51 protein-coding genes and 1 riboswitch (2 of these 52 only partly in view) are annotated in these 56,580 nt (G+C 69.8%); of the genes, 24 read left to right on the top strand and 27 right to left on the bottom strand.

The genetic code is table 11. The features are described 5' to 3' along the window. The 3 genes from ACIRPP_RS18085 to ACIRPP_RS18095 all read left to right on the top strand — a co-directional run. A protein-coding gene (locus tag ACIRPP_RS18085) for a ParA family protein (protein WP_164335651.1) crosses the window boundary here: on the top strand, positions 1–456 show its 3' portion. Its footprint begins 621 nt before the window's first position; 456 of the gene's 1,077 nt are visible here — the last part of the coding sequence; its start codon lies beyond the left edge, outside the window; it ends in the stop codon at positions 454–456. Continuing rightward, positions 453–1,547: a ParB/RepB/Spo0J family partition protein gene (locus ACIRPP_RS18090; RefSeq protein WP_403643498.1), complete on the top strand. Its 1,095-nt coding sequence runs from the start codon at positions 453–455 to the stop codon at positions 1,545–1,547. The genes ACIRPP_RS18085 and ACIRPP_RS18090 overlap by 4 nt, the downstream gene beginning before the upstream one ends. A 312-nt stretch (positions 1,548–1,859) precedes the next feature. Then, positions 1,860–2,477: a GNAT family N-acetyltransferase gene (locus tag ACIRPP_RS18095; RefSeq protein WP_403643501.1), complete on the top strand. Its 618-nt coding sequence runs from the start codon at positions 1,860–1,862 to the stop codon at positions 2,475–2,477. 104 nt (positions 2,478–2,581) lie between these two features. Here the strand turns inward: ACIRPP_RS18095 and trxA are convergent, their stop codons facing one another. The 7 genes from trxA to ACIRPP_RS18130 all read right to left on the bottom strand — a co-directional run bounded on the left by trxA (position 2,582) and on the right by ACIRPP_RS18130 (position 12,416). Then, the gene (gene trxA / locus ACIRPP_RS18100; RefSeq protein ID WP_403643504.1) at positions 2,582–2,914 is read right to left on the bottom strand and encodes a thioredoxin; all 333 of its coding nucleotides are present in this window, start codon (positions 2,912–2,914) and stop codon (positions 2,582–2,584) included. Between the two features lie 42 nt (positions 2,915–2,956). After that, positions 2,957–3,928, bottom strand: a complete 972-nt coding sequence (gene trxB / locus ACIRPP_RS18105) for a thioredoxin-disulfide reductase (RefSeq protein ID WP_403643506.1) — start codon at positions 3,926–3,928, stop codon at positions 2,957–2,959. A gap of 198 nt (positions 3,929–4,126) precedes the next feature. Then, the gene (locus tag ACIRPP_RS18110) at positions 4,127–5,047 is read right to left on the bottom strand and encodes a hypothetical protein (RefSeq protein ID WP_403643509.1); all 921 of its coding nucleotides are present in this window, start codon (positions 5,045–5,047) and stop codon (positions 4,127–4,129) included. After that, positions 5,044–5,769, bottom strand: coding sequence for an RNA polymerase sigma factor SigM (gene sigM / locus ACIRPP_RS18115; protein WP_403643512.1), 726 nt, complete (start codon positions 5,767–5,769; stop codon positions 5,044–5,046). The genes ACIRPP_RS18110 and sigM overlap by 4 nt, the downstream gene beginning before the upstream one ends. A gap of 25 nt (positions 5,770–5,794) precedes the next feature. Then, the gene (locus ACIRPP_RS18120; protein ID WP_403643515.1) at positions 5,795–7,516 is read right to left on the bottom strand and encodes a protein kinase family protein; all 1,722 of its coding nucleotides are present in this window, start codon (positions 7,514–7,516) and stop codon (positions 5,795–5,797) included. Between the two features lie 140 nt (positions 7,517–7,656). Then, positions 7,657–9,972: a murein biosynthesis integral membrane protein MurJ gene (murJ, locus tag ACIRPP_RS18125; protein ID WP_403643518.1), complete on the bottom strand. Its 2,316-nt coding sequence runs from the start codon at positions 9,970–9,972 to the stop codon at positions 7,657–7,659. Between the two features lie 44 nt (positions 9,973–10,016). Continuing rightward, positions 10,017–12,416 (bottom strand): DUF6049 family protein, encoded by a 2,400-nt coding sequence (locus tag ACIRPP_RS18130; RefSeq protein ID WP_403643521.1) that lies wholly within the window; start codon positions 12,414–12,416, stop codon positions 10,017–10,019. Positions 12,417–12,671: 255 nt separating this feature from the next. Between ACIRPP_RS18130 and ACIRPP_RS18135 the strand changes: the two genes are divergently transcribed. After that, a complete protein-coding gene (locus tag ACIRPP_RS18135; protein WP_403643524.1) occupies positions 12,672–14,114 on the top strand; it encodes a CCA tRNA nucleotidyltransferase in 1,443 nt (480 codons plus the stop codon). A 109-nt stretch (positions 14,115–14,223) separates the two neighbouring features. Here ACIRPP_RS18135 and ACIRPP_RS18140 read toward each other — a convergent pair whose 3' ends face one another. The 4 genes from ACIRPP_RS18140 to ACIRPP_RS18155 all read right to left on the bottom strand — a co-directional run bounded on the left by ACIRPP_RS18140 (position 14,224) and on the right by ACIRPP_RS18155 (position 17,980). Further along, positions 14,224–14,700, bottom strand: a complete 477-nt coding sequence (locus tag ACIRPP_RS18140; RefSeq protein ID WP_403643527.1) for a hypothetical protein — start codon at positions 14,698–14,700, stop codon at positions 14,224–14,226. Between the two features lie 129 nt (positions 14,701–14,829). Next, the gene (locus ACIRPP_RS18145; protein ID WP_403643529.1) at positions 14,830–16,092 is read right to left on the bottom strand and encodes an MFS transporter; all 1,263 of its coding nucleotides are present in this window, start codon (positions 16,090–16,092) and stop codon (positions 14,830–14,832) included. Between the two features lie 77 nt (positions 16,093–16,169). Then, entirely contained in the window at positions 16,170–17,252 is a 1,083-nt protein-coding gene (locus tag ACIRPP_RS18150) for an inositol-3-phosphate synthase (RefSeq protein WP_164335610.1), read from the bottom strand. A gap of 44 nt (positions 17,253–17,296) precedes the next feature. After that, complete coding sequence (locus tag ACIRPP_RS18155) at positions 17,297–17,980, bottom strand: PadR family transcriptional regulator (protein ID WP_164335608.1); 684 nt, start codon at positions 17,978–17,980, stop codon at positions 17,297–17,299. Between the two features lie 396 nt (positions 17,981–18,376). Here ACIRPP_RS18155 and ACIRPP_RS18160 point away from each other — a divergent pair, with 396 nt between their 5' ends. Both ACIRPP_RS18160 and ACIRPP_RS18165 read left to right on the top strand, forming a co-directional pair. Next, complete coding sequence (locus ACIRPP_RS18160) at positions 18,377–21,058, top strand: transglycosylase domain-containing protein (protein ID WP_403643533.1); 2,682 nt, start codon at positions 18,377–18,379, stop codon at positions 21,056–21,058. A gap of 98 nt (positions 21,059–21,156) precedes the next feature. Next, entirely contained in the window at positions 21,157–22,668 is a 1,512-nt protein-coding gene (locus tag ACIRPP_RS18165; protein ID WP_403643535.1) for a glycosyltransferase family 87 protein, read from the top strand. Positions 22,669–22,848: 180 nt separating this feature from the next. On the opposite strand, the gene ACIRPP_RS18170 is transcribed toward ACIRPP_RS18165, so the two are convergent. The 3 genes from ACIRPP_RS18170 to ACIRPP_RS18180 form a co-directional block, all read right to left on the bottom strand. Then, complete coding sequence (locus ACIRPP_RS18170) at positions 22,849–23,880, bottom strand: alanine racemase (protein ID WP_164333655.1); 1,032 nt, start codon at positions 23,878–23,880, stop codon at positions 22,849–22,851. Between the two features lie 82 nt (positions 23,881–23,962). Next, positions 23,963–25,084, bottom strand: a complete 1,122-nt coding sequence (gene femX, locus ACIRPP_RS18175) for a peptidoglycan bridge formation glycyltransferase FemX (RefSeq protein WP_403643539.1) — start codon at positions 25,082–25,084, stop codon at positions 23,963–23,965. Between the two features lie 164 nt (positions 25,085–25,248). Continuing rightward, complete coding sequence (locus tag ACIRPP_RS18180; RefSeq protein ID WP_164333653.1) at positions 25,249–25,563, bottom strand: hypothetical protein; 315 nt, start codon at positions 25,561–25,563, stop codon at positions 25,249–25,251. Positions 25,564–25,879: 316 nt separating this feature from the next. On the opposite strand from ACIRPP_RS18180, the gene rpsF reads away from it, so the two are divergent. The 4 genes from rpsF to rplI all read left to right on the top strand — a co-directional run bounded on the left by rpsF (position 25,880) and on the right by rplI (position 27,577). After that, the gene (rpsF, locus tag ACIRPP_RS18185; RefSeq protein WP_030420069.1) at positions 25,880–26,170 is read left to right on the top strand and encodes a 30S ribosomal protein S6; all 291 of its coding nucleotides are present in this window, start codon (positions 25,880–25,882) and stop codon (positions 26,168–26,170) included. Positions 26,171–26,244: 74 nt separating this feature from the next. After that, positions 26,245–26,832: a single-stranded DNA-binding protein gene (locus ACIRPP_RS18190; RefSeq protein ID WP_164438354.1), complete on the top strand. Its 588-nt coding sequence runs from the start codon at positions 26,245–26,247 to the stop codon at positions 26,830–26,832. A 43-nt stretch (positions 26,833–26,875) separates the two neighbouring features. Further along, the gene (gene rpsR / locus ACIRPP_RS18195; RefSeq protein WP_003949403.1) at positions 26,876–27,112 is read left to right on the top strand and encodes a 30S ribosomal protein S18; all 237 of its coding nucleotides are present in this window, start codon (positions 26,876–26,878) and stop codon (positions 27,110–27,112) included. A gap of 18 nt (positions 27,113–27,130) precedes the next feature. Further along, positions 27,131–27,577, top strand: a complete 447-nt coding sequence (rplI, locus tag ACIRPP_RS18200; protein WP_164334484.1) for a 50S ribosomal protein L9 — start codon at positions 27,131–27,133, stop codon at positions 27,575–27,577. Positions 27,578–27,707: 130 nt separating this feature from the next. On the opposite strand, the gene ACIRPP_RS18205 is transcribed toward rplI, so the two are convergent. Then, entirely contained in the window at positions 27,708–29,045 is a 1,338-nt protein-coding gene (locus ACIRPP_RS18205; RefSeq protein ID WP_403643546.1) for an MATE family efflux transporter, read from the bottom strand. Between the two features lie 458 nt (positions 29,046–29,503). Between ACIRPP_RS18205 and dnaB the strand changes: the two genes are divergently transcribed. Together dnaB and ACIRPP_RS18215 are read left to right on the top strand one after the other, a co-directional pair. After that, a complete protein-coding gene (gene dnaB, locus ACIRPP_RS18210; RefSeq protein WP_403643548.1) occupies positions 29,504–30,982 on the top strand; it encodes a replicative DNA helicase in 1,479 nt (492 codons plus the stop codon). A gap of 64 nt (positions 30,983–31,046) precedes the next feature. Continuing rightward, complete coding sequence (locus tag ACIRPP_RS18215; protein WP_403643551.1) at positions 31,047–32,432, top strand: serine hydrolase domain-containing protein; 1,386 nt, start codon at positions 31,047–31,049, stop codon at positions 32,430–32,432. A gap of 78 nt (positions 32,433–32,510) precedes the next feature. Here ACIRPP_RS18215 and ACIRPP_RS18220 read toward each other — a convergent pair whose 3' ends face one another. Both ACIRPP_RS18220 and ACIRPP_RS18225 read right to left on the bottom strand, forming a co-directional pair. Next, entirely contained in the window at positions 32,511–32,963 is a 453-nt protein-coding gene (locus ACIRPP_RS18220; protein ID WP_403643554.1) for a GNAT family N-acetyltransferase, read from the bottom strand. A 49-nt stretch (positions 32,964–33,012) separates the two neighbouring features. Further along, complete coding sequence (locus tag ACIRPP_RS18225) at positions 33,013–33,477, bottom strand: MarR family winged helix-turn-helix transcriptional regulator (RefSeq protein WP_403643557.1); 465 nt, start codon at positions 33,475–33,477, stop codon at positions 33,013–33,015. Positions 33,478–33,618: 141 nt separating this feature from the next. Here ACIRPP_RS18225 and ACIRPP_RS18230 point away from each other — a divergent pair, with 141 nt between their 5' ends. Then, a complete protein-coding gene (locus ACIRPP_RS18230; protein WP_403643559.1) occupies positions 33,619–34,827 on the top strand; it encodes an MFS transporter in 1,209 nt (402 codons plus the stop codon). 110 nt (positions 34,828–34,937) lie between these two features. After that, positions 34,938–35,360, top strand: a complete 423-nt coding sequence (locus ACIRPP_RS18235; protein WP_403643561.1) for a heme-binding protein — start codon at positions 34,938–34,940, stop codon at positions 35,358–35,360. 73 nt (positions 35,361–35,433) lie between these two features. Here the strand turns inward: ACIRPP_RS18235 and ACIRPP_RS18240 are convergent, their stop codons facing one another. Continuing rightward, positions 35,434–36,300: a GNAT family N-acetyltransferase gene (locus ACIRPP_RS18240; protein ID WP_403643563.1), complete on the bottom strand. Its 867-nt coding sequence runs from the start codon at positions 36,298–36,300 to the stop codon at positions 35,434–35,436. Between the two features lie 149 nt (positions 36,301–36,449). On the opposite strand from ACIRPP_RS18240, the gene ACIRPP_RS18245 reads away from it, so the two are divergent. Continuing rightward, positions 36,450–37,079, top strand: coding sequence for an HAD family hydrolase (locus ACIRPP_RS18245; protein WP_403643565.1), 630 nt, complete (start codon positions 36,450–36,452; stop codon positions 37,077–37,079). A 10-nt stretch (positions 37,080–37,089) separates the two neighbouring features. Here ACIRPP_RS18245 and ACIRPP_RS18250 read toward each other — a convergent pair whose 3' ends face one another. From ACIRPP_RS18250 to ACIRPP_RS18270, 5 genes are all read right to left on the bottom strand, one after another. After that, entirely contained in the window at positions 37,090–37,572 is a 483-nt protein-coding gene (locus tag ACIRPP_RS18250; RefSeq protein ID WP_403643567.1) for an NUDIX domain-containing protein, read from the bottom strand. Between the two features lie 80 nt (positions 37,573–37,652). Further along, entirely contained in the window at positions 37,653–38,558 is a 906-nt protein-coding gene (locus tag ACIRPP_RS18255; protein ID WP_403643570.1) for a LysR family transcriptional regulator, read from the bottom strand. A gap of 225 nt (positions 38,559–38,783) precedes the next feature. Next, on the bottom strand, positions 38,784–39,944 hold the full coding sequence (locus tag ACIRPP_RS18260; protein WP_403643572.1) for a cystathionine gamma-lyase: 1,161 nt from the start codon (positions 39,942–39,944) through the stop codon (positions 38,784–38,786). Further along, on the bottom strand, positions 39,941–40,432 hold the full coding sequence (locus tag ACIRPP_RS18265) for a low molecular weight protein-tyrosine-phosphatase (protein ID WP_403643574.1): 492 nt from the start codon (positions 40,430–40,432) through the stop codon (positions 39,941–39,943). Before ACIRPP_RS18265 ends, ACIRPP_RS18260 begins: the two co-directional genes overlap by 4 nt. A gap of 4 nt (positions 40,433–40,436) precedes the next feature. Next, positions 40,437–40,814, bottom strand: a complete 378-nt coding sequence (locus ACIRPP_RS18270; protein WP_164349349.1) for a phage holin family protein — start codon at positions 40,812–40,814, stop codon at positions 40,437–40,439. Between the two features lie 59 nt (positions 40,815–40,873). On the opposite strand from ACIRPP_RS18270, the gene ACIRPP_RS18275 reads away from it, so the two are divergent. The 4 genes from ACIRPP_RS18275 to ACIRPP_RS18290 all read left to right on the top strand — a co-directional run bounded on the left by ACIRPP_RS18275 (position 40,874) and on the right by ACIRPP_RS18290 (position 43,117). Further along, positions 40,874–41,191, top strand: a complete 318-nt coding sequence (locus ACIRPP_RS18275; RefSeq protein ID WP_164334499.1) for a cupin domain-containing protein — start codon at positions 40,874–40,876, stop codon at positions 41,189–41,191. Positions 41,192–41,339: 148 nt separating this feature from the next. Next, a complete protein-coding gene (locus tag ACIRPP_RS18280) occupies positions 41,340–41,552 on the top strand; it encodes a DUF5326 family protein (protein ID WP_164334500.1) in 213 nt (70 codons plus the stop codon). A 304-nt stretch (positions 41,553–41,856) separates the two neighbouring features. Further along, positions 41,857–42,582: an IclR family transcriptional regulator gene (locus ACIRPP_RS18285; protein ID WP_403643962.1), complete on the top strand. Its 726-nt coding sequence runs from the start codon at positions 41,857–41,859 to the stop codon at positions 42,580–42,582. A gap of 100 nt (positions 42,583–42,682) precedes the next feature. Continuing rightward, positions 42,683–43,117: an SsgA family sporulation/cell division regulator gene (locus ACIRPP_RS18290; protein ID WP_403643577.1), complete on the top strand. Its 435-nt coding sequence runs from the start codon at positions 42,683–42,685 to the stop codon at positions 43,115–43,117. Positions 43,118–43,272: 155 nt separating this feature from the next. Here ACIRPP_RS18290 and ACIRPP_RS18295 read toward each other — a convergent pair whose 3' ends face one another. Next, positions 43,273–44,748, bottom strand: coding sequence for a YibE/F family protein (locus ACIRPP_RS18295; RefSeq protein ID WP_403643579.1), 1,476 nt, complete (start codon positions 44,746–44,748; stop codon positions 43,273–43,275). Between the two features lie 72 nt (positions 44,749–44,820). Continuing rightward, positions 44,821–45,010, top strand: a riboswitch (TPP riboswitch). On the opposite strand from ACIRPP_RS18295, the gene thiC reads away from it, so the two are divergent. Together thiC and ACIRPP_RS18305 are read left to right on the top strand one after the other, a co-directional pair. After that, entirely contained in the window at positions 45,003–46,817 is a 1,815-nt protein-coding gene (gene thiC, locus ACIRPP_RS18300; protein WP_403643582.1) for a phosphomethylpyrimidine synthase ThiC, read from the top strand. It overlaps the preceding riboswitch by 8 nt. Before the next feature lie 217 nt (positions 46,818–47,034). Further along, entirely contained in the window at positions 47,035–48,501 is a 1,467-nt protein-coding gene (locus tag ACIRPP_RS18305; RefSeq protein WP_403643584.1) for a VWA domain-containing protein, read from the top strand. A 376-nt stretch (positions 48,502–48,877) separates the two neighbouring features. Here ACIRPP_RS18305 and ACIRPP_RS18310 read toward each other — a convergent pair whose 3' ends face one another. The 3 genes from ACIRPP_RS18310 to ACIRPP_RS18320 form a co-directional block, all read right to left on the bottom strand. Further along, positions 48,878–49,744, bottom strand: coding sequence for a hypothetical protein (locus tag ACIRPP_RS18310; protein WP_403643587.1), 867 nt, complete (start codon positions 49,742–49,744; stop codon positions 48,878–48,880). A 194-nt stretch (positions 49,745–49,938) separates the two neighbouring features. Beyond that, positions 49,939–51,030 carry a metallophosphoesterase gene (locus ACIRPP_RS18315; RefSeq protein WP_403643965.1) on the bottom strand — a complete coding sequence of 364 codons (1,092 nt, stop codon included), beginning with the start codon at positions 51,028–51,030 and terminating at the stop codon, positions 49,939–49,941. A gap of 349 nt (positions 51,031–51,379) precedes the next feature. Then, positions 51,380–52,492 carry a LacI family DNA-binding transcriptional regulator gene (locus ACIRPP_RS18320; protein ID WP_403643590.1) on the bottom strand — a complete coding sequence of 371 codons (1,113 nt, stop codon included), beginning with the start codon at positions 52,490–52,492 and terminating at the stop codon, positions 51,380–51,382. A gap of 458 nt (positions 52,493–52,950) precedes the next feature. Here ACIRPP_RS18320 and hisC point away from each other — a divergent pair, with 458 nt between their 5' ends. From hisC to cydB, 3 genes are all read left to right on the top strand, one after another. Further along, the gene (gene hisC, locus ACIRPP_RS18325; RefSeq protein WP_403643592.1) at positions 52,951–54,030 is read left to right on the top strand and encodes a histidinol-phosphate transaminase; all 1,080 of its coding nucleotides are present in this window, start codon (positions 52,951–52,953) and stop codon (positions 54,028–54,030) included. A gap of 295 nt (positions 54,031–54,325) precedes the next feature. Further along, positions 54,326–55,831, top strand: a complete 1,506-nt coding sequence (locus ACIRPP_RS18330; RefSeq protein ID WP_403643595.1) for a cytochrome ubiquinol oxidase subunit I — start codon at positions 54,326–54,328, stop codon at positions 55,829–55,831. 20 nt (positions 55,832–55,851) lie between these two features. Beyond that, on the top strand, positions 55,852–56,580 hold the 5' portion of the coding sequence (cydB, locus tag ACIRPP_RS18335) for a cytochrome d ubiquinol oxidase subunit II (RefSeq protein ID WP_403643598.1). Its footprint extends 276 nt past the window's final position; 729 of the gene's 1,005 nt are visible here — the first part of the coding sequence; its start codon is at positions 55,852–55,854; its stop codon lies off the right edge, out of view.

Genomic DNA, 56,580 nt, shown 5'->3' on the forward strand with positions numbered 1-56,580 from the left:
TCCCTCGGGTTGCTGACGGTCAATGCTCTGGTGGCCGGCCAGGAGGTTCTGATCCCCATCCAGTGCGAGTACTACGCGCTGGAAGGGCTGGGCCAGTTGCTGCGCAACGTCGATCTGGTACGGGGCCACCTCAACCCCGCCCTGCACGTGTCGACGATCCTGCTCACCATGTACGACGGCCGGACCCGCCTCGCCTCCCAGGTCGCGGACGAGGTGCGCAGTCACTTCGGTGAAGAGGTCCTCCGGACGAGCATTCCGCGTTCGGTCCGCATCTCGGAGGCACCGAGTTACGGGCAGACGGTGCTGACCTACGATCCTGGATCGAGCGGTGCCCTCTCGTATCTCGAGGCGGCCCGTGAGATCGCGCTGAGGGGCGTCGGCATCAGCTATGACGCGTCGCACGCCCACATCGGCGCACAGCAGAACGATCCGAGCATGGTGGAGGGCGTCCAGTGAGCGAGCGACGGAGGGGGTTGGGCCGCGGTCTCGGCGCACTGATTCCCGCAGCCCCTACAGAGCGGACCGTGCCTCCGCCCGCAGTCGGAGGTGGTGCATCGTCCCCGTCAACCGGTGCGGCGCCGGTGCTTCCTCACGAGCGCGGTGTGGCAGCGGCGAAGGTGGCCACGCTGCCCCGTGTTTCACGTGAAACAGAGGACCTGGCGGCTGCGGACGGAGTCACGCCGCCCGTCGGTGCGCACTTCGCGGAGATTCCGCTGGACTCGATCACTCCGAACCCGCGTCAGCCGCGCACGGTCTTCGACGACGACGCCCTCGCGGAGCTCGTCACCTCCATCAAGGAGGTCGGCCTCCTCCAGCCGGTCGTCGTCCGGCAGACCGGTGGGGGCCAGTTCGAGCTCATCATGGGTGAGCGCCGCTGGCGGGCCTGCCGTGAGGCGGGTCTGGAGAAGGTCCCGGCGATCGTCAGGGCCACCGAGGACGAAAAGCTCCTGCTGGACGCCCTGCTGGAGAACCTGCACCGCGCCCAGCTCAACCCGCTGGAAGAGGCCGCGGCCTACGACCAGCTGCTGAGGGATTTCAACTGCACCCACGACCAGCTGGCCGACCGCATCGGACGGTCCCGGCCGCAGGTCTCCAACACCCTGCGCCTGCTGAAGCTGTCTCCCAGGGTGCAGAACCGCGTCGCCGCCGGGGTGCTCTCCGCGGGCCACGCCCGAGCCCTCCTGTCCGTCGACGACTCCGAGGAGCAGGACCGTCTGGCTCACCGGATCGTCGCCGAGGGCCTCTCGGTCCGGGCCGTCGAGGAGATCGTGAACCTGATGGGTTCGCGGCCGCAGAAGACCCCGAAGGCCAAGGGCCCGCGTGCAGGGGCTCGGGTATCGCCGGCACTGACCGACCTGGCGACCCGTCTCTCGGACCGGTTCGAGACGCGCGTGAAGGTCGACCTGGGCCAGAAGAAGGGCAAGATCACCGTCGAGTTCGCCTCCATGGAGGACCTCGAACGCATCCTCGGCACGCTCGCGCCCGGCGAGGGGCCGGTACTGCAGAGGAGCCTCGTGGACGACGACTCCGTGGAGCCTGAAGCCTGAGGCGCGGCTGCCCGCAGAAGCAGCTTGGGGCGGACCTGTCCGGTGTGTACCGGAACACGGTCCGCCCTTTGCTTTTCGCCGGTATCGAGGCAAACGCATCATGGATACGATGCGTTCGTATATGGCGCATCCACCCGGCAGGACGTCCGAGACCAAGGCAGGGGCCATGCAGATGACGAGCCGCACCCGGATGGTGAGTGCCTGGCTCGGGGTGGGCGCCGTCGGCGGCTTCGTCGGCAGCCTGCTCAGGGAACGGAGTGCTCTGGCCGCCGCGTGTGAGGCAGCGGGCGAAGAAAGCGAGGATCACCCTTCATGGGGCGTCGGGTCGTACCGCTCACGCTGGACAACCTTCAGGACCTCCCCCAGCGCTGTCGCTCGTGTGTCTTCTGGGAGCTCGACCCCGTCAGCGGTGAGACAGCGGTAAAGGCGGGCACATCCGCGCTCGAGAAGGAGTCGTGGATTTCGGCCGTCCTCCTGGACTGGGGTTCCTGCGGAAGAGTCGTCTACGTCGACGACGTCCCTGTCGGGTTCGTGCTCTACGCCCCGCCCGCCTACGTGCCTCGCTCCTCCGCGTTTCCCACGAGTCCCGTGTCACCGGACGCGGTCCAGCTGATCACCGCGATCATCGTGCCGGGTTACCAGGGTCAGGGACTGGGGCGGGTGATGGTGCAGACGGTGGCGAAGGATCTGATGCGCCGGGGCTTCAAGGCGATTGAGGCGTTCGGCGACGCCCGGTGGAAGGAGCCCGCGTGTGTTCTGCCCGCGGACCATCTGCTGGCCGTGGGCTTCAAGACCGTGCGGCAGCACCCCCGTTATCCCCGCTTGAGACTGGAGCTCAGGACGGCCCTCTCCTGGAAGGAAGACGTGGAGATGGCGCTGGACCGCTTGCTGGGAGCGGTGCAGAAGGAACCCGCCCTCCGGCCCCTCTGAGGCCGGAGGGCGGCCTCGACGGACCTCATACGAAAGGGCCGACCTTCACCGGGTCGGCCCTTTCGTGTTTCACGTGAAACATGCCGCCGCACGACGGCTCGCCGTCACTCGGCGATGAACTCCTCGAGGTCGCGGACGATCGCGGCCTTCGGCTTGGCACCGACGATGGTCTTGGCGACCTCGCCCCGCCGGTAGACGTTCAGGGTAGGGATGGACATGACGCCGTACTTGGCGGCCGTTCCCGGGTTCTCGTCGATGTTCAGCTTGACGACCTCGATCTTGTCTCCGTACTCGGAGGCGATGGCCTCGAGGGACGGAGCGATCTGGCGGCACGGGCCGCACCAGGCCGCCCAGAAGTCCACCAGGACGGGCTTGTCGCTCTTGAGGACGTCCTGCTCGAAGGAGTCGTCGGTCACGTTCTTCAGGGTGCCTGCCACGGCGGGCTCCTTAACTGGTCGATGCGTGGGGCGGGTGGGTGATCAGACGGCGGCGGTCTTCTCGGGTTCGGCCTTCTCACCGTCCGCGAGAGCGGCGAGGTAACGCTCGGCGTCCAGAGCGGCGGCACAGCCCGTGCCGGCCGCCGTGATCGCCTGGCGGTAGGTGTGGTCGACCACGTCACCGGCACCGAAGACGCCGGGAAGGCTCGTGCGGGTCGACGGCGCGTCGACCTTCAGGTAGCCCTCCTCGTCGAGCTCCAGCTGGCCCTTGACCAGCTCGGTGCGCGGGTCGTGCCCGATGGCGATGAACAGGCCGGTCACCGCCAGGTCCGACAGCTCGCCCGTCTTGACGTTGCGCAGCTTCAGACCGGAGAGCTTCTGGTCGCCCTGGACCTCGGCGACCTCGCTGTTCCAGACGAACGAGATCTTCGGGTCGGCGAAGGCACGCTCCTGCATCGCCTTGGAGGCGCGCAGGGTGTCCCTGCGGTGGACGACCGTCACGGACTTGGCGAAGCGTGAGAGGAAGGTGGCCTCCTCCATCGCGGTGTCGCCGCCACCGATCACGGCGATGTCCTGGTCCTTGAAGAAGAACCCGTCACAGGTCGCGCACCAGGAGACACCTCGGCCGGAGAGGGCGTCCTCGTTGGGCAGCCCCAGCTTGCGGTGCTGCGAGCCGGTGGTGACGATGACCGTCTTCGCCCGGTGGACCGTCCCCGCGGTGTCGGTGACGGTCTTGATGTCGCCGCTGAGGTCGACGGCCACCACGTCGTCCGGGACGAGCTCGGCGCCGAAGCGCTCGGCCTGGGCGCGCATGTTGTCCATGAGCTCGGGGCCCAGGACGCCGTCCTGGAAGCCGGGGAAGTTTTCGACATCGGTGGTGTTCATCAGGGCACCGCCGGCGGTGACGGCCCCTTCGAACACCAGGGGCTTCAGCGACGCACGGGCGGTGTAGAGCGCCGCCGTGTAGCCGGCGGGCCCCGAGCCGATGATGATCACGTTACGGACGTCGCTCACAGCGTGTTTCCTCGTCTCTGGTCTGCTTCGGTCGACCGGTGGTGGGAGCTTCTCGCGGACCTCTCACCCCATCCAACGGATCCTACGGGGCGCGCATTCCCGCCGTGCCGGGGCACACGGTAGCGCTATCGGAGGGTGTGCCGGCAGCGCGGCGGCCGACGGGAGCTTCCCCGGCGTTCAGTGAGGGACGGACGGTCGTCAGGGCCGGCTGTAGGTCTGCTTCAACAGGACCTCGGCCGTGCCTGCCGACGGGTTGTCCACGCAGGTGGCTTCGACGATGTAGGCCGTGACCCGGCGGTCGTCGGAGGCGTCGGGAAGCACCACGAGCAGAGCCTTCCTGCCCTGGAAGACACCGGTCTCGGCGGCGAGGGCGGTGTCGTCGCTGCCGATTCCCTCCTGGACGCATCCCGGGACGGCCGGCTGCTTGAGGACCCGGGGACTCGCACCGGCCGCCTCCGACTCGAGCCCGAAGGTGTTCGGAGTGCGGCCGTCACCGCGTGCCGGTGCGTCCTGTCCCAGGAGATCCGTCACCTGCCGCTCCAGCGTGCCCTCGGCGAACGTGTCGGCCGCGGTGACCTGACGCTCGTCCTCGGGACTGCCGGTGTCGTCGAAGGACGACAGGAGGGCCGAGCCGAGGCCCAGTGCGGCGACCGTGAACACAGTGCCCAGGACGGCGACCCGGCGCCGGCCTCGTCGCGTTCGGCCTTTCCGGCCCGGGCCGGTCGTGGACGCACGAGCACTTCCGCCAGGGCGATCCGGCGGTGGGGGTGCCGATGTTTCACGTGAAACACGGTGGCGGTCGTCTTCGGACGGCGAAGCCGAAGCGTCGACGGCCTCCTCGGACTCCTGGGTGTCGGGCACCGTGGCATCCAGCAGTGCTTCGGCGGCGAGCGCCGCGTCGATGCGGCGCGCGACGTCGTCGGGCATGCGGGGCGGCCCCGGCAAGGCGCCGAGCAGACCCCGGATCTCCTCCAGCGAGGCCTGGACATCGGCGCACAGGTCACATCCGTCGAGATGCCGTCGTACGGCGTCGGTGCGATCCGGTGCGAGCAGCCCCTCGGTGAGGTCGGAGATCTCCGCGACTTCGGGATGTTCCGCCCTGTCTGTCGTCGACGTCACGCTCGCCCACCTCCGCCCTTCACTGCAGCCGGGTCATTCGGTCCGGTCTCCGGAGGAACCGCCTGCCGCGGTTCCGCTGAGGATGGGACGGACGGACCACGTGTCCGGTTCCGTGCCCCTCCCTGTCTTCTGCCGTCCTCTGTGGCGTCGGACCGTAGATGGGTGAGCAGCGGCTGCAGTCTGGCCCTGCCCCGTGCACACCGGCTCTTCACGGTGCCGACGGGTACGTCGAGGATGCGGGCCGCCTCGGCGACCGGATACCCCTGCATGTCCACGAGCACCAGGGCCGCCCGCTGATCGGGCGGGAGCGTGGCCATCGCCTGGATCAGCTGACGGTGGAGGTCATTGCGCTCCGCGGGAGCGGAGGCGGACTCGTGCGGCTCCAGCAGTTGCTCCAGCCGCTCCGTGTCGTCGACCGGTGAGGTCCTGCGGGAGGCTGCCTTGCGGGCGCGGTCGAGGCAGGCGTTCACCGTGATCCGGTGCAGCCACGTGGTGACGGCCGACTGTCCGCGGAAGGTGTGGGCGGCCCGGTAGGCGGAGACGAGGGCGTCCTGGACGGCGTCGGCGGCTTCCTCGCGGTCCCCCAAGGTCCGCAGTGCCACCGCCCACAACCGGTCGCGGTGCCGGCGCACGAGCTCGCCGAACGCGTCGGGGTCGCCCTGCACGTGGCGGGAGAGCAGGTCCTGATCGCTCGCTTCGCGGTACGCGGTGCCGTCCGCCATCGGACCCCTCCCCCTCGGTGAGACGTCAGCCGGTGAACTTCAGGTCGGTGATGGCCTGCTTGTAACCGGGCTCACTGTAGGCGTCGCCGGGCGCCGACGGCAGGGCTGTCAGCCAGACCAGCACGTAGCGGGTCTTGACCGGCTTGTCGACCTTCACTGTGGCCTGGCCGCCGGTCGTCATCTCCGTCCCCAGCTTCCGCATGGAACTGATCGGGGTCGACGAGCCCGGGGAGTCCGTGGCGTAAAGGGTGATCGTGGTGTGGGCGCCCTGGTGCAGCAGCTCGATCGACGACGACGTCACCGACTGCTCGGACCCGAGGTCGTAGACGATGCCGACACCGGGCTTGTAGGCCGGGTTCATGTCCGGCCCTTCCCGGTAGGTCTTGGTGCGCCAGTACGTCGACCTGTCACCGTCGAAGGTGTTGCCGACGTCCCCGGGGGCCTGGGCCGCGCCCTTCGCGACGTACTCCTGGGCTCCCTGGATGGCCAGCGGCTTGGCGGGTGCGCGCCGGTCGCCGCCCTTCTCGTTCCCGTCCGTCGTCTGGGTCTTGTTGGTGTCGTCGGACTTGCTGCCCTGATCCATGAGGGCGTCAGCGAGTTGCCAGCTGCCCAGACCGAGCGCGGCGATGAGCAGGGCGGAGACGGCCCACTTCAGCGCCTTGCCGGTGCGGCTCTGCAGCGGGGGCGGAGGGGTCGGCACCGGTGGCGTGGCACGCGGGTGGGGGGCGGGTCGGCCGTAGGTGCCCTGCTGGTAGGTCGTGCGCTGGTAGTCCGGCGGTGTGGTGAACGCGGGCTCCGGCGGACGGATGCGCGGCATCTCACCGATCGCCTTGACCAGCTCCTCGGGCGTGGTGCAGGCGGATTCGTGGCGGGAGGCGGTGGCTCCGTCGTTGGCGAGCGCGCGCATGGCCAGCTCGGACAGCCCGCGGTGCACTCCGGCCCGTACCTGGTCGGGCGGGAGCAGCCCGACGTCCTTGGGCAGGCCGGTGAGGCCGTAGGCGTCGCTCTCGTACGGCCAGCGCTGGGTGAGCGAGGCGTAGAGCAGGGCTCCGATGGACTCCGTGTCGGTGCGCTGCGGGGTGTCGGACGAGACGCCCCGCAGGGCCGCGTTCACGGCCAGGCCGCGGATGCGCCACTGGCCGGTCGAGGTGCGCAGCACGGAGTTGGGGTTCAGGCGGAGGTGGGACAGGCCCTCGCGGTGTGCGGCGGCCATGGCCGCCGCGATCTGACTGACCATCTGGTAGGCGTCGTACACCTCCAGGGGGCCGGCCGCCAGCAGGGTGGTCAGCTCGGTGGCGTCGGGGAGCCATTCGTGGACGACGTAGACGACGTCGTTCTCCTCGACGGCGTCCAGGACCTGGACGAAGCGGGGGTCGCCCAGCAGGGCGGAGGAGCGTGCCGCGGCCAGGACGGAGCGGGCCCGTGCATGGTCCGCGGGCAGGATGTGCACCCCGACGGCGCGGCGGAGCTTCTCGTCCACGGCACGCCAACTGCTGAATCCGTCCAGACGGGTGACGCACTCCTCGAGGCGGTAGCGTCTGGCCAGCTTGTGACCGCTGTGCAGTTCGGGCGGCGAGGTCTTCCCGGAACCGTCGGTCCCGGTGTTCTCCTGTGCCTCGTCGCTGTCCGTGTCCTGCTCCCGGTTCTTGGCCACCCCGTCGGCCGTGGACTGGTCCGCCTGTGCGGTCAGCGACTCCTCGCCGCTGTTGTCTGCCACGTCGACGGCAGCTGTGCTCCGATCCGCCACCGTCGTTCCCTGCCTCCCCATTCCTTGCGCGTCGGCCGGCGTCCGTCGCGCGCGTCCGACGCCGAAACCAATTGTGCCCACAGTCCGCCGCTATGCACGACACACGGCGGTGGACGATGGTTGTGCGCCTACCCCCCGCATCAGCGTCCCAGGCGTCCGCGGACCATACCGACCAACGAGTTGAGCTCTTCGATGCGCATCCGGCGGGCCGCGACGAAGAAGACCCCCAGCAGAACCGCCCCGCCGACCAGGATGGCGACGAACGATCCCGCGACGCCCTGGCCGATCGTCTGGCTGATGCCGTAACAGGCGGCGCCGCTGAGCAGGGCGGCCGGGACGGACGCGATGCACAGCCGCGCATAGGTCCGCAGCACCCGGGCTCCGTCCAGGTCGCCGCCCAGCCGCTTGCGCAGCCGCCGCCAGGCGACTCCGACACCCACCGCGTAGGCAGCGCCGTACGAGGCGGCCATGCCGACCACGGCCCAGCGGGCGGGGAGCACCAGGAAGCAGACCACCGCGGCGGCCGCGTTCACGGCGGCCACGATGACGGTGTTGTAGAAGGGGGTGCGGGTGTCCTCGTAGGCGTAGAAGGCGCGCAGGACGACGTACTGCACGGAGTAGGGGATCAGGCCGAGACCGAAGGCCATCAGCATGTACCCCATGTTGGTGGCCTCGCTGGTGCCCGAGGACCCGAACATCAGGGTGCACATCGGGATGCCGAGTGCGATGAAGCCGAAGGCGATCGGCACGATGGCGACCGCGGTGGTGCGCAGGCCCTGGGAGATGTCGTCGCGGACGGCGCCGCCGTCCTCCTCCGCCGCCGAGCGGGAGATCCGGGGCAGCAGGGCGGCCATCAGGGAGACGGTGATGATGGCCTGCGGCAGACCCCAGATCAGCTGGGCGTTGGCGTACGCGGCGAAGCCCGTTCCCTCGACGTCGGAGGCGAGCCCGGACGCGGTGGAAAGCTGCGTCACGACCAGGGCGCCGGCCTGGTTGGCCAGCACGAACAGGATGGTCCACTTGGCGAGCATCGCGGCCTTGCCGAGGCCGTGGCCCTTCCAGTCGAAGCGCGGGCGGATGCGGAAACCGGTCTCCCGCAGGTACGGGATCATGGCCAGGGCCTGGACGACGAGGCCGAGCAGGACACCGATCCCGAGGAGCCGCTGGCCCTCCGGGGGGATGTTGGTGACGTTCATCCGGGAGTCGGCGGCCGTGCCGTAGACGTAGATGAAGACGCCGAGGGTCGTGATGATGACGACGTTGTTGAGGACCGGGGTCCACATCATCGCGCCGAACTGACCGCGCGCGTTGAGGATCTGACCCATCACCACGTGGACGCCCATGAAGAAGATCGAGGGCAGGAAGTAGCGGGTGAAGGTGACGGCGACCTCGTTGGCGGCGGGGTCGGAGGCGACGGGGTTGGACAGTGCGCGCACCAGCAGCGGCGCGGCGAGCCACGCGAGTGCGGTGAGGGCGGCCAGGGCCACCATCACCAGGGTCAGCAGACGGTTGGCGTAGGCCTCGCCACCGTCGTCGTCGTCCTTCATGGCACGCACGAGCTGCGGCACGAACACTGAGTTCAGGCCGCCGCCGACCGTGAGGATGTAGATCATCGTCGGCAGCTGGTAGGCGACCTGGAAGGAGTCGCCGAGGAGGCCGAGTCCGAGCGCGGAGACGATCAGTGCCGAGCGGACGAAGCCGGTCAGCCGGGACACCATGGTGCCCGCCGCCATCACGGCACTCGACTTCAGCAGACCTCCGGCCCTGCCGCCCTTCTTCGGGGCGGGCGCGGGGGTCTCCGACTCCTGGGGGGCCTCGGCGGCCGGAGGGGGGGTCGCCCCGGCGTAGTGGCCCGGTGTCGAGACCGGTGCGGGCACTGCGGCGGGTTCGCCGACCCGGGCGTCCTGCGGGAGGTGCGTGGCGTGAGCGCTCCGGTGCCCCTCCGGGTACCCGCCGCCCTGCTGTCCGGGAACCGCGCCGCTGTGCTGCTGGTCGCGGAAAAGATGCGCGAAGGCGTCGGGTTCCTGCTGCCGGCCACCGCTCCGGCCGACCAGGTCGTCCACGCCCACGTATTGCGTGGTGCGCGGGTCGTCGCCGTGCGGCAGCAGGTGGGTCGGGCCGTCCGGCTCGGGCGCCGGGGTCTGGGCCCACACCCGGGGGTCGGGCGCGTACGGCGACTGCGGCGGCTGCCCGTACAGCGGGTGGGCGGGCGGCTGACTGCCGGGCGGGGGCGGCGGATGCGCGGCGCGGTCGTAGAGGGCCTCGGCGACGGGATCCTGGGCCGCGATGTCCCGCGCCTGGTAGGGGTCCTGGTCGTAGGCGTCCTGGAGGTACGTGTCCGCGGGTGGCTGCGGCTCCTGGGCGTGCCCGGGCGGCGGACCCTCGGAGCGGTCCGGCTCGGGATGACCCGAGCTGCCCGCGGCACTGCCGCGGTCACCGTCGTACGGCGCGTTCATGGTTACCCCACCTCATCGTCCCGGGCCCACCGGCCACGACATCCTCAACGGTCCACTCTCTCACCCGTGCCGGACGGGTCCGGGCTTTCCGATGCGGTGTCCGGGGCGGGGTCACTCGGCTGCTGCGGGGCGTCTGCCCGCGAGCCGGTCTCCGACTCCTCGGTGAGACGCACTTCGGGAGCCGTCGGTTTCCGCGGGCCCTCCCCGTTCCCGTCCCCGTCGTCGTCCGTCCCGTCGGGTCCGTCCTCGGCACGACGTGCGGCGGCCCGTTTGCGCTGCGTGTACATCCGGAATCCGGCGAGCACGAGGAGCAGGACACCGCCGCCGATGACGAGCATCACCGTGGCGGTGATCTCGGTGACCTTCACGTCGAAGACGACGGGCTCACCGTACGGTCGGCCGTCCTCGGTGAACAGCTGCGCGACGACCGTCGCCCGGCCGTTGGCGTTGGCGGAGGTGGTGAACTTCACCGACTGGCTGTGGCCGCCGGAGACCGTGACGGGCTGCTCCTCGTAGGCGGCCCCGCCGATCTCCAGACGGGTCGGATTGGTGGAGCTGAGGCGCAGCACCAGGTGCTCGACGCCCTGCACCAGGTTGTTCTGCACCGTCACGGGAATGGTCGCGCTGCGGCCGGAGAGCTTCGTCTCTGACTTGTCGATCAGCTTGACCTGGTCGATCAGGACGTCCAGGTACGCCTCGACGCCGCTCCGGTAGGTCGCTGCCTCCGCGACCCGGCCGCGCCACGACGCGGACATGGCCCGGTTCAGGGCGCGCCCGAAGGGGGTCACCACCCTGGAGCGGTCGGAGAGGATCACGTTGAACTTGTCCAGCTTCCCCTGCGTCCGCGCGATCTGCTCGTACGCGGCGCGCGGCAGCTCCTGCTTGCGCAGTGCGGAGGGGTACGCGCCGGCCGAGGGAACCCGGGTGGCGGCCGCCGGGTCCGGCTTGGCCTTGGCGGCGTCGGTGAGGTCCTGGGACTCCGACCAGGTCCCCTTGCGCAGGGCCGCCAGGGCCTCGGCCATCGTCTGCGCCTGGCTCGCCGAGGGCATGCGCTGCGGTGCGACGACGATGCTGCGCTCCTTGCCCGTCTGCAGGCCGAGCGTGAGGCTCTGAGCCAGGAACCGCTGCGTGGCGAGTGTGGACGTGGACGCCTTCGTCAGATCGCCCCGGAAGGCCGTGGACAGGGTGGCGTCCGCGACGACCGCGGTGGTGCCGCCGCCGATGGGGCGGGCCGCGGACGGCGTGTACGACAGGCCGTCGGTCTCCTTGAGGCTGTCGCTGCGGGCGATGACCTTGTCGGCTCCGGCGGAGGTGGCGACCTTGATGATGGAGGGGTCGACCGCACCGTCGACGGGCCAGGCGAAGTCCGTGGTCGGCGTCACGTGGAGGATCGGCTCGACCGTGTTCACGACGACGTCGGTGGCTTCCTTGAGGTGCTTCAGCGAGCCGCCGACCGAGGTGCCGTTGTGGGCGAGGGAGGCCAGGTCCGGGTCACCGAAGGGCAGCGCGACCACTTCGTTGTCCGCCACGGCCTTCTGCACCTCGGCCAGCCACCGCTTGGCGACGTCCTGGTTGCGGCCCGGCACGGTGGTGTCGCCCTCGCCCCTGACCTCGTACCGGTCGGTCATGGCGTCGACCGAGGCCAGCAGGTCGGGATCGACGACCCAGGTGACGTCCAGGTCCTTGCCCAGAGACACCATGCGGTCGAGCCGTCCGCCGGGGGAGATCTCCTTGGCCAGATCGTTGTCGCGGAAGACGGGCGTCTGCTGCTCGTCCGACCCCGTCTCCGCCGTCACGTGGGATGAGGAGATGAGCGGCCACAGGACGGTCGTCTTCGTCCGCTTGCGGGCCTCCTCCGGCTGCCACGGCAGGAACGTCCGCTGTATGCCGAGGATCCGCTCCCAGGGCTGTGCGGCGGTCTCGCCCGAGAGCGACACCGCCAGCTGGTACACGCCGTCCTGCCCGAGGTCCAGCTCGTCGACCGGGACCGAGATGCTGAAGCGCTGGGAGACACCGGGCGTGAGCTCGGAGAACTCCTCGGTGTACTTGCCGCCGAGTTCCCGGCCGGCGGGGCTCAGGATGTCCCGGCTGTTCCGGGCGACCGTGTCGATTCCGGAGCGGGTGTTCATCAGGGGGCCCACCCGCAGGCCGACGTGGGCGTCGGTGACGGCCTGGCGGCCCTTGTTGGTCACCGTGCCCGAGACCGTGACGGTGTCGCCCTCCGAGGGAACGCTGGGGGTGAGCGAGTCCACGGACACCGTGACCGAGCCCGTGTCGCTGGCGGCCCGGAGCGTGTCCTGAGCCGCCGCGTCCGCGGAAGGCGCCGAGGACCACTGCAGCAGCCCGGTCAGCAGGAGCGCCGCGGCGAGTAGGGCCCCGGAGCGCCGCGCCCAGCGGCGGGCAGGTGAGGGACTCGTCCCCTGGAAGTCTGCCGCCTCGGCCACGCGCTCGCCCGTCCCTCGTCGTCAGTGGTCGTCGGAATGTGCGTCCCCGCATGGTAACGATGCGGGCTGAGGGGAGGTGCCGCGGACCGGGCTCCAAGATCGCGCGCGGCACCCAGGCGTCCGCTATGCCGTCGAAGGGCGGGAGTGTGTCTCCGCGTCGCCGGAGCGGTGCTTGTGCGGGTTCGGTGCGAGGTGTCCCGGGGCGGATGTAATGGGGGCGCTTCCGGCTCCCCCGGCCACGTACTCTTTTCTGTTGTGCCGAACGCCAATGAAGAAACCAGTGTCCTGAGCCAGGTGCAGCGCTCCGCGGGGAACGAGCCGCTGCAGGTCGCCCCTGTCGCCGACGACCTCGCCCGCCGCTTCCAGGAGGCCGGATTCTCCCTCGCCCTGGTCGGCGGTTCGGTCCGGGACGCGTTGCTGGGGCGGATCGGCAACGACCTCGACTTCACGACCGACGCCCGCCCAGAGGACGTGCTGAAGATCGTCCGGCCTTGGGCGGACGCGGTCTGGGAGGTCGGGATCGCCTTCGGCACGGTCGGTGCGCAGAAGGACGGCTACCAGATCGAGGTCACCACGTACCGGTCCGAGGCGTACGACCGCACCTCGCGCAAGCCGGAGGTGTCCTACGGGAACTCCATCGAGGAGGATCTCGTCCGCCGCGACTTCACCGTGAACGCGATGGCCGTCGCCCTTCCGGAGAAGACCTTCATCGATCCGCACGACGGCCGCGGCAGCCTCGCCCAGCGCCTGCTGCGGACGCCGGGGACCCCGCAGGAGAGCTTCTCGGACGACCCGCTGCGGATGATGCGCGCCGCGCGGTTCGCCGCTCAGCTCGACTTCGACGTGGCCCCGGAGGTCGTCGAGGCGATGACGGAGATGGCCGGCCGGATCGAGATCGTCTCCGCCGAGCGGGTGCGGGACGAGCTGAACAAGCTGATCCTTTCCCCCCACCCCCGGAAAGGTCTGACGCTGCTCGTCGACACCGGCCTGGCCGAGCACGTCCTCCCGGAGCTTCCCGCACTGCGCCTGGAGAGCGACGAGCATCACCGGCACAAGGACGTCTACGAGCACACGCTGATCGTTCTGGAGCAGGCGATCGCCCTGGAGGACGACGGTCCCGACCTGACGCTCCGCCTGGCGGCTCTCCTGCACGACATCGGCAAGCCCCGAACCCGCCGCTTCGAGAAGGACGGCCGGGTCTCGTTCCACCACCATGAGGTGGTCGGAGCGAAGATGACCAAGAAGCGCATGACGGCGCTCAAGTACTCCAACGAGCTGGTGAAGGACGTCTCGCGGCTGGTCGAGCTCCACCTGCGGTTCCACGGCTACGGCACGGGAGAGTGGACCGACTCCGCCGTCCGCCGCTACGTCCGGGACGCCGGTCCGCTGCTGAACCGGCTCCACAAGCTGACGCGCTCCGACTGCACCACGCGCAACCGGCGGAAGGCCGCAGCGCTGTCGCGGGCCTACGACGGTCTGGAGGAGCGGATCGCCCAGCTCCAGGAGCAGGAGGAGCTGGACGCCATCCGTCCCGACCTCGACGGCAACCAGATCATGCAGATCCTCGACCTGAAGCCGGGACCGGAGGTCGGTCAGGCGTACAAGCACATGCTGGAGCTGCGCCTGGAACACGGCCCCATGGAGCATGAAGCTGCCGTCGCGGCCCTCAAGGAGTGGTGGGCCGCGCGCCAGGACTGAACGCGAACGGTGCCGTGTTTCACGTGAAACACGGCACCGTCGATGCGTCTCGCACACACCGAGGGCGAAGTTTCACGTGAAACATCGCCCTCGGCGTGAAGCGGGCGCGCTACTTCACTTCCTTCAGACAGAGGACGACCTCGTGGCCGCCGCCCGTCTGGTAGTAGGCGATGGGCGCGTCCGGGACCGTCTTGCACTTGTTGCTGTCGCTGGTGTCGTCGAACTTCTCGACGACCTTGTACTCGGCGTCACTGGAGGAGCAGTCGACGGACTTGAGGTCCGGCTTGAACTGCGTGCCCTCGTTGTGCATGCAGCTGCCGACCGACGTGGTCTCGGCGTCGGACTTGTTCCACTGCCACTTGACCACACCGATGACGACCGCGATCGCGATGACGGCGACGACGCGCAGCAGCTTCTTGTTGAAGCGGCCACCCGCGGGAGGCGGCGGCGGAACGGGCGCACCCGGCGGCGGGAACCCCGGCTGACCGGCCTGCTGGGGGAACCCGCCCTGCTGCGGCTGAGGGGCCTGGCCCTGCGGCGGCTGGCCCTGCGCGAACGGATTGCCCTGGGGCGGTGGAGTGGTCACTTAGGGGTCCCCCTAGAACTCGGAAAGGCGGCGCGGCGAGAAATCCGCGCGAGGTAAGACGCACGTAAGCTACCTGGCCCGACTGACAACTCAGGAGCCCTGTGAGGCTCTGTGGCACTGATGTGACACTTACTGGCGCTCAAACCGGGCGATAGCCACTGCTACTGCCCCGTAGATAACGGCGATCGTTACCACCAGCGGAACCGATCGGCCGTCCGGCGGCAGCATCAGGGCGGCCACCCCGGCGGCGCTGACGAAGGCGACGTTGAACAGCACGTCGTAGACCGAGAAGATCCGGCCGCGATAGGCGTCTTCCACGGTCGACTGGACGATCGTGTCCGTGGCGATCTTCGCTCCCTGGGTGGCCAGTCCCAGGACGAACGCCCCGGCCAGCAGGGGGCCGGTGGCGAAGGGAAGACCGAGGGCCGGCACGAGGACGGCCGCGGCGGCCGAGCACACCCGGATCCACCGGCCGGCTCCGAGGCGTCCCGCGGCCCAGGGGGTCAGGACGGCCGCCGCGAAGAAGCCGGCGCCGGAGACGGCCAGCGCGGTCCCCAGCAGGGCGAGTCCGTCGTCGGTGGTCGAGGTCAGCGCGTACCGGCACAGCATCAGCACCATGACGAGCATGGCGCCGTAGCAGAACCGCATGAGCGACATCGCCGTCAACGCCCAGGCCGCCTCCCGGCGCTCGGGGGCGGCGAGGTGGCGGACGCCCGCCACCAGGTCGCGGGCGCAGCCCCTGATGGCGGTGGACAGGCGGGTCGGTGTCATCGCACGGTCCGGGCCCAGCAGGTCCTTCGCGATCCGCAGCGACGCGAGTGCGGCGCACAGATAGAGCGCGGCGCCCACCAGGACCACGGCGGCGTCCGAGTCGGCGACGAGCAGGCGGACGAGGAAGGCGAGACCCCCGCCCGCGGTCGCGGCCAGCGTTCCGGCGGTCGGGGACAGGGAGTTGGCGACGACCAGCCGCTCGGGGTCGACCACGCGTGGAAGGGAGGCGGACAGGCCGGCCAGGACGAACCGGTTCACGGCGGTGACGCAGAGTGCGGCGGCGAAGAGGAGTCCGTCCGGCACCCGGCCCAGGATCAGCAATGCGGTCACGCAGGCCATCAGGGCGCGCAGGAGATTGCCGTGGAGAAAGACCTGGCGTCGGCGCCAGCGGTCCAGCAGAGCTCCGGCGAACGGACCCACCAGGGAGTACGGCAGCAGCAACACCGCCATGGCCGAGGCGATCGCCGCGGCCGACGTCTGCCGCTCCGGCGAGAACACGACGTAGGCAGCGAGCGCGACCTGGAAGACACCGTCGGCACCCTGGGAGAGCAGCCGGACGGTCAGCAGCCGTCTGAAACCCTGGAAACGCAGGAGTACGCACAGGTCACGGACGACGGCCATGGGGGACAGCCTCACACAGAACGAGGGTCTCCGGGTCGTGCGACCCGGAGACCCTCAACTGCCCTGGACGAGCGGGATCAGCGCTCGACCTCACCCCGGATGAACTTCTCGACGTTGGCGTGGGCCTCGTCGTCGAAGTACTGCACCGGCGGGGACTTCATGAAGTACGAGGACGCCGAGAGGATCGGGCCGCCGATGCCCCGGTCCTTGGCGATCTTCGCGGCACGCAGGGCGTCGATGATGACACCGGCGGAGTTCGGGGAGTCCCAGACCTCCAGCTTGTACTCGAGGTTCAGCGGGACGTCACCGAAGGCACGGCCCTCGAGGCGGACATAGGCCCACTTGCGGTCGTCGAGCCAGGCGACGTAGTCGGACGGGCCGATGTGGACGTTGCCCTCGCCGAGCTCCCGGTCGCGGATCTGCGAGGTGACGGCCTGCGTCTTGGAGATCTTCTTGGACTCGAGGCGGTCCCGCTCGAGCATGTTCTTGAAGTCCATGTTGCCGCCGACGTTCAGCTGCATCGTGCGGTCCAGGATCACGCCACGGTCCTCGAACAGCTTCGCCATGACGCGGTGCGTGATGGTCGCGCCGACCTGGGACTTGATGTCGTCACCGACGATCGGGACGCCGGCCTCGGTGAACTTGTCGGCCCATTCCTTGGTGCCGGCGATGAAGACCGGGAGGGCGTTGACGAAGGCCACCTTGGCGTCGATGGCGCACTGCGCGTAGAACTTCGCAGCGTCCTCGGAACCGACGGGCAGGTAGCAGACGAGGACGTCGACCTGCTTGTCCTTGAGGACCTGCACGACGTCGACGGGCTCCTCGGCGGACTCCTCGATGGTCTCGCGGTAGTACTTGCCGAGACCGTCGTGGGTGTGGCCGCGCTGGACCGTCACACCGGTGCTGGGGACGTCGCAGATCTTGATGGTGTTGTTCTCGGATGCGCCGATGGCGTCCGCGAGGTCGAGACCGACCTTCTTGGCGTCCACGTCGAAGGCGGCGACGAACTCGACGTCGCGGACGTGGTAGTCGCCGAACTGGACGTGCATCAGGCCCGGCACCTTGGACGCCGGGTCGGCGTCCTTGTAGTACTCGACTCCCTGCACCAGCGATGCGGCGCAGTTGCCCACGCCAACGATGGCTACGCGAACCGAACCCATTCCGGTTGCTCCCTGTGTAGTACGAGTGAGGCCCTGACTGGGACTCACGTGGCGGTGTCGTCGGGCGTATCCGGCCGGAGGTCGTCCTCCGGCCGGGGCAGGCCGCCCGTCGCTCCAGATGTGGTGTCGTGCTGAGCGGTCCCCCCGGAGACGGAACCCTTGAGGTCCCGCCCGGCACGCTCGCTCTCGATGAGCTCGTTCAGCCAGCGCACTTCGCGCTCCACGGACTCCATCCCGTGGCGCTGGAGCTCGAGTGTGTAGTCGTCGAGGCGCTCTCTGGTCCGCGCCAGGGAGGCGCGCATCTTCTCCAGGCGCTCCTCCAGCCGACTGCGGCGGCCCTCGAGTACGCGCATGCGTACGTCGCGGGACGTCTGGCCGAAGAAGGCGAAGCGCGCGGCGAAGGTCTCGTCCTCGTACGCGTCGGGCCCCGTCTGGGAGAGGAGCTGTTCGAAGTGCTCCTTCCCCTCCGCCGTCAACCGATAGACGATCTTGGCGCGACGGCCCGTGAGCGGAGCGGCGAGGGCGTCCTCGGTGGTGTGCCCCGGTTCCTCGATCAACCAGCCGTTCGCGACCAGCGTCTTGAGGCACGGGTAGAGGGTTCCGTAACTGAACGCACGGAACACACCCAGTGACGTATTGAGTCGTTTGCGCAGCTCATAGCCGTGCATCGGAGATTCGCGGAGCAGACCGAGGACAGCGAACTCGAGGATCCCGGAACGCCGGCTCATCGTCGCCTCCTCCCTCTCCACGGTCGTGCCGTGCCGGACTGGGTGCGGCTCGTCGCCGCCCTTATGCCGAGCTGATGTATCGACTCGATACATCACGACGATAGAACGGGCTCCCGGTCACGACAAGAGGGGCTGGGGTGAACGGGATCACATCAACGCTTCCGGGCGAGCAAGTTGCCTGGTTTGAGGTGAACTTCTGTCCTCGGGCGGGTTTGGCGATGCGTAGTCTGTGCGCCATGCATACCGCCGGGAACCGAGTGACGTCTGTGAGCGTCGTCGTCCCCGGTGCAGTACGGGTGAATGCGGAACGCGTCACATCCGTACTTCGGGGGGACCGGAAACCAGCTGCCGTTTCCAGGCGCGCTCAGGTGCGCCTGCCCGAGGAGTAGTCGTTCGATGAGCGAGCACCGTCGCAAACCGCCGCAGCCGCAGGGAGGCGGACGTGCCGCGGCCCGACGCGGCCAGTCCGGCTCGTCCTCCGGCCGCCGCGCGGCTCCGCGAGGCGCCACCGGGTCTCCGTCCGATGCCCATGGGTCGGGCGCGCGGGGTGAGGAGCGTACGTACGGCAGTCGCGCCGAGGCGCGGCGCGCGGCACAACGAGGCGGAGGCAGCCGGCGCCGGGTCGGCGCCGCCGGGCCCGGCCGGGGCAGAGGGCGCGCGGCGCCGCCCGCCAGGAAGGGGATCATCGACTATCCGCGCCACGACAAGTACGGCTGGCGCCGTTGGATGCCGTCCTGGAGGCTGGTGTCCGGTCTGTGCATCGCCTTCTTCGGTGGTCTGGTGGCAGTCGCCGGTATTGGGTACGCCATGGTGAGCGTCCCGGTGGTGGCCGAGACGGCGACGGCCCAGAACAACGTCTACTACTGGGCCGACGGTTCGCAGATGGTCGCCACGGGTGGTGAACGGAACCGCCAGATCGTCAATCTCTCGCAGATCCCCAAGGCGATGCAGAACGCGGTCATCGCCCAGGAGAACAAGACGTTCCGCGACGACAGCGGCATCGACCCGAAGGGCATCGCCCGCGCCGTGTTCAACATGGCGCGCGGTGGCGAGACGCAGGGTGGTTCCACCATCACCCAGCAGTACGTCAAGAACGCGATGCTGGACGACCAGTCGCAGACGATCTCCCGCAAGTTCAAGGAGATCTTCGTTTCGATCAAGGTGGGCGCCACCGAGGACAAGGACACGATCCTCGAGGGTTACCTGAACTCCGCCTACTACGGCCGGGGCGCGTACGGCATCCAGGCAGCCGCCCGGGCCTACTTCAACAAGGACGCCATCGAGATGAACGAGGGCGAGTGCGCCCTCCTCGCGGCGGTGCTCAAGGGAGCCACCTACTACGACCCGAACGGTACGCCGTCCATCGACCCGGTCGGTGCCAGTCCCGCGGCGAACAAGAAGCGTGCCCTGGCCCAGATGCAGGACACGCTGGACAAGATGGTCGAGTACGACCTGCTGGACGCGGAGACCAGGGCCAAGTACCCCAAGCTGCCCAAGGTGCAGAACCCCCGGTCGAACACCGCGCTCAGCGGTCAGATCGGTTACCTGGTGGACCTCGCCAAGGCGTACATCGTCAACAACAGCGAGGAAACCGGGATCACCTCCAGCAAGCTGGAACAGGGTGGTTACTCGATCTACACGACCTTCGACAAGAAGAAGGTGCAGGAGCTCGAGAAGTCGGTCCAGCGGGTCTACAAGGCGAAGATCAAGCCCGAGGAGCGCCCGGACACCGACACCCACGTCCAGTTCGGCGGTGCGTCGGTGGATCCCGCCACCGGTGCGATCAAGGCCATCTACGGCGGCGTGGACGCGACCAAGCACTTCACGAACAACGCCGACGCGACCGGCGCCCAGGTCGGTTCGACCTTCAAGCCCTACGTGCTCGCGGCGGCCATGAAGTGGGGCGTGCGCGACCCGGATCAGGACGAGATCCAGGCCCAGGACGAGCGCACCATCGTCTCCCCGAAGAGCCTGTACAACGGCAAGAACAAGCTCAAGATCAAGAACTACGACGGGTCGATCTGGCGGAACGAGAAGGGCGAGGAGTGGCTGCAGGTCAATGACGGCGACGAGTCGTACGGCTCTCCGCCCGACTACAAGATCGACCTCCGGGAGGCCATGCGTGAGTCCGTGAACTCCTCCTTCGTCCAGCTCGGCATGGATGTCGGCCTGGACAAGGTCAAGGAGGCCGCCATCGATTCCGGCATCCTGGAGTCGAGCCTCGCGGGCACGAACTACCCGTCGTTCTCGATCGGTACCTCCAACCCCAGTGCGATCCGCATGGCGGGCTCGTACGCCACCTTCGCGGCCAGCGGCAAGCAGCGCGACCCGTTCTCCGTCAAGAAGGTGACGAGCAAGGAAGGCACCGTCTTCACCCACAAGACCGAGACCGAGCAGGCCTTCACGGCTCAGGTCGCCGACAACGTCACGGACATCCTGAAGACCGTGGTGGAAGAGGGGACCGGTACCAACGCGCAGCTCCCGGGCCGCCAGGTCGCCGGAAAGACGGGTACCACGGACGGCAACAAGTCGGCCTGGTTCGTCGGATACACCCCGCAGCTGTCGACCGCGATCAGCATGTTCCGGTACCCCGACGATGAGTCGATCAAGAACCGCCAGTTCCTGGAGATGTTCGGGACGGGCGGGGAGAAGAAGATCCACGGTGCCTCGTTCCCGTCCCAGATCTGGGCGGACTACATGCAGGACGCGCTCAAGGGCCAGGCTCCGAAGTCGTTCCCGACCCCCGAGCCGATCGGCGAGGTCGTGAACGACGACCCGACGCCGACTCCGACTCCCACGCCCACCGAGACCGAGTCGGAGACGCCGTCCGCGCCTCCCAGCTCGACACCGCCCCCCACCATTCCCACGCCCACGCAGCCGACCAACACCTGCCGGCCGTTCGACTTCAACTGCGACGACGATGACGACTCGGGCGGCAACGGCCCGGGCGGCGGGGACGACGGCGGCCAGGACGGCGGAGTGCCCACCTCACCGACACCGACACAAACCGATGGCGGTGGAAACAACAGAGGCCAAGGAAACAACAACGGCGGTCTCTTCGGAGGACCTGGCGGTTAGTCCGACTGCGGACCTTTCTGGGTGTTTCACGTGAAACATGGGCCGTCGTACCCCTCGGGTGCGGCGGCCCTCCGCCATTCACGGCCGGGTACGGCAGGATGTGCGCCATGCCCAGTGGAGAATCGACGCGCGCGAGCGTTCACGAGCCGGACGCGGTGGGGCCGACCAGGGAGGACGAGGTGGCTGCCGCCGGCAGCGAGCTGATCGGCGGTCCGATGGGACGTCGTGTCCTGCGCGGCACGTCCTGGTGGACTCCGGTCAGGGTGATCGCGCTGGTGGCGATCGGCATGTTCGCCCTCGGCCTGGTCCAGAAGGCGCCGTGCTACAACGGCGCCTGGTTCTTCGGCGCCAGCGCCCAGTACACGCACGCGTGCTACTCCGACATCCCGCACCTCTTCCAGGGGCGGGGCTTCGCCGACGGGCTCCTGCCGTACTTCGACCAGCTGCCCGGTGACATGCAGTACCTCGAGTACCCGGTGCTCACCGGTGTGTTCATGCAGGTCGCCGCCTGGCTGACGACCGGAGACGGCAGCATCCAGCACCAGGAACAGTGGTACTGGATGGTCAACGCCGGGATGCTCATGGTCTGCGCCGCGGTCATCGCCGTCTGTGTGACGCGGACCCATGCCCGTCGGCCCTGGGACGGCCTGCTGGTCGCGCTGGCGCCCGCCTTCGCCCTCACCGCGACCATCAACTGGGATCTCCTGGCCGTCGCCCTGACCGCCGCCGCGATGCTCATGTGGTCGCGGGGCCGTGCCCTCGCCTTCGGAGTCCTGCTGGGCCTCGCCACGGCCGCCAAGCTGTATCCCTTCCTGGTCCTCGGGCCCTTGCTGGTGCTGTGCTGGCGCGCGGGCCGGTGGCGGGAGTTCGGAACCGCCCTGGGCGGTGCCGTCGTGGCCTGGGTGGTCGTGAACGGGCCCGTGATGCTGTTCGCCTTCGACGGCTGGTCGAAGTTCTACACGTTCAGCCAGGAGCGCGGGGTCGACTTCGGCTCCTTCTGGCTGATCATGGCGCAGAACTCGTCCGACCCGCTGAGCACGGAGACCGTCAACACGCTCGCCACCCTGCTGATGCTGCTGTGCTGCGCGGGAGTGGCCGCGCTCGGGCTCATGGCGCCCCGGCGACCGCGTTTCGCCCAGCTCGCCTTCTTGATCGTCGCGGCGTTCATCCTCACCAACAAGGTCTACTCGCCCCAGTACGTGCTGTGGCTGGTCCCGCTGGCCGCACTGGCCAGGCCGAAGTGGCGGGACTTCCTCATCTGGCAGGCGTGCGAGGTGGCGTACTTCCTGGGCATCTGGATGTACCTCGCGTACACGACCAGCGGCGACGCGCACAAGGGCCTGCCCGCCGACGGCTACCACTGGGCCATCGGCCTCCACCTGCTGGGGACCTTCTACCTGTGCGTCATGGTGGTGCGGGACATCCTCCTGCCGGAACGCGACCCGGTCCGCCGGTCCGGGGACGACGACCCCTCCGGAGGGGTGTTCGACGGGGCCGAGGACGCGGTGGTGTTCGGGCCCGCCGCACGTCCTGCGCAGCCCGTCGCGCACGCCGGAAGAACGACGGTGGAGTGGGGCAGGACGGCGGGCACCGTGGGGCGTTCTCTCTGAGCGAACACCCCTCCGGGGCCGCCGGGATCCCCGTCCGACGGACAAGGTGAAGGGCCGTACACGGTGAACTCCGTGTACGGCCCTTCGTGTCCTGTGCGGCGCCGGCAGCTTCCTCGGCCGCTGTGCCGGTCAGCGGCCCTGTGGGGCCCCTCAGAGGCTCTCTGCGGGTCTCCGCGGCCCTCAGCGGTCGAGGAGACGGTCGAACTGTGTGGTGGTGTGCCGCAGATGGGCCACCAGCTCCTCGCCGACCTTCGGCTCCGGCGCGTCGGAGGGCACGAACAGGATCGACACCTGCATGTGCGGCGGCTCCGCGAACCAGCGCTGCTTGCCGCCCCAGACGAACGGGGAGAGGTTCCGGTTGACCGTGGCGAGACCCGCGCGCGCGACGCCCTTGGCCCGCGGCATGACGCCGTGCAGCGCCTTGGGAGCCTCCAGGCCCACCCCGTGCGACGTGCCGCCCGCCACGACCACCAGAAAGCCGTCGGATGCGGCCTTCTGCTGCCGGTAGCCGAACCGCTCCCCCTTGGCCACGCGCGTGACGTCCAGGACCGCTCCGCGGTACTCGGTGGCCTCGTGGTCCCCGAGCCACAGCCGCGTGCCGATCCGGGCGCGGAACCGGGTCTGCGGGAACTGCTGCTGCAGCCGCACCAGTTCGTCGGCCTTGAGGTGGCTGACGAACATCGTGTGCAGCGGCAGGCGCGCCGCCCGCAGCCGGTCCATCCAGCCGATGACCTCCTCGACGGCGTCCGAGCCGTCGGTACGGTCCAGCGGCAGGTGGATGGCGAAACCCTCCAGGCGGACGTTCTCTATGGCGGAGTGCAACTGGGGCAGGTCCTGCTCGCTGACGCCGTGGCGCTTCATCGACGACATCACCTCGATGACCACGCGGGCACCGACCAGGCCGTAGACGCCGTCCACCGACGACACCGAGCGGATGACCCGGTCGGGCAGCGGAACCGGTTCCTCCCCTCGCCGGTACGGAGTGAGCACCAGCAGGTCGCCGCCGAACCAGTCCTTGATCCGGGCGGCCTCGTACGTGGTGCCGACGGCGAGGATGTCGGAGCCCAGCCGTGTGGCCTCCTCGGCCAGCCGCTCGTGGCCGAAGCCGTAGCCGTTGCCCTTGCAGACCGGGACGAGCCCGGGGAACTGCTCCTGCACGTGCTTGTGATGCGCCCGCCAGCGCGCGGTGTCGACGTAGAGCGTGAGCGCCATGGCCGGACCGGAACCTTTCTCGTGGCTGCGGTGTATCAGAGGTGTGGAAGGTGTCGATGCCGTCGGAGCGACGGCCACGGAGTCAGCGGCGCGACATGTAGATGTCGAGCGCCTTGTGGAGCAGCTTGTTCAGGGGGAAGTCCCATTCGCCGAGGTACTCGGCGGCCTGACCGCCGGTGCCCACCTTGAACTGGATCAGCCCGAAGAGGTGGTCCGTCTCGTCCAGGGAGTCGGAGATCCCGCGCAGGTCGTAGACGGTCGCCCCGAGCGCGTAGGCGTCGCGCAGCATCCGCCACTGCATGGCGTTCGAGGGCCGGACCTCGCGCCCGATGTTGTCGGAGGCGCCGTAGGAGTACCAGACGTGCCCGCCGACGATGAGCATCGTCGCCGCGGCCAGGTTCACGCCGTTGTGGCGGGCGAAGTACAGCCGCATGCGGTTGGGGTCCTCGGAGTTGAGGGCCGTCCACATGCGCTGGAAGTACGACAGCGGGCGGGGCCGGAAGTGGTCGCGCACGGCCGTGATCTCGTACAGCCGCTGCCACTCCGCGAGGTCCTCGTAACCTCCCTGGACGACCTCGACGCCCGCCTTCTCCGCCTTCTTGATGTTGCGGCGCCACAGCTGGTTGAAGTTCTTGTGGACCTCTTCCAGGGACCGGTTCGCCAGGGGCACCTGGTAGACGTAGCGCGGCTGGACGTCACCGAATCCGGCACCGCCGTCCTCGCCCTGCTGCCAGCCCATGCGGCGCAGCTTGTCGGCGACCTCGAAGGCGCGCGGTTCGATGAAGTCGGCCTCCAGGTCGCGCAGACGCTTCACGTCCGGGTCCTGGATGCCCTTCTTGATCGTCGCCGCTTCCCAGCGCCGGATGACCACCGGCGGACCCATCTTCACCGAGAAGGCGCCCTGCTGCTTCAGGTGAGCCAGCATTGGCTCGATCCATTCCTGCAGATTCGGCGAGAACCAGTTGATGACCGGGCCCTCGGGCAGGTAGGCGAGGTAGCGCTTGATCTTGGGGAGCTGCCGGTAGAGGACGAGGCCGGCCCCGACCATCTCGCCGGTCCGCTCGTCGAACCAGCCGAGGTTCTCCGAGCGCCATTCCGCCTTGACGTCCGCCCAGGCCGGGACCTGCATGTGACTCGCCGACGGCAGGCTCTGGATGTATGCCAGATGCTGCTCTCGACTGATGGTCCTCAGGGTCAGGCTCATTCGGGGCGCTCCTCGGGCTGGTGTGTCCCCATGGGTTCAGGGGCTCCGGCTCTCGCGCGAAGCCTACTGCGCCCGGGGAGCGGCCCGGTTGGGCGCACGCAACCTCCGCCCCGGCCTGTCAGCGGCCGGGGCGGGACCCGGTGCGGGGGAAGGGGTGCCCGGCGTCAGTCGAAGACGCCGCCGAACAGGCCGCCGTGCGCCATGCCGAGGAAGAAACCGACAGCCGAGGCGCCGAGCCCGAGGATGAGGCCGAAACGCTGCCGCGTCGTCTCGGAGATCCACTGGCCGTACGCGCCGGTGAGGATGCCCACCAGGCCGGTCCAGGACGTGAGCAGATGCAGATGGTGGAACATCGCCGTGATGAAGGACGTGATTCCCAGCACCAGGGTCACCACGAGCAGCGTGTCCTGGACTGGGTGGGGCTTTCCGTCCGTGGCGAACAGCCCTCCGACGGTGTTGGGTCGCATTGCCTGTGCCATGGGGCACCTCCTGCGAAAGGCGGCGCATCGTAGCGCCATACACACCCGATGTGTACAGACTGACCGGCTTCCCGGCCTGATTTCAACCGGAAGCCGCTGTCCGGGTACCCTGTAGCGTCTGCACCGGTGTCTGTCCGGACAGAAACGGGAAGGCGCGGGGCTCGGACCAGGGTCCGCCGCCGCCGGCCCGGGGCCGCCGCCCGACCTCCAATGTCAGTGGCGGCTGTTTTACTGACAGGCATCGTTGCGCAACGCATCACGACCCTCCTGCCACGGAACGACCGTGGCCGCTGAGTCCAAAGGAGGTGGGTTCCACATGCGTCACTACGAGGTGATGGTCATCCTCGACCCCGATCTCGAGGAGCGCTCTGTCTCCCCGCTGATCGAGAACTTCCTTTCTGTCGTCCGTGACGGCGGCGGAAAGGTCGAGAAGGTCGACACCTGGGGCCGTCGTCGTCTCTCGTACGAGATCAAGAAGAAGCCCGAGGGCATCTACTCGGTCATCGACCTGCAGGCCGAGCCTGCGGTCGTCAAGGAGCTCGACCGCCAGATGAACCTGAACGAGTCGGTCCTCCGGACCAAGGTCCTCCGTCCCGAGAACCACTGAGCTCCCGCTCAGCCGTTCCGGGATTCGAGTAGCAGCACCAGCAGCCAGCAGCAAACCCGCCGAGAGGTTCCCCCATGGCAGGCGAGACCGTCATCACGGTCGTCGGCAACCTTGTCGATGACCCCGAGCTGCGCTTCACCCCGTCCGGTGCGGCCGTCGCGAAGTTCCGTGTCGCGTCGACCCCCCGCACCTTCGACCGTCAGACCAATGAGTGGAAGGACGGCGAAAGCCTGTTCCTGACCTGCTCCGTCTGGCGTCAGGCGGCGGAGAACGTCGCCGAGTCGCTTCAGCGAGGCATGCGCGTGATCGTGCAGGGCCGGCTGAAGCAGCGGTCCTACGAAGACCGTGAGGGCATCAAGCGCACGGTCTACGAGCTGGACGTCGACGAGGTCGGCGCCAGCCTGCGCAACGCCACGGCCAAGGTCACCAAGACCACCGGCCGAGGTGGCCAGGGCGGCTACGGCGGCGGTGGCGGCGGCGGCCAGGGTGGCGGCGGCTGGGGCGGTGGCCCCGGTGGCGGCCAGCAGGGCGGCGGCGCTCCCGCCGACGACCCGTGGGCGACCGGTGCTCCCGCCGGCGGCCAGCAGGGCGGCGGCGGTGGCGGCGGCTGGGGCGGTGGCTCCGGCGGCGGTGGCGGCTACTCGGACGAGCCCCCCTTCTAGGCGGGGCCGCATCCACACTTCTTGATCACACAGGAGAAACACCATGGCGAAGCCGCCTGTGCGCAAGCCTAAGAAGAAGGTCTGCGCGTTCTGCAAGGACAAGGTCACGTACGTGGACTACAAGGACACGAACATGCTGCGGAAGTTCATTTCCGACCGCGGCAAGATCCGTGCCCGCCGCGTGACCGGCAACTGCACGCAGCACCAGCGTGACGTCGCCACGGCCGTCAAGAACAGCCGTGAGATGGCGCTGCTGCCCTACACCTCCACCGCGCGATAAGGGAAGGGTGACCGACACATGAAGATCATCCTCACCCACGAGGTCTCCGGCCTCGGTGCCGCGGGCGACGTCGTCGACGTCAAGGACGGTTACGCTCGCAACTACCTGGTGCCGCGGAAGCTCGCTATCCGCTGGACCAAGGGTGGCGAGAAGGACGTCGAGCAGATCCGTCGTGCTCGCAAGATCCACGAGATCCAGACCATCGAGCAGGCCAACCAGGTGAAGGCGCAGCTCGAGGGCGTCAAGGTCCGTCTGGCCGTCCGCTCCGGCGACGCCGGCCGTCTCTTCGGTTCCGTCACCCCGGCCGACATCGCTTCCGCGATCAAGGCCGCCGGTGGTCCCGAGGTGGACAAGCGCCGCATCGAGCTGGGCGCGCCGATCAAGACGCTGGGCGCCCACGAGACGTCCGTGCGTCTGCACCCCGAGGTTGACGCCAAGGTCAACATCGAGGTCGTCGCGGCCTGAGTGCCGCGCTCGCTGAATGCAGTGAGCAGGGGCCGCACCCTTCGGGGTGCGGCCCCTCGCGCTCTCCGGAGTGATGGGCCGCCCCGCGCTCTTGCCCAGGAACGGCCTGTTTCACGTGAAACCGACGAGGTCAGCGGGTGGCCCCTGTCACGATCCAGCGACCGGACCGGGTGCGGAGCCACAGGGTGACCAGACGCACGCTCATCATGAGCGTCATCGACGCCCACAGGGCGGTCAGTCCACCGCCGAACACGGGGACCAGGAGGGCCACGGGAGTGAAGACGACCAGGGTCGCCAGCATCGCCCAGGCCAGATAGGGGCCGTCGCCGGCGCCCATCAGGACGCCGTCCAGGACGAAGACGATGCCGGAGATGGGCTGGGACAGGGCCACGATCACAAGCGCGGGCAGGGCCACATCCGTCACCGTCGAGTCGCTGGTGAACAGCGGCAGGAAGAGCGGGCGGAAGATCACGACCAGGGCGCCCAGGACCACGCCCACCGCGATGCCCCACTCCACCATGCGACGGCAGGCCTCCCGCGCTCCGCCGGCGTCACCGGCTCCGAGGTAGCGTCCGATGATGGCCTGACCGGCGATGGCGATGGCGTCGAGGGCGAAAGCGAGCAGGCTCCACAGGGAGAGGATGATCTGGTGGGCCGCCATGTCGGCATCCCCGAGGCGGGCGGCGACCGCCGTGGTGATCATGAGGATGGCCCGGAGGGAGAGTGTGCGCACCAGCAGGGGCGCGCCTGCCTGGGCCGAGGCCCTGATGCCGGCCAGGTCCGGGCGCAGGGAGGCTCCGTGCTTGCGGGCACCCCGCACCACGACGACGAGATAGACGGCAGCCATGCCGAACTGAGCGATGACCGTGCCCCAGGCGGAGCCCGCGATGCCGAGGCCGACGCCGTAGACGAGCACCACGTTGAGGATGCCGTTGGCGAGGAAGCCGCCCGTGGCGACGTACAGAGGGGTTCTGGTGTCCTGGAGGCCCCGCAGGACACCGGTCGCGGCGAGAACGGCCAGCATGGCCGGAATGCCGAGCGCGGAGATCCGCAGATAGGTGACGGCGTAGGGCGCGGCTGTGCTGGAGGCACCGAAGAGATCGATGAGGGCGGGAGCGGTGGGCAGGACGACGGCGATGACGCCCGCACCCAGCAACAGGGCGAGCCAGATGCCGTCCATTCCCTGGCGGATCGCCGAGGGAAGGTCACCCGCGCCGACCCGCCGGGCGACTGCTGCCGTGGTGGCGTAGGCCAGAAAGACGAAGACGCTGACGGCCGTCATCAGCAGCGCCGAGGCGACGCCCAGACCGGCGAGCTGCGCCGTGCCCAGATGGCCGACGATGGCACTGTCGGCGATCACGAAGAGGGGCTCGGCGACGAGGGCCCCGAACGCCGGAACGGCCAGCAGGACGATCTCTCGGTCGTGCCGACGTCGGGCGGCTCGGGGGCTCGGAGGGGCCTGTGTCATGTGCACCAATCTAATCGTCCACAGGTAAGAGATGCAAAGGTTGTGCGCTCCTTACCTGATCCCACAGGGTGTGTCGTTGCGTACACCGCCGACCATGATCTTGGTCCGACTGGGGAAGTTTTTCTTCTGCACAGCCGGTGGACGGTAAATGTGCAGGTCAGAGTGCTTCTTCGGAGTGGGAGTGGGGCTTGTTCACAGGGCTGTCCACGGGGTCGTGCACAGGTTTGGCGGGGTTCTCCACAGCAATGGGCCGGTCGTCCACATGGCCTGTGGATAACCAGATTGGCTGACGGTGCCGACGGGCCTACGGTGGTCCGGCGTCCCGCTCCCCCCGCCGATTCCGGAATCGCCACATATCCGGCGCGCGTCAACCGGAGTTGGGCCTCTTACTTGTCAGTGCCGTGCCGTAGAAATAGGGGCGTGGCGAGGTCCGCTCGCGGACGGGAGGAGGTGGCTCGGTGAGCATTTCCGAGCCCTTGGACGATCCGTGGGCCGACAGCGGTCCCAGTGATCGTCTGCCTGCCTCCCGCCGTCGCGACGAGGGGGGCCGCGGCCGCGACGAACAGCACGACCGCGGCCGGGACACCGGCGGCTGGGACGGCGGAGCCCCGGCGTTCGAGCGGGTTCCTCCCCAGGACCTCGAGGCCGAGCAGTCGGTGCTGGGCGGCATGCTGCTGTCCAAGGACGCCATCGCCGACGTGGTGGAGATCCTCAAGGGACACGACTTCTACAAGCCGGCCCACGAGACCATCTACACGGCGATCCTGGACGTCTATGCCAAGGGGGAGCCGGCCGACCCCATCACCATCGCCGCCGAGCTGACCAAGCGCGGTGAGATCAACAAGGTCGGCGGTGCCTCGTATCTGCACACGCTGGTGCAGACGGTGCCCACGGCGGCCAACGCCGCCTACTACGCGGAGATCGTCCACGAGCGTGCAGTGCTGCGCCGCCTGGTCGAGGCCGGCACGCGCATCACCCAGATGGGATACGCGGCCGACGACGACGTCGACGAGATTGTCAACCGTGCCCAGGCCGAGATCTACGCGGTCACCGAGCAGCGCACCAGTGAGGACTACCTGCCGCTCGGGGACATCATGGAGGGCGCCCTCGACGAGATCGAGGCCATCGGCTCCCGCAGCGGCGAGATGACCGGCGTCCCCACCGGGTTCACGGACTTCGACTCGCTCACCAACGGCCTGCACCCCGGTCAGATGATCGTCATCGCCGCCCGTCCCGCCATGGGCAAGTCGACGCTCGCGCTGGACTTCGCCCGCGCGGCGTCGATCAGGCACAACCTGCCGAGTGTCGTCTTCTCGCTCGAGATGGGGCGCAACGAGATCGCCATGCGCCTGCTGTCCGCCGAGGCCAGAGTCGCCCTGCACCACATGCGCTCCGGCACGATGACCGACGAGGACTGGACCCGGCTGGCGCGCAGGATGCCGGACGTGTCCGCGGCACCGCTGTACATCGACGACTCCCCGAACCTGTCGATGATGGAGATCCGTGCGAAGTGCCGTCGTCTCAAACAGCGCAACGACCTGAAGCTGGTCGTCATCGACTACCTGCAGTTGATGCAGTCAGGCGGGTCCAAACGGGCCGAGAGCCGTCAGCAGGAGGTCTCCGACATGTCCCGGAACCTCAAGCTGCTCGCCAAGGAGCTGGAGCTCCCGGTCATCGCGCTCTCCCAGCTCAACCGTGGTCCCGAACAGCGCACCGACAAGAAGCCGATGGTCTCCGACCTGCGCGAGTCGGGTTCCATCGAGCAGGACGCCGACATGGTCATCCTGCTGCACCGGGAGGACGCCTACGAGAAGGAGTCGCCTCGGGCCGGCGAAGCCGACCTGATCGTGGCCAAGCACCGAAACGGTCCCACCGCGACCATCACGGTGGCCTTCCAGGGCCACTACTCGCGCTTCGTGGACATGGCCCAGACGTGATGCGGCCGGTGCGACGCGCCGGAACCCGCCGCGGTGCCACCTGCGCACCTGCTGAACTGGGCGTATGACGACACCTCAGGAAGAACTGTTGCCGTCCACCCGGAGGGCGTTGCTGCACCGGATCGCCGTCGCCCAGAGCGAAGGGCGGGCACCGTCGGTCGTCGCCGCCGTGGTGCGGGGCGGCCGGGTCGTGTGGACGGGAGCGCGGGCCTGGTCGGCGGAGGCGGCACCGGACACCGACACGCAGTACCGGATCGGGTCGATCACCAAGACCTTCACCGCGGTTCTGGTGCTCCGGCTGCGCGAGGAGGGCCTGCTCGATCTGGAGGACCCCCTGGAGAAGCACCTCCCGGGGACCGGCGCCGGGAAGGCGACCGTCGCCGAACTGCTCGCGCACGCCGGCGGACTGGCCGCCGAGACGCCCGGCCCCTGGTGGGAGCGGACGCCCGGAGTCCTGCGGCCGGAGCTCGCCGACCTGTTGGGTGAGCGTCCGGTGGTGCATCCCGCCGGGCGGCGGTTCCACTACTCCAATCCGGGCTACGCGTTGCTCGGTGCGCTGGTGGAGCGGCTGCATGGCGCGCCGTGGGAGGACGTTCTGCGGCGGGAAGTGCTCGAACCGCTCGGCCTCGGGCGCACCGGCGTGCGTCCCCAGGCCCCGCACGCGGACGGCTGGGCGGTGCACCCCTGGGCCGACGTGGTGCTGCCCGAACCCGCCGAGGACCTCGGGCGGATGGCGCCGGCCGGGCAACTGTGGTCCACCGCCGACGACTTGGCGCGCTTCGCGAGCTTCCTCGTCCGGGGTGACGAGCGCGTGCTGGGCGCCGCGTCCCTGGCCGAGATGAGGACCCCCGCGGCCCCTGCCGAGGCGGCGGACGTGGCCGGGGGGTATGCGTACGGCCTGGGCATGGAGCTGCGTCACCAGGAGGGCCGGGCTCTGGTCGGGCACACCGGATCGCTGCCCGGCTTCCTCGCCTGCCTCACGATCGGGGTGGAGGACGACGTCGCCGCGGTGGTGCTGGCCAACTGCACCGCCGGGATCCCGGTGTTCGCGCTCGCCGCCGACCTGGTCCGCACCGTGGCCGAGGCGGAACCTCGCATCCCCGCGCCCTGGCAGCCCATGAGGGAGGTGGATCCGGATCTGCTGGAACTGGTGGGCCCCTGGTACTGGGGCACCCAGTCCTGCGCCCTGAGGCTGTCGGGCGAGGGTCTTCTCGCGCTGGAGCCTCTGTCCGGCACGGGGCGCCGCTCGCGTTTCCGACCCAACGGCGACGGCACCTGGACGGGCTTGGAGGGCTACTACGCCGGGGAGGTCTTGAAGCCCGTGCGGCGCCCCGACGGTTCGGTGGGGCACCTGGACCTAGGTTCCTTCGTGTTCACCCGGAGGCCCTACGACGACGGCGCTCCGGTGCCGGGCGGCGTGGACCCCGGAGGGTGGCGGGGGACCGGCTGACCACGGGAACCTGTCCCGCAACGCGGTGAAGGGTGCTGTTTCACGTGAAACAGCACCCTTGCCGTCCGTACGGTCGTGCTAGAGCGGCAGCTTGAAGCCGACGTGGGACGCCATGAAGCCGAGCCGCTCGTAGAAGCGGTGCGCGTCGGCGCGTGTCTTGTCCGAGGTGAGCTGGACCAGCTGGCAGCCCTGACGGCGGGACTCCTCGATCGCCCACTCGATGAGCTGGGTTCCCAGCCCGCTGCCGCGTTCGTCGGCATGGACGCGGACAGCTTCGATGACCGCCCGGGTGGCACCGCGTCGCGACAACCCCGGGATGACGGTGAGCTGCAGGGTGCCGACGACGTGACCCGCGCGGACGGCCGCGACCAGGTGCTGGTGGGGATCGGAGTCGAGCCGCTCCCAGGCGGCCAGGTACGGGCCGAGGTCGTCCGGGGACTCGCGCTGGGCACCCAGCGGGTCGTCGGCGAGCATGCCGACGATCGCGGGGATGTCGTCGGCCACCACGGCGCGTATCTCAAGATCTGTCATGGCCGCACCCTATGCGAGCAGGGCTACGGCATGATCCGGTGGAAGGTCCTCAGGCCGGAACGGGAGCCTTCAGAGTCTCCACCGCGCGGACGAGGGGGGCGAGGTCGGGGTTCTTCGCCGCCTCGTCGAGGGCTTGCCGCAGGGCGCTGTCGTGCGTGGGACGCGCTTCTTCGAGGAGGGCCAACCCGGTCTGCGTGACGTTGGTGTAGATGCCGCGCCGGTCGGTGGGGCACAGGTAGCGCTCGAGCAGACCGCGGTCCTCCAGCCGGGTCACCAGACGGGTGGTGGCGCTCTGGCTGAGCACGACCGCGTCGGCCACCTGCTTCATCTGCAGATGCCCGCCTTCACCGTCGTGCTGCCGACTGAGGACGTCGAGGAGGGAGTACTCGCGCACGCTCAGACCGTGTCCTGCCTGGAGGGCGCGCTCGACGTGCGACTCGATCCTTCCGTGCAGCAGGGAAAGCGCCCACCAGCCCTCGGCCAGGGCGGTGAGGCTGGGGTCCGTGGCGGTCATGGGGCTTTGTCCTCCGTCCAGGAGCTGCTGCATCCAGCGTAGAGCACCGACGCAATAGACTGCGTTTGCAATTAACCCGCGTCTGCAATTATTGTCTCCACGCGTAAAGCGCTACTGCAATCTGTCGGAAGGTCCACCCCCATGCCTCTCGCGCTGCTCGCCCTTGCGATCGGGGCCTTCGGTATCGGCACGACGGAGTTCGTGATCATGGGCTTGCTGCCCGAGGTCTCCGGTGACCTCGGGGTCTCGATCCCCACGGCCGGGCTTCTCGTCACCGGTTACGCACTCGGCGTCGTGTTCGGCGCACCGCTGATGACCGTGCTCGGCACCAGGGTGTCCCGCAAGCGCATGCTGATGCTGCTGATGGGCCTCTTCGTCGTCGGGAACCTGGTCTCGGCCCTGGCTCCCGCCTTCGGCGTCATGCTGGCCGGCCGGGTCGTCGCCTCCCTGGCCCACGGCGCCTTCTTCGGCATCGGCTCCGTGGTCGCGGCGGACCTGGTCGCCCCCGACCGGAAGGCCGGTGCCATCGCCATGATGTTCACCGGGCTGACCGTCGCCAACGTCGTCGGCGTCCCCCTGGGCACCCTCGTCGGTCAGTCCGTCGGCTGGCGGGTCACCTTCGGCCTCGTGGCCGCCCTGGGCGTGATCGGCCTGGCCGGCATCGCCGTGCTGGTCCCCGAGGTCTCCAAGCCCGAAGGAGTGCGGCTGCGCCACGAACTGGCCGCGTTCAGGAACGTACAGGTCCTGCTGGCGATGGCCATGACCGTCCTGGGCTTCGGCGGTGTCTTCGCGGCCATCACCTACATCGCGCCGATGATGACCCACGTCGCGGGCTTCGCCGACGGCTCCGTCACCTGGCTCCTGGTCCTGTTCGGCCTCGGCATGGTCGGCGGCAACCTCATCGGCGGCAAGTACGCCGACCGCGCCCTGATGCCCATGCTCTACGTGTCGCTGGGGGCCCTGACCGTCGTCCTGGCGCTGTTCACCCTGACCGCCCACCACAAGGCCCTCGCCGCCGTGACGATCGCCCTGGTCGGCGCCCTCGGCTTCGCGACCGTCCCGCCGCTGCAGAAGCGGGTGCTCGACCAGGCCCAAGGCGCTCCCACCCTGGCCTCGGCCGTCAACATCGGCGCCTTCAACCTCGGCAACGCACTCGCCGCCTGGCTCGGTGGCGCGGTGATCGCGGCCGGTCTCGGCTACACCGCCCCCAACTGGGTGGGCACGGCCCTCGCCGGGAGCGCCCTGGTCCTCGCCGTCGTCTCGGCCGCCCTGGAGCGCCGTGACCGGGACCTGCCCGCCGCTGTCGCACCGGCAGCCTCCGCCGAGCGGCCGGTCACCGTCCAGCACTGACGTCCCCTACGGACGGCCACGCGGCACGACCCGTCCGGGACCGGCCGGTCGGCCGGGCCGCACCGTCCCCCCGCCACACCGCTTCGAGCCCGACATCAAGGAGCATGCGCATGAGCACCACCACAGCTGTCACCCCACTGACCACGGCGGACGCCGAGTCCCTTGTCACCGCGGCATACCGGGCCGCGGAGGCCGCCGGTGTCCCGGTCAGCGTCACCGTGCTGGACGCCGGAGGGCACCTGCTCGCCTTCCGGCGGGACGACCGCGCCGTGCTGATCTCCGGCGAGACCAGCACCCGCAAGGCGTACACGGCCCTGCAGCTGAACGCCCCCACCGCCGATCTCGTCGAGGCGGTGCAGCCCGGTGCCCTCTTCCACACCCTGCCCACCGCGCTCGACCGGCCGCTCCTGTTCATCGCCGGGGGCGTCCCCGTGCACCGTGACGGGCGCCTGATCGGCGCGATCGGCGTCGGGGGCGGGGCGCCGGAGCAGGACCACACCTTCGCGACGACCGCGGCGGCGGCCGTCGTGTGACGGGCACGCCGGACGGAAGACACCCCTGCTGCCTACGGACCGGGCAGCAGGGGCGTCCGTTCGTCGGAGGGCGTCAGCCCGCCGCGACGGTCAGCGGTGCGAAGCGACGGGTCCAGTCCCCAGGCAGGTCCGTGATGCCGTAGGTCATGACGGCGTTGAACGCGACGGAGGCCAGGCCCCGTTCCTTGGCCCAGGCCAGGAGTTCCTCGTGGCGTACGTCGATGTCCGTGCGCAGCGGACGGTCGGTGCCTTCGGCGAGGGAAGAGACGAGGGCCCGGGCGGTGGCCGTGTCGCGGGCGATGAGCGGGCCCACGACATGGGTGTCCATGTTGGGCCAGGCCGCCGCGTACCCCGTGAGCAGGCCGTCCTCCTCGGCGACACGCACGTGGTCGGCGAAGGCCGGCAGGCGGGTGACGACGTGGGTGCGGCCCGTGCCGAACACCTCCTCGTCCAGCCGCAAAATGGCGGGCAGGTCCTCGGCCGTCGCGGCGCGGGTGGCGATCCCGGTGTCGTCCGGGCCGGGGCGGAACCGCCCGCGCAGCATCTCAGCCCGGCCGGTGACCTTGAAGCCGAGCTCTTCGTACAGCGGTCGGCCGGCGGGGGTGGCGTGGAGGGTCAGCGGGGTGGGGCCCATGACCGTGACGACATGGTGCATCAGTCGGCGTCCGACCCCCTGCCGTGCGTGCCGTCCGGCGACCAGGACCATGCCGATGGCCCCGAGTTCCGGGCGGGTCCCGTTCCCGTACTCGGTGACGACGCAGGCGGCGACCAGACCGCCGTCGGGGTCGTCGATGCCGTAGCCCTTCCCGGCGGAGAGCAGGAGGCCCCACTTGTGTTCCTCCCGTGGCCAGCCCCGGTCCTCGGACAGGTCGGCGCACGACGTGAGATCGCGGAGGGTCAGGTGGCGGATCGGCAAGGAGGCGAGCGAAGGTGTCGGCACGAAGGTCACCCTGGCCGACCGGGACCCTAGCCGTCCACCGAAAATGGGCGGCCGCGCGGCCTTTCGGACAGGCCGTGTCCGGTCCTCGCCCCGGCGCGTGGCGCACAGGGGCGTTTCACGTGAAACGGGCTTCGTTACCCTCTTGCCCCATGGCACGGCTACATCTGTTCGACCTGGACGGCACGCTGCTGCACGGCACCACAGCGCCGGTGGAGATCTCCCGGCAGCTCGGCTTGGAGGCGGAGACCGTGGCGCTCGACCGGGCGATCTCCTCGGGCCGTATCGGGCCCCCGGAGTACGCGACACAGGTGCACGCCCTGTGGGCGGGCCTCACCGAGGCACATGTCGTCGCGGCGTTCGAGGCGGCTCCGTGGTTGTCCCGTATCAGGGAGGTCTGGGCGGAGATCACGCGTCGTGGCGACTACTGCGCGGTCGTCTCGCTGTCCCCGTCCTTCTTCGTGGAGCGGCTCATGAGCTGGGGTGCCCATGCCGCACACGGCTCGGTCTTCCCCGCCGTGCCGTTCACCGAGCCGGTGGACCCGGCGGGTGTCCTCAGCGCGGCGGCAAAGGTCAGGATCGCGGACCGGCTGTGCGCGGAGTTCGGCGTGACCCGGGCGGACTGCGTCGCCTACGGCGACTCGATGTCGGACCTCGATCTGTTCGGCGCCGTGTCCGTCTCCGTCGCGGTCAACGCCGACCACCACCTGACCGGGCTGGCGACCCACACCTACACGGGAAGGGACCTCTGGGAGGCCTACGAACTGGTGCGCGCCGCCTGACGTCTCCGGCTCAGCCCAGGTCGGGGGCGTGCATGGCGCGGACGCCTTCGATGTTGCCGTCCAGGTAGTGGCGCAGGGAGAGCGGTACGAGGTGGACGGAGGCGATGCCGACCCGGGTGAACGGCACGCGGACGATCTCGTACTCGCCGGCGGGTTCTTCGACCTCCGGGCCGTGCCGGAGGGAGGGGTCCATGGACTCCAGGCGGCACACGAAGAAGTGCTGCACCTTCACGCCGGTGGCGCCGCCGTCCTCACCGATGTGCTCCACGGTGTCCACGAAGCACGGCACCACGTCCGTGATCTTCGCACCGAGTTCCTCGTACACCTCGCGGTGCAGGGCGTCGACCACGGTCGAGTCCCCCGGGTCGACCCCGCCGCCGGGTGTCACCCAGTACGGGTCGACGCCGGGCTTGGTGCGCTTGATCAGGATCAGATGGTCGTCGTCCAGCAGAACGGCACGGGCGGTGCGCTTGACCACGGGTCGGACGGTCATGCTGGAAATGTGGCCCGGTTGGTTCCACGTGAAACATCGCCCCCACCGGGGCTCGGCGTCCGACGCGTACCCTGCCCCGGTCAGCACCAGTCGGTGGCCGCCCGCTGCAGCCAGTCGTGGGCGCGGGCCACGTGCGGCAGGGCCAGGGTGCCCGTACGGACCACCAGGAAGTAGGTGCGCAGGGGCGGCACCGCCGGCTCGTGCAAGGCCCGTACCGCGCCCCGCTCCAGCGCGGCCGTGCACAGATAGCGGGGCAGCACCGCCAGTCCCGCCCCCGCGACGGCGCAGGCCAGCACCGCGCGCAGGTCGGGGACGATGACGTCGCCCGGGGAGGCCGGGCGGGAGTCGAAGACCGAGGCCCAGTAGCGGGACACGAGGGGCAGCGACTCGTGTACCTCGATCACCGGGACCTGCTCCAGGGCTGAGGGCCCGGTCCGGCGGAGCGTGCCGTCGCCGATCAGGTCGGCCCAGCGTGGAGCGGCGACCAGGACGTGTTCCTCGTCGCAGAGAGGGGTCGCGGAGAGCAGGGCGCCGCGTGGCCGGACCGTGCTGATGGCCAGGTCGTGGTGTCCCGCGGCCAGGCCCTCCAGGGCCTCTTCGGCAGTGCCGAAGGAGGCGCGCAGGGCCAGGCTGCGGCCGTCCTCCCCGGTCAGACCGGTCAGGGCGGGCAGGACCCGCTCCGCGACGAACTCCGCGGGCCCGCCCAGGTGCAGGGTGCGTAACGAGGCGTTCTCTTCGAGCCCGGTCTCGGTGATCTCCACCAGGGCGTCGAGGTGCGGCGCCGCCTTGTGCGCGAGCTCGTCACCGATGGTCGTGGGCGTGACACCGCGAGCTTGGCGGAGGAACAGGGGACGGCCGAGCTGTCGCTCGAGCGTCCGGATCTGGGAGGTGACGGTCGGCTGGGAGAGCCCGAGCAGCGCGGCGGCCCGCGTGAAGGAACCGGCCCGGTGCACGGTCACGAACGTCCGTAACAAGGCCAGATCCACGGCATCCTCTCCCTTGTCCGCACCGGCTCGTCTCGCCCGGGCGGGTCCAACTATAAATATGTCGATAGGTCGCTGTCGTTCCTGTGATTGGACACTGACAGTGAGTCAACTAGCCTTGGTCGCGCGGTTCTTCGCGCGCAGAACCGGGGACGGTCCGAGCCACGAGGGGGGAGGCTCGGACCGTCCGTCAGGGCACCGAGGCACCGGCTGCCCCGTGGGATCGCGTCAGACCGCCGACGTGTCCAGGGCGTGCAGGACGTCCGCCACCAGGTCGTCCGCGTCCTCGGCGCCGACGGAGAAGCGGATGAAGCCCTCCGGCACCGCGTCCCCGCCCCACCGCCCCCGCCGTTCGGCGGTCGAGCGGACCCCGCCGAAGCTGGTCGCGCCGTCCACCAGCCGCAGCGCGTCGAGAAAGCGTTCCGCGCGGGCACGCGTCGGAAGCGTGAAGGACACCACGCATCCGAATCCGCGCATCTGCCGCGAGGCGACCGCGTACGAGGGATCGTCGGGAAGCCCCGGGTAGCGCAGCCCCGTCACCTCGGACCGTTCCCGCAGCGCCCCGGCCAGGGTGAGCGCGGTGGCGTTCTGCCGCTCCACCCGCAACTGGAGCGTGGCGATGGAGCGGTGGGCCAGCCACGCCTCCATCGGTCCGGGAATGGCACCGGTGATCTTGCGCCACCGCCGTACGGCCGCCATGGCCGCGGCATCGCGTCCGGTGACGTACCCCAGGAGGACGTCACCGTGCCCGGTCAGCTGCTTGGTGCCGCTGGCCACCGCGAAGTCGGCGCCGAGTTCCAGCGGGCGCTGGCCGAGAGGAGTCGCCAGCGTGTTGTCGACGGCGACCAGGGCGCCGCGCGCGTGGGCCTCCTCGGCGAGGCGCCGGATGTCGCACACGTCGAGGCCGGGGTTCGACGGGCTCTCGATCCACAGCAGTTTCGCCCCGTCGAGCGCGTCCAGCTGGGCGTCGCCTCCCGTGGGCGCGGTGCGCACGTCGATGCCGTAGGTCTCCAGCTGGGCGCGTGCCAGGGGCAGCGCCTGGTAGCCGTCGTCCGGCAGGACCACCACGTCCCCGGCGCCCAGCTGGGAGAAGAGCACCGCGGAGATGGCGGCCATGCCGGAGGCGAACACCAGGGTCTCCACGTCGTTTTGCTCCGGCGCCTCGAGCTCGCCGATGGCCCGTTCCAGCCGGGTCCAGGTCGGGTTCTCGTCCCGGCCGTAGGTGTAGGGGCCGGTGGGATCGCCGGGCAGGTGGAAGTGGGCGGCGAACACCGGTCCGGGCAGGGTCGGCTCGTACTTGGCCGGCTCGGGGAGGCCGGCCCGCACCGCGCGTGTCCCGTCCCCGGGGCGGGGCGCCGCGGAGCCCTCGTCCGTTGTCGGGTCGCTCATGCCGCCTTCCCTTCCACCCGCTCGCGGACGGCTGCGAGCAGTCCGTCGATCGCGGCCTCCACCATCGCCAGGCACGCGTCGAACCCGTCGTCGTCCCCGTAGTAGGGGTCGGGCACGTCGAGGTCGTCCGCCGCCGCGGGGTCGTACGAGCGCAGCAGGCGGACCTTCGCGGCGTCCCGATCGGTGGGAGCGAGCCGGCGCAGTGCCCGCAGATGGCCGGAGTCGAGCGCGATGACGAGGTCGAGGCGGGCGAACCACGACGGGTCGAACTGCCGGGCCGTGTGGACGGTGCCGTAGCCGTTCTCCCGGAGGACGGTCACCGCCCGGGGATCGGCACCGTCGCCCTCGTGCCAGCCGCCCGTGCCGGCGCTGTCGACCTCGACCAGGCCGTCCAGTCCGGCCTCCGCCACGCGTGCGCGGAAGACGGACTCGGCGATCGGGGAGCGGCAGATGTTGCCGGTGCACACGAAACAGACGCGGTAGGTCATGTCCTCAGTCTCCGTCGGGCAGGACGAGGTTCAGGGCCCAGGAGACGACCGAGATGATCAGGCCGCCGAGGACGGCGGTCCAGAAGCCCTCCACGTGGAAGCTGAGGTCGAACACCTCGGCGAGCCAGGAGGTGAGCAGCAGCATCAGCGCGTTCACCACCAGGGTGAACAGACCGAGCGTCAGAATGAGCAGGGGCATGCTGAGGAGCTGCACGATCGGCTTGACCAGGACGTTCACCACGCCGAAGATCAACGCGACGAGGATCAGGGTGCCGGCCTTCTTGCCCGTACTGTCACCGGTGAGGGTGATGTTGTCGAGCAGCCATACCGCGACGGCCAGGGCGCCGGCGTTGGCGATCGTCTTGACTAGGAAATTCATCATGTGTCTGATCGTGGCAGACACGATCGGGCCTGGGCAGTGAGGTGGGGGCGGGCATCGCCATGAAGGCATTCCGGCTGGACGAACTGGAGGCCGAGCGGGCCGCCAATGACGGTGCGTACCTGCAGTTCCTGCGCGAGCGGAACATGTCGGTCGGCCTCTACGCGCTGGACGCGGGGGCGCAGGACCCGCAGCAGCCGCACCAGCAGGACGAGGTGTACTTCGTCGTCAGCGGCCGTGCGACGATCACCGTGGGCACGGAGACCACGGAGGTGGCGCGCGGCAGCGTCGTGTACGTCCCGGCCGGTGTCCCGCACAAGTTCCACCACATCAGCGAGGATCTGCGGGTCCTGGTGGTGTTCTCTCCCCCCGAGAGCTGAGCCGGGGCCCCGGGGTTCCCTAGGGGACCGCTCAGGGGCAGACAAGGGATCCGGCGCCCCCATCGGCCCCCCGGCCGACCTAGCATCGAGTGCAGGACATCATCGACACGACCCGCACCCGACGGGCGGAGAGGTAAGGACGAGGGCCATGCGAGAGATCTTCACGGGACTGCCGTGGTGGGTGAAGTGGATCGCGGTGCCGGTCATCGCCCTGGTCGTGTTCGGCGGCCTGATAGCGAGTGTGGTCGGCTTCGTGATCGGACTGCTCTTCAAGCTGCTGGTGTTCGTCGCCCTGGTCGGCGGACTCATCTACGTCGTACGGAAGTTCATGACGGGCTCGTCCTCGCGCAGCGACTGGTGAGCCGACGGGGAACCGGTGCGGCGGTAACGCCCGTCACCGGTTCCCTCGGGTGGGGGAAGTTTCCCCGGCAGACCGGTCACGTGCGGTGACGGACGGTTAGAGTCCACAACGCGGCGTGGGGACGCATTCCCGCGAGTGGCCCGCACGCCCGCCCGTGTTCCCCGCACGGGTCGCCCCTCGCCTTCGGGAGTGATCCTTGGCCCCGGCCGACACCGCCCCTGCCCACGTGGCCTCCGTCCCCTCGCAGCCCGGCGCGCCGGACTCCGCGGCCACGGCGCTGCCCACCGCGACGCTCATCGGGTCGGTGCAGCGTGCGCTGCGTCTTCTGGAGTGTGTGGCGGGACACGCGTACGGGGCTCCCGCCAAGCAACTGGCCCGCGAGACCGGCCTGGCGCTCCCCACCACCTATCACCTGCTGCGCACCCTGGTGCACGAGGGATACCTGAGCCGGGACAAGGGACTGTTCTTCCTCGGGGAGGCAGCCGAGCGGCTGAGCAGCAGCGGGGCGCGGCAGAAACGTCGCACCACCTTCGTCGACGCGCTCGCCCGCTGGCGGGACGTCCTCGGAACGCCCGTCTACTACGCCGTGTACCGCGACGGCGAGATCGACGTCCTGTGCGTCTCCGACACCCCGGGGAATCCCGCCGTGAAGGAGTGGGCGGCCTTCCGGGAGACCGGCCACGCCCACGCCATCGGCCAGTGCCTGCTGTCCCAGCTCGGCGAGGAGGCGCGCCGTGACCATCTCGCCCGCCATCCCGTCCGGCCGGTCACGCCGTACACGGTGCGCGACGGGCACAGTCTGCTCCGGCGCCTCGACCGGTCCTGCCCCGCAGGCGTGGTGACGGAGCGCCAGGAGTACGCGGTGGGCACGGTCTGCGCGGCCGTTCCCGTCACGGCCGGCGGCACGGCGGCGGCCATCGCCCTTTCGCTGCCCGCACACCAGGTCGATCGGCTGATGCCCGCGGCCCAACGGCTGCAGGCGGAAGGAAGCCGCTCCGTCGGGTCGCTCGCACTCTCTATCAGTATCTGAAAACTTACTCCTTGTGATCTGGTGTGTACTTTCAGCAAGATTCCCTCAGGTGTCAGGTGGTCCATTCCCGGCCAGTCGACGGCAGATGACGGGGTAGGCGATGCGCGAGTCCGTGCAGGCAGAAGTCATGATGAGCTTTCTCGTGTCGGAGGAGCTGTCCTTCCGTATCCCGGTGGAACTGCGCTACGACACCTGTGATCCCTATGCCGTGCGGCTGACCTTCCATCTGCCGGGTGATGCCCCGGTGACCTGGGCCTTCGGTCGTGAGCTGCTGGTCGACGGGGTGGTGCGCCCGTGCGGTGAGGGCGATGTGCGCGTGGCGCCCGTGGAGCCCGACGCGCTCGGCGAGGTGCTGATCCGGCTGCAGGTGGGCAGTGACCAGGCGTTGTTCCGCTCGTCGACGGCTCCGCTGGTGGCCTTCCTGGACCGTACGGACAAGCTGGTGCCGCTGGGGCAGGAGGGGGCGCTCGGCGACTTCGACGCCCACCTGGACGACGCGCTCGACCGCATCCTGGCGGACCAGAGCGCCGGCTGACGGCCGGGCTCGGCGAACCGGGAGGGGCGGAACGCTTCAGCGCGTTCTGGCCCGTGCGCAGAAACGCTCCCTCACCGTGTCCGGGACGAATCGTCGGCCCCGGCCCCACGACGGGCGGGCAGCGGACGGCAGGACGACGGACGACCGGGGAGGCGTCAGCGCTTGCGCCGCCTCCCCCGGCCACCGCGTGAGGAGGCCGCACGGGCCTCCGGCACCGCCCCGCCCTCCGCAGCCGCTGCGGCGGCCTGCGCGCGGGGCCGGGCGGACGGGCGGTCAGCCGAGACCACCAGGGCGGCCAGTGCCGTGGTGACCGGTACGGAGGCGACCAGACCGATCGAACCGATGAGCGTCCGCACGATCTCCTCCGCCACCAGCTCACTGTTGGCGACCGTGCCGACTCCGCTCTTCGCGATGGAGAACAGCAGCAGCAGGGGCAGCGCCGCGCCCGCGTAGGCGAGGACGAGGGTGTTGACCACGGACGCGATGTGGTCGCGGCCGATCCTGATGCCGGCGCGGTAGAGTGCGCGCCGGCTCATCAGCGGGTTGGCCTCGTGCAGCTCCCAGACCGCGGACGTCTGCGTGACCGTGACGTCGTCCAGCACACCCAGCGAACCGATGATGACGCCGGCCAGGAGCAGACCGCTCATGTCGATCCCCGGGTACAGCCCGTGGATGAGGCCGGTGTTGTCGTCGGTGTTCCCGGTCAGCGCGGCCCAGCCGATGAAGACCGAGCCGAGGATGCCGATCAGCAGCAGGGAGATCAGGGTGCCCAGCACAGCGACCGACGTCCGGGCCGACATGCCGTGGCACAGGTACAGCGCCATCAGCATGATGGCGCTCGCCCCGACCACCGCGACCGCCAGCGGGTTCGAGCCCTGGAGGACGGCGGGCAGGATGAAGAAGTTGAGCACCATGAAGCTCAGGGCCAGCGAGACCAGCGCCATGACCCCGCGCAGTCGTCCCACGACCACGACGGCGAGCGCGAAGATGCCGGCCAGCAGAGCCAGGGGGAAGCGCCGGTTCACATCGGTGACCGAGTACTGCAGGTCCTCCGGCGCGGACGGCTCGTAGGCGACCACGACCTCCTGGTCGCGGCTCAGCTGCCGGGACTGGTCGGGCTGCACGATCTCGGTGAACGTACGGCCCTTGTCCTGGCCGGTGTCGACCCGGATCGTGGCCTTCTTGCAGGTGCCGTCCGCCTGTTGCTGGGCCGAGGAGCCCTCCGCCGTGGACGTGTCACCGGTCGGCACCCCTCCGGAGGCGTTGACGGACTTGCAGCTGACCTCGACCACCTCGGTGACCGTGGCCTGCTGGGTCTGCCGGTCGAAGCCGACGCCGGTGCGCTCGTGCGCGGGAGCACCGCCGGGCCACAGCACCACCAGGCCGGTCAGCACCGCCGCGGCGAACGGGATCAGGATCGCCGCGATCACCTTGCGCAGGTGCCGCGAGACGGGGGCCGCCGGGCCGTGACTGTGACTGTGCCCGTGGGAGTGGCCGCCGCTCGGCCCCGGATGTCCATGGCCCGGCTCCGGGCCGGCCCCGGTGCCCTGGCCGGGGACACCGCCGTTTCCGGCGCCGGATCCGCGGGGTGGTTCGGGCGGGGGGTACGGAGAATGGTGCGTCGAGGTCACCGCCCGATCATCGCAAGAACGGTGGGGGCCCTCTGGTCACCGCGCCAGAACGGACGCTAGCGTGGGGGCACCTTTTGTACACGCGGGAGCTCGGAGCACCGGGCTGAGAGGGCGCTGACCTCCGTCCCAGCGACGTTTCACATGAAACATCACCGAGTCCGAGTGATGTTTCACACGGAACGCCGTCCGACGGAAGCCGCTGCGTCGACCGCCGAACCTGTTACCGGGTAATGCCGGCGTAGGGAGTAGGTCTCATGACCAACAAGGACGCACGCACGCCTGCCTCCACGCAGAATCCGACGGAAGCGTCGGTGAACGGGGAGAGCGCGACACCCATCGGCTGGCACAAGGCGTACGTCGAAGGCACCCGTCCTGATCTGCGAGTGCCGGTCCGTCAGGTCCGTCTCACAAACGGGGAGTCGGTCACGCTCTACGACACCTCGGGCCCGTACACCGATCCGCATGTCGACACGGACGTGCGCAGGGGACTGGCGCCCCTGCGGGAGAACTGGATCGTGGCCCGGGGCGACACCGAGGAGTACGCGGGACGGCCGGTCCGTCCCGAGGACGACGGGATCAGGCACACCTCGCCGCGGGGTGGTCTGCGCAACCTCGACGCGGTCTTCCCCGGGCGTCCGCGTCAGCCGCGCAGGGGCCGCGAGGGTCGCGCGGTCACGCAACTCGCGTACGCGCGACGCGGCGAGATCACGCCGGAGATGGAGTTCGTGGCGATCCGGGAGAACGTCTCTCCGGAGGTCGTCCGCGAGGAGATCGCGGCGGGCCGGGCCGTGCTGCCGGCCAACGTCAATCACCCGGAGTCCGAGCCGATGATCATCGGCAAGCGGTTCCTGGTGAAGGTGAACGCCAACATCGGCAACTCGGCGGTGACCTCCTCCATCGAGGAGGAGGTCGAGAAGATGACCTGGGCGACGCGCTGGGGCGCCGACACGGTCATGGACCTGTCCACCGGCCGGAACATCCACACCACGCGCGAGTGGGTGCTGCGCAACTCCCCGGTGCCGATCGGGACCGTGCCGCTCTACCAGGCCCTGGAGAAGGTCGACGGCCGGGCCGAGGAGCTGACCTGGGACATCTACAAGGACACGGTCATCGAACAGGCCGAGCAGGGCGTGGACTACATGACGGTGCACGCGGGTGTGCGCCTGGCGTACGTACCGCTCACCGCCCGTCGCAAGACCGGCATCGTCTCGCGTGGCGGCTCGATCATGGCGGCGTGGTGCCTGGCGCACCACAAGGAGTCGTTCCTGTACGAGAACTTCGAGGAGCTCTGCGACATCCTCGCCGCTTACGACGTGACGTACTCGCTCGGTGACGGCCTGCGGCCCGGTTCGATCGCGGACGCCAACGACGACGCCCAGTTCGCGGAGTTGCGCACGCTCGGGGAACTCAACCGGATCGCGAAGCGTTTCCACGTACAGACCATGATCGAAGGCCCGGGCCACGTCCCGATGCACAAGATCAAGGAGAACATCGACCTTCAGCAGGAGATCTGCGATGAAGCCCCGTTCTATACGCTCGGCCCGCTGACGACGGACGTCGCGCCGGCCTACGACCACATCACCTCCGGCATCGGCGCAGCGATGATCGCCTGGTGGGGCACGGCGATGCTCTGCTACGTCACACCCAAGGAACACCTGGGGCTGCCCAACCGCGACGACGTCAAGACGGGCGTGATCACCTACAAGATCGCGGCCCATGCGGCGGACCTGGCCAAGGGACACCCGGGAGCGCAAGAGTGGGACGACGCCCTGTCCGACGCCCGCTTCGAGTTCCGGTGGGAGGACCAGTTCAACCTGGCCCTCGACCCGGACACGGCCCGGGAGTTCCATGACGAGACGCTCCCGGCGGAGCCCGCCAAGACGGCCCATTTCTGTTCGATGTGCGGGCCGAAGTTCTGTTCGATGAAGATCAGCCACAGCATCACCGAGCGGTTCGGGGACGCGGGGGCCGACGGCGCGTCCGCCGAGGAGATCGCCGAGGGCATGCTCCAGAAGTCGAAGGAGTTCGCGGCGGGCGGCAACCGGGTGTATCTGCCGATCGCCGACTGACGCGCCCTCCAGGCCCTGAGCCGGGCCTGAGCGCCGCACGAACGGTGGTGGTGCCCGCGATTTCCGATCCGGGCACCGCCACCGGACGACCGGGTGGTCTCGCCGCCGGACCGGGCGACGCCCCCAGGGCGGCGGCCCGGCGCCGGTCCCTCGGCGCTGCCGCCCGCCCGGCGCCGGCACGGTGGGTTCCAGCCATGGAGGAGGGCAGACTGAGCGCATGACAGCCACACCGATGAGCAAGGGTTCCAACCTTCCGGTCCATGCCCCGGTGGTGCGCGTCGAACTCGCCTGGGGCACCGGTCCCGGGGTGCCCGACGTCGACGCCTCGGCCCTGCTGCTGACCGACGCCGGACGGGTGCGGGACGACGGCGACTTCGTCTTCTACAACCAGCCCCGCCACTCGTCCAACGCCGTGACGCACCGCGGCAAGCTGGACTCGGCCGGCGGCTCGACCGACACGCTGGAGGTCGACCTCCGCGCGCTCGAGCCCGCCGTCGAGCGGATCGTGCTGTGCGCGTCGGCGGACGGCGGCACCTTCGGTCAGGTCCCGGGCCTGGTACTGCGGCTGTTCGACGCCGGGACGGGAGCGGAGCTGGCCCGGTTCGACATGGCGGCCGGCACGGAGACGGCCTTCATCGGCGGTGAGCTGTACCGGCGGCAGGCGGCGTGGAAGTTCCGGGCGGTGGGCCAGGGCTACGCCTCCGGACTCGCCGGACTGGCCACCGACTTCGGCATCTCGGTCGACGATGCTCCCCCGGCCGCGCCCACCACTCCGGCGGCCTCCCCGCACGCTCCGCCCGCCGCTCCCCCGGCACCGGCCGCCGGAACGCCCTATCCGTCGCAGCCCGCCCCGCCGGCCCCGCCCCCGGCCGTACCTCCCGCGCCCGCTCCGGCGACTCCGCCCGGCCCCGGGACGACCCCGCGGCTCACCAAGGGGGAGGAGCGGCTGCCGGTGGACATGCGCAAGCGGTTGTCCCTGCGCAAGGAACAGGTGGCGGTGAGCCTGCGGAAGCACGGGGCGACCGGGGTCACCGCCCGCGTCGTGCTCGTCCTGGACGCCTCCGGGTCGATGTCCTTCCTGTACTCCAGGGGCATCGTGGCCGACGTCGTCGAGCGCATGGCCGCGGTCGCGGCTCAGCTGGACGACGACGGCGAGATGCAGGCCTGGACGTTCGCCTCGAATCCGGCCCGGCTGCCGGATCTGCGGCTCGGCGAGCTGCCCGAGTGGCTGCGGCTCCATGTGCGGGTGGGGGAGATGAGCCTCTTCCGGCGCGGCCGCAAGAAGGGGCTGGACCCGAGCCAGGTCGACATGCGCGCGGTCGGTATCCAGAACGAGGAGCAGAAGGTCATCGCCGAGGTGCGTTCCTTCGTCCGGGGCCATCCGGCGTCGGCGCCCACCCTGGTGCTGTTCTTCTCCGACGGTGGTGTCTACCGCAACGCGGAGATCGAGCGGGAGCTCCGGGATGCGGTGGAGGAGCCGATCTTCTGGCAGTTCGTGGGGCTCGGCAGAGCCGACTACGGCGTGCTGGAACGGTTCGACACCCTGCCCGGCCGACGCGTCGACAACGTCGGGTTCTTCGCTGTCGACGACATCAGCACGGTGCCGGACCCGGAGCTGTACGACCGTCTGCTGTCGGAGTTCCCGTCGTGGATCGCGGCCGCGGGCCGGGCGGGCATTCTCTGACCGGCGGACGGGCGCGTGATCGCGCTGCCCGCACACCGCCTCGCCCCCACACCACCGGCCCGAACACCACCGGGCCCCCACACCGGCGGGTCTCGACACGACGAACCGCCGAACGGACACCTGACGACCACGACGTCCGCGGCTCGCGTCCCCGGGCGCGCCCACGCCCCGGCACCCCGCCGAGAGACCCACCCACGACCGCCGTGGGACGCCCGCGCGCATCGCACCCCCGCCGTGTACCGCCCGCGCTCAGGAGGCCGGGAGACCAGGAGGCCAGGACGCACCGCGGCCCCGGACCGTCCGGTCCTGGGGCGCACTCGGCCCTCTCCCGGCTCCCGCTCCGCGGGGAGCGCGAGCCGACGGCCGGACCGTCCGGCTACTCCGGCTGGTGTTCCGGTCCGCCGAAGTCCGGGCTGCTGTAGTCCGGGCTCGAGTAGCTCGGCCGGCCGCTGGACGGCCCCTCGTCGGGGCTGCTGAACCCCGGCCGGTCGTAGCCGAGCTGTGGGATGCGCCCGGCCGGCGTGCCGGGCCCCGACCGGTGCAGTGCGGCGGCGGCGCCCGGGTCGGCCAGGGCGTCGCGCAGGAACGGCACGATGCCGCGCTCCAGGAGGGCCTCCCGCCAGGCTTCCCTGGCCCGGGCCAGTTCCTCGTCGGCCTGCGCGTACGGCCCGCTGTGTGCCGAGGGCTTGTTGCGCAGTGCGGTGAGCAGCAGTCCCACGGCGGCGACGAGGATGGCGACCGCCGTCACCGCGCCGAACACCCAGCCGGTGGTGAGCATGGTGCGGGCGAAGGCGGCGTCCGGGTCGACGACCCGCAGGACGTAACCGACGAGCAGGAAGATCACGGCAGCGGTGCCGGCCAGGACGGGGGCCAGGACGGCGACCACGGCGACGGCGCCCGCGCCGGCCGTCTCGGCGACCTCGCCCATGGTGGCGGCGAGTCCCACCGCGCCGCCGCCGGTCTCCTCGGAGCCCGCGTCGCGCACGGCCGGGGTGGTGGCCCCCGGTGGGTGGCGCAGTTCCTCACGGACCTTGACGTAGTGCTGGTACTCGGTCGCCGCGGCCGCAGCGATGATCGCGGTGGCGTTGAGCGCCATGGTGCGCAGTTGTTCGGCGTTGAGCCGCTGTCCGACAGCGGTCAGTCCGGGACGGTGTGGTGCGGTGCGCAGCGCCTCATCGAGAACCCGCTCGTACTCCAGGCGGTCCTCGCTCATCAGGTACTGCGGAACGCTGTTCATGTGCATCCCCCGATGCTCCGTAGGGCTTGGGGCTCGGCATGCTGACGAGCCGTCGGGCAGAAACGGAGGGGAGCCTGCTACGGATAAGCCGATGGTAGAGCGGTGACGGCGCGCGGTGACAGGGGGTTTACCGAAATTGACACGCGTCGGCTGCTTCCCGGGGCCGTCCGAAGGCGGTCCGGAAGCGGCCGGGTGAAGCCTCAGGCGTGCAGGGGCAGTTGCCGGACCAGCAGCTTTCCGGCCATCGTCACGCCGCCGTCCATCGCGATGGCGAGCCCGTCGGCATAGACGTGCGGTCCTTCGATGACGGGGCCGCGGTCGTCCTCGCCGTCCTCGGAGCCGACTTCGCCCAGGAGATAGGGAATGGGGCTGTGCCCGTGAACGACCCGGGTGCCGCCGTACGTATCCAGCAGGGAGCGCACCGCGTCGGCGCCGCCCTCGTCCCGGAAGGAGAAGCGCTTGGTGAACTTGCGGAACAGGTCCCAGACCTCGTCCGCGTCGTTGCGGGTGATCGTCTCGCGGACGGTGTCGTTGACCTCTTCGATGGAACGGCCGTAGTCGAGGTAGGCCGTGGTGTCGGAATGCAGCAGCAGATGACCGTCGACCTCCTCGACGGCATCCAGGCGGGACATCCACTGCAGGTGGTGGTCCTGGAGGCGGTCCATGTCGGTCTTCTGTCCGCCGTTGAGCAGCCAGGCCGCCTGGAAGGTGGCGGTGCCCGCGCCGGAGTTGACGGGGGTGTCGCCGAACCGTTTGGCGCCCAGGAGCAGCAGCTCGTGGTTACCCAGCAGGGCCTTGCAGTAGCCGCCGGCCGCGGCCGCCTCGGCGGACAGCCGCATCACGAGGTCGATGACGCCGATGCCGTCCGGGCCGCGGTCGGTGAAGTCGCCGAGGAACCACAGGCGGGCGGTGCCTGCGCACCACTGGCCCGCGGCGTCGATCAGTCCCTGCTCCTGCAGGGCGGCCACCAGTTCGTCGAGGTAGCCGTGGACGTCCCCGACCACGTACAGCGGACCGGGGCCCGTGGCGGACTGCGGGGCCGGAGCGGGCTCGGGTTCGACGGGCACCTGGACAGTGTCACCCCGATTGATGACGGGAAGGTCCCGCTGTGTGGGCGTGTATCCCTCGGGGTAGGTGTCCGCGACGGGCGGGACGACGTCGCCGGGATGGGTGCTGTGGGCGTACGGGCCGGTCTCGTGGACGTACGCGGGCACCCGGAAGTCGCGCACCGTCGCCGTGCGCTCCACCTCGGGTCCCTGACCGGCCCCCTGAGTCATCGACCCCTCCACCACCATCGCGCCGCGTCTGCACCGCATCGGACTGCCTGGTCGCAGCGGTCCGCGGTGTCGTGGGCCCATCATAGGAATGCGAATCCCGCCATGTGATGACCCAGGGGTGCTGAATCAGAGCGGGGCTCCGGTTCGCCGCGGCTTTCGTCCCGATTGCGCCCGGCTTCGCCGCCCCCGAGCCCGTCCGAGCGGGGGCGGGGCGGGCGCGCGTTGGTCGGGCGGTCGGCCCGGTTCCCCTGGAGGAGTGGCGTCGGATGTCGGCCGTTTCACCCTCCGGGGCGGCACCCGATCCCCGCACGGGGCCCTTCTGGATTCCCGCCGCCCCGGGCCCGGGTGCCGTGCGGCGGACGGGTCACGTGCGCTCGGGTGACCTCGGCGGGCTGACCGTCGTGCGGGGCGGCCGGCGCTGCGAGGAGGTGCGCACGATCAGCTCCGTCGGTATCACCTGCTCGACCGGATGGTCGGAGGCGACGCCCTCGATCGCGTCGATGAGCAGCTGGACCACGGCCGTGCCGATCCGGCGTGGCTTGAGGGAGAGGGTGGTGATCGGCGGCTCGGTGTTGGCGTACACGGTGGACTCGCTGCAGCACACGAGCAGCAGGTCCTCCGGGACGCGCAGGCCGTAGCGGCGCGCCGCGGCCAGCAGGTCGGTGCCGTTGGGGTCGAACAGGCCGTAGACGGCGTCCGGGCGGTCGGGGCGGGCGAGGAGCCGGTCGGCGGCGACGGCGCCCGCGCACGGGTCGTGGGCCGGGTAGGACTCGTAGACCGGGTCCTGTCCCACGCGCTCGCACCAGCGCAGGTACGCGGTGGTGGACAGGTGCGTGTAGGTGTCGGTGGTGGTCCCGGTCAGCAGGCCGATCCGGCGGGCACCGGCGTCGGCGAGGTGGTCCAGGATGCCGAGGACGGCGGCCTCGTGATCGTTGTCCACCCAGGCGGTGACCGGGAGGGAACCGGCCGGGCGGCCGTCGGAGACGACCGGTAAGCCCTGCCGGACGAGCTCGCTGACGACCGGGTCGTGGTCGGAGGGGTCGATGACGACCGTGCCGTCCAGGGCGACGTTGGACCACACGTCGTGCCGGGAGGTCGCGGGGAGGATCACGAGGGCGTAGCCGCGGGCGAGCGCGGCGGAGGTGGCGGCGCGCGCCATCTCCGCGAAGTACGCGAACTCGGTGAAGGTGAAAGGTTCATCCCCGTACGTGGTCACGGTCAGGCCGATGAGTCCCGACTTGCCGGTGCGGAGCGTGCGGGCGGCGGCCGAGGGGCGGTAGCCCAGTCTGTCGGCGACCTCGCGGACATGGCGCCGGGTGGCGTCCGGGAGCCTGCCCTTGCCGTTGAGGGCGTCGGAGACGGTCGTGATGGAGACTCCGGCGGCGGCGGCCACATCCCTGATGCCCGCTCGTCCCGGCCGGCTGCCTCGGCGTGAGGTTTCCGCGCGGCTCACCTGGTGCTTCCCTGCTGCTGTCATGGCGAGCCGATAGTAGGGCTCATGCGGTGGGGTAGGGCGGGCGCATATGCACGCGTTGACAGGCACGTTTTTGCATGATCAAAAACGACCAATCTCCATGGAAAGCAAGGAAGTTGAACGTTCCAATTCACGGAACTGACGTCTCGACCCGCACGTACCTGCCAAGGGTCCGATGTTGCGAAGAGGTCTCAACTCACCTGCACGAGGGATGCGCGCCACGGCGTGAACCACCGGCGCATAGATATATGTGAGGCGCGCCCCCCGTGCGCGCGCCCTTCATGCGACTTCGGGTGATCTTGCCCCGTTGTCCTCGGAGGGAGGGGCCCGGGCGGGCCCCGTGCGGCCCGCGCATCCCGCTGCGCCACCGCTCTACGCAGCGGAGGGGAATCCTCATAAGGTGAGCAGTATTGGATGTCGGCGGCGGTCATGGGCCGCCGGTCTTCGCGAGGAGGACTGCGGTGAGCGAGACGAGCCCCAAGCTGCGCGCCGAGCTGGAGGGGATCCCCACCTACAAGCCGGGCAGGCCGGCCGCGGCCGGAGGGCCCGCCGCCTACAAGCTGTCCTCCAACGAGAACCCCTACCCTCCGCTCCCGGGTGTCATGGAGACCGTCGCCGCCGCGGCCTCGTCCTTCAACCGCTACCCGGACATGGCGTGCACGGCGCTGATGGCCGAGCTGTCCGAGCGGTTCGCGGTGCCGGTCTCCCACCTGGCCACCGGAACCGGTTCGGTGGGCGTCGCCCAGCAGCTGCTCCAGGCCACCTCGGGCCCCGGCGACGAGGTGATCTACGCCTGGCGCTCCTTCGAGGCGTACCCGATCATCACGCAGATCAGCGGGGCGACGTCCGTGCAGGTGCCGCTGACGCCGGGCGATGTGCACGACCTGGACGCGATGGCCGACGCCATCACCGACCGCACGCGCCTGATCTTCGTCTGCAACCCCAACAACCCCACCGGCACGGTGGTGCGGCGGGCCGAGCTGGAGCGCTTCCTGGACCGGGTGCCGCAGGACGTCCTGGTGGTGCTGGACGAGGCGTACCGCGAGTTCATCCGCGACCCCGAGGTGCCCGACGGCGTCGAGATCTACCGGGAGCGGCCCAACGTCTGCGTGCTGCGCACCTTCTCCAAGGCCTACGGGCTGGCCGGGCTGCGCGTCGGCTTCGCGATCGCCCACGAGCCGGTGGCCGCGGCGCTGCGCAAGACGGCGGTCCCGTTCGGGGTGAGCCAGATCGCGCAGGAGGCGGCGATCGCCTCGCTGCGGGCGGAGGACGAGCTCATCGGCCGGGTCGGTTCGCTGGTGTGTGAGCGCAATCGAGTGGTCGAGGGGCTGCGCGAGCAGGGCTGGACGGTGCCGGAGACGCAGGCCAACTTCGTCTGGCTGCGGCTGGGCGAGCGCACGGTGCAGTTCGCGCAGGCGTGTGAGCAGGCCGGGGTGGTCGTCCGGCCGTTCGCCGGTGAGGGCGTGCGGGTGACGGTCGGGGAGACCGAGGCGAACGACATCTTCCTGAAGACGACGGAGGCCTTCCGCAGGGAGGTCTGAGTCCGAACGACGACACGTGTGTCCGGGCGGCCGGCGGGTGATCCCGCCGGCCGCCCGCGTGTGTGGGCGCGCGGCAGCGGGCGGGGTGCCGACCGGTCCCGGGACGGCCTCCGGGGCCCGGTGATGCAGAGGGGTTGACATCACAGGGGACCCCCCTTCCGGATGCGAAAAGCAGTACGTCATAATTGCTTGTGAATGTGAACGCGTTCACAAGCGGACCCCGTATTCCCGAGTTGTGTGGGGATGAACGGGGAGCAAGCGGCCGTTCCGACCACGGCGACGTAAGGAGCACGACGTGGAACTGGCTCTGGCGCCGGAGACCCTGGCGCGCTGGCAGTTCGGCATCACCACCGTCTACCACTTCCTCTTCGTCCCCCTGACGATCTCGCTGGCCGCCCTCACCGCCGGGCTGCAGACCGCCTGGGTGCGCACGGAGAAGGAGAAGTACCTCAGGGCGACCAAGTTCTGGGGGAAGCTCTTCCTGATCAACATCGCGATGGGCGTGGTCACCGGCATCGTGCAGGAGTTCCAGTTCGGCATGAACTGGTCCGACTACTCACGGTTCGTCGGTGACGTCTTCGGCGCCCCGCTCGCCTTCGAGGCGCTGATCGCCTTCTTCTTCGAGTCCACCTTCATCGGGCTGTGGATCTTCGGCTGGGACAAGCTGCCCAAGAAGATCCACCTCGCCTGCATCTGGATGGTCTCGATCGGCACGCTGCTCTCCGCCTGGTTCATCCTGGCCGCGAACTCCTGGATGCAGCACCCGGTCGGCTACCGGATCAACGAGGAGAAGGGCCGCGCCGAGCTCACCGACTTCTGGCTGGTGCTCACCCAGAACACCACCCTCAACCAGGTCTTCCACAGCTTCGCGGCGGCGTTCCTGACGGGCGGTGCCTTCGTGGTCGGCATCGCCGCCTTCCACCTGATGCGCAAGAAGCACATCACGGTGATGCGCACCTCGCTCCGGCTCGGCCTCGTCACCATGGCCGTCGGCGGCCTGCTCACCGCGGTCAGCGGCGACACCCTCGGCAAGGTCATGTACGAGCAGCAGCCGATGAAGATGGCCGCCGCCGAAGCGCTCTGGGAGACCGAGGGCCCCGCACCCTTCTCCGTCTTCGCCTACGGGGACGTGGACAAGGGACACAACAAGGTCGCCCTGGAGATCCCCGGCCTGCTGTCCTTCCTCGCCCACGGCGACTTCGACTCCGAGGTGCCGGGCATCAACGACACCAACGAGGCCCTGCAGGAGCAGTTCGGCCCCGGCGACTACCGGCCCATCATCCCCGTCGCCTACTGGAGCTTCCGCTGGATGATCGGCTTCGGCATGGCGTCCTTCTCGCTCGCCCTGCTGGGCCTGTGGCTCACCCGGAAGCGGTTCCTGCTGCCACCCGCCCTGCGCACCAGGGAGGACGAGGTGCCGCACCTGGTGCTGCTCAAGCAGCCGCTCGGTGCGAAGCTGACCCGACTCTACTGGCGCCTGGCCCTGTGGACGATGGCCTTCCCGCTGATCGCCAACGCCTGGGGATGGATCTTCACCGAAATGGGCCGGCAACCCTGGGTCGTCTACGGCCTGATGCAGACCCGCCACGCGGTCTCCCCCGGTGTGTCCCAGGCCGAGGTCATCATCTCGATGTCGGTCTTCACCGCGCTGTACGCCGCCCTGGCCGTCATCGAGGTCCGGCTGCTCGCCAAGTACGTCAAGGCGGGACCGCCGGAGCTCACCGAGTCCGACCTCAACCCGCCCAAGAAGCTCGGCGGCGACCTCCGTGACGCCGACAAGCCGATGGCCTTCTCGTACTAGGCCGAGGGAGGCACACCGTCATGGAACTGCACAACGTCTGGTTCGTCCTCATCGCCGTCCTGTGGATCGGCTACTTCTTCCTGGAGGGCTTCGACTTCGGGATCGGGATCCTCACCCGGCTGCTCGCCCGTGACCGCACGGAGAAGCGGGTGCTGATCAACACGATCGGTCCGGTGTGGGACGGCAACGAGGTGTGGCTGCTCACCGCGGGCGGCGCGACCTTCGCGGCCTTCCCCGAGTGGTACGCCACGCTCTTCTCCGGCTTCTACCTGCCGCTGCTCGTGATCCTCGTCTGCCTCATCGTGCGGGGGGTCGCCTTCGAGTACCGGGCGAAGCGGCCGGAGGAGAAATGGCAGCGCAACTGGGAGACGGCGATCTTCTGGACCTCGCTCGTCCCGGCGTTCCTGTGGGGCGTGGCGTTCGGCAACATCGTGCGCGGCGTGAAGATCGACGCCGAGTTCGAGTACGTCGGCCACGTCTGGGAGCTGCTCAACCCGTACGCCCTGCTCGGCGGCCTGGTCACGCTGACGCTGTTCACCTTCCACGGCGCGGTGTTCGCCGCCCTGAAGACCGTCGGCGACATCCGGGAACGGGCACGGCACCTGGCGGAGCGGGTGGGACTGGTCACCGCCGCCCTGGCGCTGGGCTTCCTGCTGTGGACCCAGGTGCGCAGCGGTGACGGCATCAGCCTGATCGCCCTCGTCGTGGCGGTCGCCTCGCTGGCCGCCGCTCTGGTGGCCAACCGGGCC

Source organism: Streptomyces sp. NPDC101219 (assembly GCF_044767675.1).
In the GTDB taxonomy this organism is placed as follows: Bacteria; Actinomycetota; Actinomycetes; order Streptomycetales; family Streptomycetaceae; genus Streptomyces.

Excerpts from the sequence above, each read along its gene's own strand:
- ACIRPP_RS18270 (WP_164349349.1), bottom strand. The coding sequence starts at position 40,814 with ATGATGAATTTCCTAGTCAAGACGATCGCCAACGCCGGCGCCCTGGCC.
- ACIRPP_RS18320 (WP_403643590.1), bottom strand. The coding sequence starts at position 52,492 with ATGACAGCAGCAGGGAAGCACCAGGTGAGCCGCGCGGAAACCTCACGC.
- ACIRPP_RS18155 (WP_164335608.1), bottom strand. The coding sequence starts at position 17,980 with ATGAGCCGGCGTTCCGGGATCCTCGAGTTCGCTGTCCTCGGTCTGCTC.
- rpsR (WP_003949403.1), top strand. The coding sequence starts at position 26,876 with ATGGCGAAGCCGCCTGTGCGCAAGCCTAAGAAGAAGGTCTGCGCGTTC.
- ACIRPP_RS18250 (WP_403643567.1), bottom strand. The coding sequence starts at position 37,572 with ATGACCGTCCGACCCGTGGTCAAGCGCACCGCCCGTGCCGTTCTGCTG.
- ACIRPP_RS18165 (WP_403643535.1), top strand. The coding sequence starts at position 21,157 with ATGTGCGCCATGCCCAGTGGAGAATCGACGCGCGCGAGCGTTCACGAG.
- ACIRPP_RS18215 (WP_403643551.1), top strand. The coding sequence starts at position 31,047 with ATGACGACACCTCAGGAAGAACTGTTGCCGTCCACCCGGAGGGCGTTG.
- ACIRPP_RS18145 (WP_403643529.1), bottom strand. The coding sequence starts at position 16,092 with ATGGCCGTCGTCCGTGACCTGTGCGTACTCCTGCGTTTCCAGGGTTTC.
- sigM (WP_403643512.1), bottom strand. The coding sequence starts at position 5,769 with ATGGCGGACGGCACCGCGTACCGCGAAGCGAGCGATCAGGACCTGCTC.
- ACIRPP_RS18150 (WP_164335610.1), bottom strand. The coding sequence starts at position 17,252 with ATGGGTTCGGTTCGCGTAGCCATCGTTGGCGTGGGCAACTGCGCCGCA.
- ACIRPP_RS18170 (WP_164333655.1), bottom strand. The coding sequence starts at position 23,880 with ATGGCGCTCACGCTCTACGTCGACACCGCGCGCTGGCGGGCGCATCAC.
- ACIRPP_RS18290 (WP_403643577.1), top strand. The coding sequence starts at position 42,683 with ATGCGCGAGTCCGTGCAGGCAGAAGTCATGATGAGCTTTCTCGTGTCG.
- ACIRPP_RS18220 (WP_403643554.1), bottom strand. The coding sequence starts at position 32,963 with ATGACAGATCTTGAGATACGCGCCGTGGTGGCCGACGACATCCCCGCG.
- rpsF (WP_030420069.1), top strand. The coding sequence starts at position 25,880 with ATGCGTCACTACGAGGTGATGGTCATCCTCGACCCCGATCTCGAGGAG.
- ACIRPP_RS18205 (WP_403643546.1), bottom strand. The coding sequence starts at position 29,045 with ATGACACAGGCCCCTCCGAGCCCCCGAGCCGCCCGACGTCGGCACGAC.
- ACIRPP_RS18235 (WP_403643561.1), top strand. The coding sequence starts at position 34,938 with ATGAGCACCACCACAGCTGTCACCCCACTGACCACGGCGGACGCCGAG.
- thiC (WP_403643582.1), top strand. The coding sequence starts at position 45,003 with ATGACCAACAAGGACGCACGCACGCCTGCCTCCACGCAGAATCCGACG.
- ACIRPP_RS18095 (WP_403643501.1), top strand. The coding sequence starts at position 1,860 with ATGGGGCGTCGGGTCGTACCGCTCACGCTGGACAACCTTCAGGACCTC.
- ACIRPP_RS18160 (WP_403643533.1), top strand. The coding sequence starts at position 18,377 with ATGAGCGAGCACCGTCGCAAACCGCCGCAGCCGCAGGGAGGCGGACGT.
- murJ (WP_403643518.1), bottom strand. The coding sequence starts at position 9,972 with ATGAACGCGCCGTACGACGGTGACCGCGGCAGTGCCGCGGGCAGCTCG.
- ACIRPP_RS18260 (WP_403643572.1), bottom strand. The coding sequence starts at position 39,944 with ATGAGCGACCCGACAACGGACGAGGGCTCCGCGGCGCCCCGCCCCGGG.
- ACIRPP_RS18225 (WP_403643557.1), bottom strand. The coding sequence starts at position 33,477 with ATGACCGCCACGGACCCCAGCCTCACCGCCCTGGCCGAGGGCTGGTGG.
- ACIRPP_RS18280 (WP_164334500.1), top strand. The coding sequence starts at position 41,340 with ATGCGAGAGATCTTCACGGGACTGCCGTGGTGGGTGAAGTGGATCGCG.
- ACIRPP_RS18305 (WP_403643584.1), top strand. The coding sequence starts at position 47,035 with ATGACAGCCACACCGATGAGCAAGGGTTCCAACCTTCCGGTCCATGCC.
- ACIRPP_RS18180 (WP_164333653.1), bottom strand. The coding sequence starts at position 25,563 with ATGGCACAGGCAATGCGACCCAACACCGTCGGAGGGCTGTTCGCCACG.
- femX (WP_403643539.1), bottom strand. The coding sequence starts at position 25,084 with ATGAGCCTGACCCTGAGGACCATCAGTCGAGAGCAGCATCTGGCATAC.
- ACIRPP_RS18265 (WP_403643574.1), bottom strand. The coding sequence starts at position 40,432 with ATGACCTACCGCGTCTGTTTCGTGTGCACCGGCAACATCTGCCGCTCC.
- rplI (WP_164334484.1), top strand. The coding sequence starts at position 27,131 with ATGAAGATCATCCTCACCCACGAGGTCTCCGGCCTCGGTGCCGCGGGC.
- ACIRPP_RS18230 (WP_403643559.1), top strand. The coding sequence starts at position 33,619 with ATGCCTCTCGCGCTGCTCGCCCTTGCGATCGGGGCCTTCGGTATCGGC.
- ACIRPP_RS18245 (WP_403643565.1), top strand. The coding sequence starts at position 36,450 with ATGGCACGGCTACATCTGTTCGACCTGGACGGCACGCTGCTGCACGGC.
- ACIRPP_RS18190 (WP_164438354.1), top strand. The coding sequence starts at position 26,245 with ATGGCAGGCGAGACCGTCATCACGGTCGTCGGCAACCTTGTCGATGAC.
- ACIRPP_RS18275 (WP_164334499.1), top strand. The coding sequence starts at position 40,874 with ATGAAGGCATTCCGGCTGGACGAACTGGAGGCCGAGCGGGCCGCCAAT.
- ACIRPP_RS18310 (WP_403643587.1), bottom strand. The coding sequence starts at position 49,744 with ATGCACATGAACAGCGTTCCGCAGTACCTGATGAGCGAGGACCGCCTG.